The sequence below is a fragment of the Sphingomonas sp. Tas61C01 genome, assembly GCF_052567495.1.
In genome coordinates this window covers 1,645,860-1,703,530 of the sequence record NZ_CP199583.1, presented here as the reverse complement: position 1 = coordinate 1,703,530, position 57,671 = coordinate 1,645,860, and the positions used below count along the sequence as shown (strand labels likewise).

General features: G+C 68.0%; 48 protein-coding genes, 1 tRNA gene and 1 riboswitch (2 of these 50 cut by a window edge). Of the genes, 25 read left to right on the top strand and 24 right to left on the bottom strand.

Annotated features, from left to right (window positions below; all coding sequences use genetic code 11):
• From ACT009_RS08030 to metE, 3 genes are all read right to left on the bottom strand, one after another.
• Positions 1-1,767, bottom strand: the 5' portion of a protein-coding gene (locus tag ACT009_RS08030) for a ribonucleoside-diphosphate reductase subunit alpha (protein ID WP_445193812.1). The gene continues 147 nt to the left of window position 1, outside the view; the window shows 1,767 of its 1,914 coding nt (coding positions 1-1,767); it begins with the start codon at positions 1,765-1,767; its stop codon lies off the left edge, out of view.
• A 388-nt stretch (positions 1,768-2,155) separates the two neighbouring features.
• Positions 2,156-2,929, bottom strand: a complete 774-nt coding sequence (locus ACT009_RS08025; RefSeq protein ID WP_445193811.1) for an acyl-CoA thioesterase — start codon at positions 2,927-2,929, stop codon at positions 2,156-2,158.
• Positions 2,930-2,932: 3 nt separating this feature from the next.
• Positions 2,933-5,239: a 5-methyltetrahydropteroyltriglutamate--homocysteine S-methyltransferase gene (gene metE / locus ACT009_RS08020; RefSeq protein WP_445194043.1), complete on the bottom strand. Its 2,307-nt coding sequence runs from the start codon at positions 5,237-5,239 to the stop codon at positions 2,933-2,935.
• A 112-nt stretch (positions 5,240-5,351) separates the two neighbouring features.
• Positions 5,352-5,579, bottom strand: a riboswitch (cobalamin riboswitch).
• A gap of 253 nt (positions 5,580-5,832) precedes the next feature.
• On the opposite strand from metE, the gene ACT009_RS08015 reads away from it, so the two are divergent.
• The 3 genes from ACT009_RS08015 to ACT009_RS08005 all read left to right on the top strand — a co-directional run bounded on the left by ACT009_RS08015 (position 5,833) and on the right by ACT009_RS08005 (position 9,066).
• Positions 5,833-6,801, top strand: a complete 969-nt coding sequence (locus ACT009_RS08015; RefSeq protein WP_445193810.1) for a ferritin-like domain-containing protein — start codon at positions 5,833-5,835, stop codon at positions 6,799-6,801.
• 26 nt (positions 6,802-6,827) lie between these two features.
• Positions 6,828-7,832 carry a ferritin-like domain-containing protein gene (locus tag ACT009_RS08010; RefSeq protein ID WP_445193809.1) on the top strand — a complete coding sequence of 335 codons (1,005 nt, stop codon included), beginning with the start codon at positions 6,828-6,830 and terminating at the stop codon, positions 7,830-7,832.
• A gap of 103 nt (positions 7,833-7,935) precedes the next feature.
• Positions 7,936-9,066 carry an energy transducer TonB gene (locus tag ACT009_RS08005; RefSeq protein WP_445193808.1) on the top strand — a complete coding sequence of 377 codons (1,131 nt, stop codon included), beginning with the start codon at positions 7,936-7,938 and terminating at the stop codon, positions 9,064-9,066.
• Here the strand turns inward: ACT009_RS08005 and ACT009_RS08000 are convergent.
• Positions 9,063-9,845: a MipA/OmpV family protein gene (locus ACT009_RS08000; RefSeq protein WP_445193807.1), complete on the bottom strand. Its 783-nt coding sequence runs from the start codon at positions 9,843-9,845 to the stop codon at positions 9,063-9,065. The two genes, ACT009_RS08005 and ACT009_RS08000, sit on opposite strands and share 4 nt — an antisense overlap.
• A 117-nt stretch (positions 9,846-9,962) precedes the next feature.
• Here ACT009_RS08000 and ACT009_RS07995 point away from each other — a divergent pair, with 117 nt between their 5' ends.
• The gene (locus tag ACT009_RS07995) at positions 9,963-10,235 is read left to right on the top strand and encodes a hypothetical protein (protein ID WP_445193806.1); all 273 of its coding nucleotides are present in this window, start codon (positions 9,963-9,965) and stop codon (positions 10,233-10,235) included.
• Positions 10,236-10,527: 292 nt separating this feature from the next.
• Here the strand turns inward: ACT009_RS07995 and ACT009_RS07990 are convergent, their stop codons facing one another.
• A complete protein-coding gene (locus tag ACT009_RS07990; protein ID WP_445193805.1) occupies positions 10,528-11,697 on the bottom strand; it encodes a glycoside hydrolase family protein in 1,170 nt (389 codons plus the stop codon).
• Positions 11,698-11,882: 185 nt separating this feature from the next.
• Between ACT009_RS07990 and ACT009_RS07985 the strand changes: the two genes are divergently transcribed.
• A complete protein-coding gene (locus ACT009_RS07985) occupies positions 11,883-12,314 on the top strand; it encodes a hypothetical protein (RefSeq protein WP_445193804.1) in 432 nt (143 codons plus the stop codon).
• 27 nt (positions 12,315-12,341) lie between these two features.
• Here ACT009_RS07985 and ACT009_RS07980 read toward each other — a convergent pair whose 3' ends face one another.
• The 3 genes from ACT009_RS07980 to ACT009_RS07970 form a co-directional block, all read right to left on the bottom strand.
• Entirely contained in the window at positions 12,342-12,497 is a 156-nt protein-coding gene (locus tag ACT009_RS07980; RefSeq protein WP_445193803.1) for a hypothetical protein, read from the bottom strand.
• Between the two features lie 71 nt (positions 12,498-12,568).
• Positions 12,569-13,294 carry a PAS domain S-box protein gene (locus ACT009_RS07975; protein WP_445193802.1) on the bottom strand — a complete coding sequence of 242 codons (726 nt, stop codon included), beginning with the start codon at positions 13,292-13,294 and terminating at the stop codon, positions 12,569-12,571.
• 170 nt (positions 13,295-13,464) lie between these two features.
• Positions 13,465-16,107, bottom strand: a complete 2,643-nt coding sequence (locus ACT009_RS07970) for an EAL domain-containing protein (RefSeq protein WP_445193801.1) — start codon at positions 16,105-16,107, stop codon at positions 13,465-13,467.
• Between the two features lie 142 nt (positions 16,108-16,249).
• On the opposite strand from ACT009_RS07970, the gene ACT009_RS07965 reads away from it, so the two are divergent.
• On the top strand, positions 16,250-17,773 hold the full coding sequence (locus tag ACT009_RS07965; protein ID WP_445193800.1) for a fumarate hydratase: 1,524 nt from the start codon (positions 16,250-16,252) through the stop codon (positions 17,771-17,773).
• A 766-nt stretch (positions 17,774-18,539) separates the two neighbouring features.
• On the opposite strand, the gene ACT009_RS07960 is transcribed toward ACT009_RS07965, so the two are convergent.
• The gene (locus tag ACT009_RS07960; RefSeq protein WP_445193799.1) at positions 18,540-19,037 is read right to left on the bottom strand and encodes a hypothetical protein; all 498 of its coding nucleotides are present in this window, start codon (positions 19,035-19,037) and stop codon (positions 18,540-18,542) included.
• Positions 19,038-19,151: 114 nt separating this feature from the next.
• Here ACT009_RS07960 and ACT009_RS07955 point away from each other — a divergent pair, with 114 nt between their 5' ends.
• A complete protein-coding gene (locus ACT009_RS07955) occupies positions 19,152-19,523 on the top strand; it encodes a PRC-barrel domain-containing protein (RefSeq protein WP_445193798.1) in 372 nt (123 codons plus the stop codon).
• Positions 19,524-19,801: 278 nt separating this feature from the next.
• Here the strand turns inward: ACT009_RS07955 and uvrB are convergent, their stop codons facing one another.
• A complete protein-coding gene (gene uvrB / locus ACT009_RS07950) occupies positions 19,802-21,997 on the bottom strand; it encodes an excinuclease ABC subunit UvrB (RefSeq protein ID WP_445193797.1) in 2,196 nt (731 codons plus the stop codon).
• Between the two features lie 163 nt (positions 21,998-22,160).
• On the opposite strand from uvrB, the gene ACT009_RS07945 reads away from it, so the two are divergent.
• Both ACT009_RS07945 and ACT009_RS07940 read left to right on the top strand, forming a co-directional pair.
• Positions 22,161-22,547, top strand: a complete 387-nt coding sequence (locus ACT009_RS07945; protein WP_445193796.1) for a VOC family protein — start codon at positions 22,161-22,163, stop codon at positions 22,545-22,547.
• Positions 22,544-23,050, top strand: a complete 507-nt coding sequence (locus ACT009_RS07940; protein ID WP_445193795.1) for a GNAT family N-acetyltransferase — start codon at positions 22,544-22,546, stop codon at positions 23,048-23,050. Before ACT009_RS07945 ends, ACT009_RS07940 begins: the two co-directional genes overlap by 4 nt.
• A 145-nt stretch (positions 23,051-23,195) precedes the next feature.
• Here the strand turns inward: ACT009_RS07940 and ACT009_RS07935 are convergent, their stop codons facing one another.
• The 6 genes from ACT009_RS07935 to ACT009_RS07910 form a co-directional block, all read right to left on the bottom strand.
• The gene (locus ACT009_RS07935; RefSeq protein WP_445194042.1) at positions 23,196-23,762 is read right to left on the bottom strand and encodes a glycine zipper 2TM domain-containing protein; all 567 of its coding nucleotides are present in this window, start codon (positions 23,760-23,762) and stop codon (positions 23,196-23,198) included.
• Positions 23,763-23,834: 72 nt separating this feature from the next.
• Positions 23,835-24,140, bottom strand: a complete 306-nt coding sequence (locus tag ACT009_RS07930) for a glycine zipper 2TM domain-containing protein (protein ID WP_445193794.1) — start codon at positions 24,138-24,140, stop codon at positions 23,835-23,837.
• 117 nt (positions 24,141-24,257) lie between these two features.
• The gene (locus ACT009_RS07925) at positions 24,258-24,863 is read right to left on the bottom strand and encodes a TIGR02466 family protein (RefSeq protein WP_445193793.1); all 606 of its coding nucleotides are present in this window, start codon (positions 24,861-24,863) and stop codon (positions 24,258-24,260) included.
• 32 nt (positions 24,864-24,895) lie between these two features.
• Positions 24,896-25,465, bottom strand: a complete 570-nt coding sequence (gene pth, locus ACT009_RS07920) for an aminoacyl-tRNA hydrolase (RefSeq protein WP_445193792.1) — start codon at positions 25,463-25,465, stop codon at positions 24,896-24,898.
• 398 nt (positions 25,466-25,863) lie between these two features.
• Complete coding sequence (locus ACT009_RS07915) at positions 25,864-26,538, bottom strand: 50S ribosomal protein L25/general stress protein Ctc (RefSeq protein ID WP_445193791.1); 675 nt, start codon at positions 26,536-26,538, stop codon at positions 25,864-25,866.
• A gap of 258 nt (positions 26,539-26,796) precedes the next feature.
• On the bottom strand, positions 26,797-27,705 hold the full coding sequence (locus ACT009_RS07910) for a TraB/GumN family protein (protein ID WP_445193790.1): 909 nt from the start codon (positions 27,703-27,705) through the stop codon (positions 26,797-26,799).
• A 93-nt stretch (positions 27,706-27,798) separates the two neighbouring features.
• Here ACT009_RS07910 and ACT009_RS07905 point away from each other — a divergent pair, with 93 nt between their 5' ends.
• The 8 genes from ACT009_RS07905 to ACT009_RS07870 all read left to right on the top strand — a co-directional run bounded on the left by ACT009_RS07905 (position 27,799) and on the right by ACT009_RS07870 (position 40,030).
• On the top strand, positions 27,799-28,668 hold the full coding sequence (locus tag ACT009_RS07905; RefSeq protein ID WP_445193789.1) for a glycine--tRNA ligase subunit alpha: 870 nt from the start codon (positions 27,799-27,801) through the stop codon (positions 28,666-28,668).
• A 277-nt stretch (positions 28,669-28,945) separates the two neighbouring features.
• Positions 28,946-31,270 carry a glycine--tRNA ligase subunit beta gene (gene glyS, locus ACT009_RS07900; protein WP_445193788.1) on the top strand — a complete coding sequence of 775 codons (2,325 nt, stop codon included), beginning with the start codon at positions 28,946-28,948 and terminating at the stop codon, positions 31,268-31,270.
• 100 nt (positions 31,271-31,370) lie between these two features.
• Positions 31,371-34,034, top strand: a complete 2,664-nt coding sequence (gene ppdK / locus ACT009_RS07895; protein WP_445193787.1) for a pyruvate, phosphate dikinase — start codon at positions 31,371-31,373, stop codon at positions 34,032-34,034.
• A gap of 122 nt (positions 34,035-34,156) precedes the next feature.
• Positions 34,157-36,079: an excinuclease ABC subunit UvrC gene (gene uvrC / locus ACT009_RS07890; protein ID WP_445193786.1), complete on the top strand. Its 1,923-nt coding sequence runs from the start codon at positions 34,157-34,159 to the stop codon at positions 36,077-36,079.
• A 52-nt stretch (positions 36,080-36,131) separates the two neighbouring features.
• Positions 36,132-37,085, top strand: a complete 954-nt coding sequence (locus tag ACT009_RS07885; protein WP_445193785.1) for a polysaccharide deacetylase — start codon at positions 36,132-36,134, stop codon at positions 37,083-37,085.
• A gap of 47 nt (positions 37,086-37,132) precedes the next feature.
• Positions 37,133-37,864, top strand: a complete 732-nt coding sequence (gene recO, locus ACT009_RS07880; RefSeq protein WP_445193784.1) for a DNA repair protein RecO — start codon at positions 37,133-37,135, stop codon at positions 37,862-37,864.
• A gap of 28 nt (positions 37,865-37,892) precedes the next feature.
• Positions 37,893-38,936: a 3-isopropylmalate dehydrogenase gene (gene leuB / locus ACT009_RS07875; protein WP_445193783.1), complete on the top strand. Its 1,044-nt coding sequence runs from the start codon at positions 37,893-37,895 to the stop codon at positions 38,934-38,936.
• Positions 38,933-40,030, top strand: coding sequence for a glycosyltransferase family 2 protein (locus ACT009_RS07870; protein WP_445193782.1), 1,098 nt, complete (start codon positions 38,933-38,935; stop codon positions 40,028-40,030). The genes leuB and ACT009_RS07870 overlap by 4 nt, the downstream gene beginning before the upstream one ends.
• 262 nt (positions 40,031-40,292) lie before the next feature.
• Here ACT009_RS07870 and ACT009_RS07865 read toward each other — a convergent pair whose 3' ends face one another.
• On the bottom strand, positions 40,293-41,507 hold the full coding sequence (locus ACT009_RS07865) for a glycosyltransferase family 39 protein (RefSeq protein WP_445193781.1): 1,215 nt from the start codon (positions 41,505-41,507) through the stop codon (positions 40,293-40,295).
• A gap of 107 nt (positions 41,508-41,614) precedes the next feature.
• Here ACT009_RS07865 and ACT009_RS07860 point away from each other — a divergent pair, with 107 nt between their 5' ends.
• Genes ACT009_RS07860 through ACT009_RS07850 form a run of 3 tightly spaced genes read left to right on the top strand, consistent with a single transcriptional unit; the run spans position 41,615 to position 44,006 of the window.
• Positions 41,615-42,820: a trans-sulfuration enzyme family protein gene (locus tag ACT009_RS07860; RefSeq protein ID WP_445193780.1), complete on the top strand. Its 1,206-nt coding sequence runs from the start codon at positions 41,615-41,617 to the stop codon at positions 42,818-42,820.
• On the top strand, positions 42,817-43,215 hold the full coding sequence (apaG, locus tag ACT009_RS07855) for a Co2+/Mg2+ efflux protein ApaG (RefSeq protein WP_445193779.1): 399 nt from the start codon (positions 42,817-42,819) through the stop codon (positions 43,213-43,215). Before ACT009_RS07860 ends, apaG begins: the two co-directional genes overlap by 4 nt.
• Positions 43,212-44,006 (top strand): LysR family transcriptional regulator, encoded by a 795-nt coding sequence (locus tag ACT009_RS07850; protein WP_445193778.1) that lies wholly within the window; start codon positions 43,212-43,214, stop codon positions 44,004-44,006. Before apaG ends, ACT009_RS07850 begins: the two co-directional genes overlap by 4 nt.
• Before the next feature lie 10 nt (positions 44,007-44,016).
• Here ACT009_RS07850 and ACT009_RS07845 read toward each other — a convergent pair whose 3' ends face one another.
• A complete protein-coding gene (locus ACT009_RS07845; RefSeq protein WP_445193777.1) occupies positions 44,017-44,868 on the bottom strand; it encodes an ABC transporter permease in 852 nt (283 codons plus the stop codon).
• Between the two features lie 59 nt (positions 44,869-44,927).
• Here ACT009_RS07845 and ACT009_RS07840 point away from each other — a divergent pair, with 59 nt between their 5' ends.
• Together ACT009_RS07840 and parE are read left to right on the top strand one after the other, a co-directional pair.
• Positions 44,928-45,611 (top strand): GcrA family cell cycle regulator, encoded by a 684-nt coding sequence (locus ACT009_RS07840; RefSeq protein WP_445193776.1) that lies wholly within the window; start codon positions 44,928-44,930, stop codon positions 45,609-45,611.
• A 185-nt stretch (positions 45,612-45,796) separates the two neighbouring features.
• Positions 45,797-47,788 carry a DNA topoisomerase IV subunit B gene (gene parE, locus ACT009_RS07835; RefSeq protein ID WP_445193775.1) on the top strand — a complete coding sequence of 664 codons (1,992 nt, stop codon included), beginning with the start codon at positions 45,797-45,799 and terminating at the stop codon, positions 47,786-47,788.
• 435 nt (positions 47,789-48,223) lie between these two features.
• On the opposite strand, the gene dinB is transcribed toward parE, so the two are convergent.
• The 4 genes from dinB to ACT009_RS07815 all read right to left on the bottom strand — a co-directional run bounded on the left by dinB (position 48,224) and on the right by ACT009_RS07815 (position 52,415).
• Positions 48,224-49,327, bottom strand: coding sequence for a DNA polymerase IV (dinB, locus tag ACT009_RS07830; RefSeq protein WP_445193774.1), 1,104 nt, complete (start codon positions 49,325-49,327; stop codon positions 48,224-48,226).
• 36 nt (positions 49,328-49,363) lie between these two features.
• Positions 49,364-50,743: a diguanylate cyclase domain-containing protein gene (locus ACT009_RS07825; RefSeq protein ID WP_445193773.1), complete on the bottom strand. Its 1,380-nt coding sequence runs from the start codon at positions 50,741-50,743 to the stop codon at positions 49,364-49,366.
• Between the two features lie 149 nt (positions 50,744-50,892).
• Positions 50,893-50,969: transfer RNA gene (locus ACT009_RS07820), tRNA-Pro, on the bottom strand.
• A 147-nt stretch (positions 50,970-51,116) separates the two neighbouring features.
• Positions 51,117-52,415, bottom strand: coding sequence for an FAD-dependent oxidoreductase (locus ACT009_RS07815; protein ID WP_445193772.1), 1,299 nt, complete (start codon positions 52,413-52,415; stop codon positions 51,117-51,119).
• 280 nt (positions 52,416-52,695) lie between these two features.
• Between ACT009_RS07815 and pnuC the strand changes: the two genes are divergently transcribed.
• The gene (gene pnuC, locus ACT009_RS07810; RefSeq protein ID WP_445193771.1) at positions 52,696-53,289 is read left to right on the top strand and encodes a nicotinamide riboside transporter PnuC; all 594 of its coding nucleotides are present in this window, start codon (positions 52,696-52,698) and stop codon (positions 53,287-53,289) included.
• Entirely contained in the window at positions 53,286-53,798 is a 513-nt protein-coding gene (locus tag ACT009_RS07805; protein WP_445193770.1) for an AAA family ATPase, read from the top strand. Before pnuC ends, ACT009_RS07805 begins: the two co-directional genes overlap by 4 nt.
• Before the next feature lie 2 nt (positions 53,799-53,800).
• On the opposite strand, the gene ACT009_RS07800 is transcribed toward ACT009_RS07805, so the two are convergent.
• Complete coding sequence (locus ACT009_RS07800; protein ID WP_445193769.1) at positions 53,801-54,826, bottom strand: helix-turn-helix domain-containing protein; 1,026 nt, start codon at positions 54,824-54,826, stop codon at positions 53,801-53,803.
• A 33-nt stretch (positions 54,827-54,859) separates the two neighbouring features.
• Positions 54,860-55,807, bottom strand: coding sequence for a CsgG/HfaB family protein (locus ACT009_RS07795; RefSeq protein WP_445193768.1), 948 nt, complete (start codon positions 55,805-55,807; stop codon positions 54,860-54,862).
• A gap of 155 nt (positions 55,808-55,962) precedes the next feature.
• On the opposite strand from ACT009_RS07795, the gene lepA reads away from it, so the two are divergent.
• Positions 55,963-57,671, top strand: partial view of a translation elongation factor 4 gene (gene lepA / locus ACT009_RS07790; RefSeq protein WP_445193767.1) — the 5' portion only. Its footprint extends 100 nt past the window's final position; the window shows 1,709 of its 1,809 coding nt (coding positions 1-1,709); its start codon is at positions 55,963-55,965; its stop codon lies off the right edge, out of view.

Below are 57,671 nucleotides of genomic sequence, written 5' to 3'. Positions count from 1 at the left end.
TTCCCAGGCGCGGAAGTGGAGCATCAGCAGGTCCCACTTCTCGACGTCCGCCGGGATGAACAGGTTCAGCGACTGCGCCTGATCGATGTACGGCGTGCGATCGCCGGCGAGTTCGAGCAGCCAGCGCTGGTCGATCTCGAAGCTGGTCTTGTAGCAATCCTTTTCCTCGGCCGAGAGGAAGTCGAGATGCTGGACCGAGCCGCCATTCTCCAGCATCGAGTTCCACACCGCGTCGCTGTTCTTCGATTTCTCGATCAGCAGCTTTTCCAGATACGGGTTCTTGACCGAGAAGCTGCCCGACAGCGTCTTGTGGGTATAGATGTTGGCCGGGATCGGCTCGATGCACGCGCTGGTGCCGCCGCAGATGATGCTGATCGACGCGGTCGGCGCGATCGCCATCTTGCAGCTGAACCGCTCCATTACGCCCATGTCGGCGGCGTCGGGGCAGGGCCCGCGCTCGATCGCGAGCTGCATCGACGCCTCGTCGACCTGCGCCTTGATCTGCTTGAAGATGCGCAGGTTCCACGATTTCGCCATCGCCCCCTCGAACGGCAGGCCGCGCGCCTGGAGGAAGCTGTGGAAGCCCATCACACCCAGGCCGACCGAGCGTTCGCGGCCCGCCGAATAGGCGGCGCGCTCCATGCCGGGTTCGTGGCGGTCGATATAATCCTGCAGCACATTGTCGAGGAAGCGCATCACGTCCTCGACGAAGCCCTTCTCGTCCTTCCACTCGTCCCAGGTCTCGAGGTTCATCGACGACAGGCAGCACACCGCGGTGCGATCGTTGCCGAGATGGTCGCGGCCGGTGGGCAGCGTGATCTCGCTGCACAGGTTCGACGTCGACACCTTCAGTCCGAGATCGCGGTGATGCTTGGGCATCGACTTGTTCACGTGATCGGCGAAGACGATGTACGGCTCGCCGGTGGCGAGGCGGGTCTCGACGAGCTTCTGGAACAGCGCGCGCGCATCGACGGTGGCGCGGATCGCATCGTCCTTGGGGCTGCGCAGATGCCATTCGGCGCCGTCGCGCACCGCTTCCATGAAGTCGTCGGTGATCAGCACGCCATGATGGAGGTTCAGCGCCTTGCGGTTGAAGTCGCCAGACGGCTTGCGGATCTCCAGGAACTCCTCGATCTCGGGATGCGAAACGTCGAGATACACCGCCGCCGAGCCGCGACGCAGCGACCCTTGCGAGATCGCGAGGGTCAGCGAATCCATGACGCGCACGAACGGGATGATGCCGCTGGTCTTGCCGTTCAGGCCGACCGGCTCGCCGATCCCGCGGACGTTGCCCCAATAGGTGCCGATGCCGCCGCCGCGCGAGGCGAGCCAGACATTCTCGTTCCAGGTCTCGACGATGCCGCCCAGGCTGTCGGGCACCGAATTGAGGTAGCAGCTGATCGGCAGGCCGCGCCCGGTGCCGCCGTTCGACAGCACCGGCGTCGCGGGCATGAACCACAGCTTCGAGATATAGTCGTAGATCCGCTGCGCGTGCGGTGCGTCGTCGGCATAGGCGGAGGCGACGCGGACGAACAGGTCCTGGAAGCTCTCGCCCGGCAGCAGATAGCGGTCCTTCAGCGTCTCCTTGCCGAAATCGGTGAGCAGCGCGTCGCGGCTGTGATCGACCTCGACCGGATAGGGCTGCGGCGTCACCGACTTGCTGTCGAGCAGGACAGGGCCGGCGGCCGGCGCGGACGCGCGGACGGTGGCGGATTCTTCGATCGTTTCGGTGCTCATATCGCTCGCCTGTGTATCCCTGAAGTCCATCGCCGCCGCTCCTACCGTTCTCTCTTCGTTCGAATCGGGGCAGGCCCTGATCCTATCACCGAGCGGACCCCGGCGGAGAACAAAATGCGCACGCGTCCCATGTGGAAGACGCGGATAAGCGCCCGTGGCGATGGGTGTCGCGACGCCGTTCATACCACCAATTGGGTCCGCCCCCGAACTCAACCCCAAGAGATTGTGCCAAACCGCGATCGGACGCAAGACCCTTAATGATCCGTCGACGCCGCGGTTCGTCGCTGTTTTCCGTGGCTTCGCCGCGCCGCCGCCGAACGACGCGTGGAGTTCCGCGGGTTACGCGATCCGCAAGGGAACGGGGCGGGAACGCGAAAATTTTAGGCGGATCGTAGAGGAGCGCCGTCTTCCGTGGCGATCAGCCCGCGATCGGCCGTGGGCGGCCGGCGGGGTCGACGGCCACCATGACGAATTCGGCCGACGCGGCCTGGCGCCGTTCGCCCGACAACAGGCTTTCGGACCAGAGATCGACGCGGACGCGGACCGAGCTGCTGCCGGTCATCGTAACTCGCGCGACCACCTCGGTCATGTCGCCCTCGCGCACCGGCACCCGGAAGTCGATCCGGTCGGATGCCGCCATCACCATCACCGCGCGGGTCGCACGAGTCGCGGCGATGAAGGCGCCCTTACCGAGCATGCGCAGCGCATCGCCGCCGAACAGCGTGCCATAATGGTTGGTCTGCGGCGGAAAGACCATGTCCATCATCCGCAGCGGGGCGTCCGCCGGTTCGTCGGCCGCCGCCGCGGATGGCGGGGGCAAAGGCAGCCGCGTCGCTGCCCCCTTGACCGCGACCAGCGTGAACAAGCCGCGGGTGCAGAGGCGGCGTTCCCCGCTCAGCAGCGCTTCGGCGACGAGATCGACCTCGACGTCGCACGAACTGGTGCCGACGCGGACGATCCGCCCGCTCGCCTCGATCAGCTCGCCTTTCAGGGCGGGGGCGGCGAAGTCGATCCGTTCGCAGGACGCGGTGACGAACGGCGCCCGGCCATGCCGCGACGCGGTGAGGAACGCCACCTTGTCCATGTGCGCGAGCGCGACGCCGCCGAACAGCGTGCCGTGATGGTTGGTGTCGCCCGGGAAGATCATGTCGATCAGCCGGACGGTGCCGCCTCCGGCGGCGTCGATCGCCACGGTTCAGCGCCCGGTCGCGAGATCGGCGCGAAGCGTCCGGGCCGCGGCGACCATCGCCGCGATCGCGGGCTTCACCTCGTCCCATTGCCGCGTCTTCAGCCCGCAATCGGGATTCACCCAGAGCTGCTCGGGCCGAAGATGCCGCCCGGCAAGCCGCATCAGCGTCACCATCTCTTCCTCCGACGGCACCCGCGGCGCGTGGATGTCGTACACCCCCGGCCCGATCGCGCTCGGGTAGCGATAGCGGGCGAAGCCCTCCAGCAGCTCCATCTGCGATCGTGCGGTCTCGATCGAGATCACGTCGGTGTCCATCGCCGCGATCGACGGCAGGATGTCGTTGAACTCCGAATAGCACATATGGGTGTGGATCTGGGTCGCGTCGCCGACCCCTGCCGCCGACAGCCGGAAACAGTCGACCGCCCAGTCGAGGTATCGCTGCCAGTCGCGCCGGCGCAGCGGCAGGCCCTCGCGCAGCGCCGCCTCGTCGATCTGGATCGCCTGCGCACCCGCGGCTTCGAGATCGAGCACCTCGTCGCGGATCGCGAGCGCGATCTGCCGGCACGACGCCTCGCGCGGCTGATCGTCGCGGACGAACGACCAGTTCAGGATCGTGACCGGTCCGGTCAGCATCCCCTTCATCGGGCGGCGCGTCAGCCCCTGCGCATATCGCCACCAGTCGACCGTCATCGGCTGCGGCCGCGATACGTCGCCGTACAGGATCGGCGGTCGGACGCAGCGCGAGCCGTAGGACTGGACCCAGCCACCGACGGTGAAGGCGAAGCCCGACAGCTGCTCGCCGAAATACTGCACCATGTCGTTGCGTTCGAATTCGCCGTGGACGAGCACGTCCAGCCCGACCTGCTCCTGCCAGCGGATCGCGCGCTCGGTCTCCTCGCGCAGGAAGGCGTGATAGGTGGCATCGTCCAGATTGCCGCGATTATGCTCGGCGCGCGCGCGGCGAACCTCGGCGGTCTGCGGGAACGATCCGATCGTCGTGGTCGGGTAGGGCGGCAGATCGATGACCGTCGCTTGCGCAGTCCGGCGGACCTGGTGGTCGGACAGGCGATCGCGCATCGCCGGCGAGACCGCGGCGATCCGGGCCGCGACCGCCGCATCATGGATCAGCGGCGAGGTTCTGCGGGTCTCGACCGCGCGGGACGATGCCGCGATCTCCGCCGCGACGCTGGCGCGGCCGTCGTTCAGCGCCCGCTTCAGGATCGACAGCTCCTCGATCTTCTGGACCGCGAAGGCGAGCCACTGCGTCACCGCCGGATCGAGCTTCTTCTCCAGCAGGAGATCGACCGGGGTGTGGAGCAGCGAGCAGGACGGCGCGAGGATCACGTCGCGCGCGGCGGCGATCGGCGCCAGCCGGTCGAGCAGCGCGTCGAGATCGGCGCGCCAGACGTTGCGGCCGTCGATCACCCCCAGCGACAGCAGCAACGACGCCGGCGCGGCCTTCAGCACCGCGTCGAGCTGTTCGGGCGCGCGCACCAGATCGACGTGCAGCCCGTGGACGGGCAGCGCGGTCGCGAAGCCGAGATTGTTGCCGAGTCCGCCGAAATAGGTCGCGAGCATCAGTTTCACGCCGCACCGCGCGAGCTTCGCATAGCTGCGGGTCAGTGCCTTGCGCTGGCGATCGTCGAGGTCGAGCACCAGCACCGGCTCGTCGATCTGCACCCACTCGGCGCCGGCTTGCGCGAGGTGGCCGAGGATCGCGGCGTAGAGCCCCAGCACCTCGTCGAGGTAATCGAACGGATCGACGTCGCTGCCCTTGGCCAGGCTGAGCCACGTCACCGGGCCGAGCAGGACCGGCCGGGTCTCGAACCCTTGCGCCTTCGCCTCGCGATACTCGTCGACGACCTTCAGCCGGTTGAGCGCCAGCTTCCGCCCGGCGGCCAGTTCCGGGACCATGTAATGATAGTTGGTGTCGAACCACTTGGTCATCTCGCACGCGGTCACGCTGGCATGCGCGTGGCCGCATCCGTTATCGTCGTCGGTGGTGGTGCCGCGCGCCATCGCGAAATAGGTCGCCAGGTCGGCCTGTCCGTCCGCGGCGGCGTAGCGAGCAGGGATCGCGCCGAGCATGACGCTGGTGTCGAGAACATGGTCGTAGAGCGAGAAATCGTTCGACGGCAACCAGTCGGCGCCGAGCGAGCGTTGCCGCGCCCAGGCGGCGGTGCGCAGGCCGGCTGCGGCCTCCAGCAGATCGGCTTCCGACGAGGCGCCGGACCAATGAAGTTCGAGTGCGGATTTCAGTTCGCGGCGCGGGCCGATGCGCGGAAAGCCCAAGGTGGCGACGGTGACAGTCATTGTCTTCATACCCCGACGAAGGGCGAGGAAGACGGATGGTCACAGGCAGGGCGCGCGCCCGAAAAGGCCGGCCGCGCGTGTGCAAGCGGCCAGCCCGGGATCCCCGCCGGTGGACGTTATCGCGTCGAAGGCAGGTCTCCTGGCTCGCGGGTCGTCACGTCGGTCTGGCCTTCCCAGCAGCTCGCACCGCCAGTGACACTGATTGACCGCCGCTCGCCGCTTACAGTTGCGGGGGCAGCGCCGGCCTTGGACCTGGTTCCTGAAAGGAGGTCCGCACCGGCTTCCCGTCTTAGCTCCGGTGCGTTGGCACGACCGGAGAACCTCGACCCCGCCTGTGTCCCAGCTTCGCTCGACACCGTCAACAGTCATATAAAGAAATCTTTATATGACTGTTCGCTTGCGGCGGGGTGTACGAAGACTGCGGCTGCCCTGACCACTAGGCATAGGTGGACCGCGGCCGACACCGGCGTGCTCGATCGCTTTTGCGAGCCTCCCAACTTGGTTTCCAACAATTTCTATGCGCTTGCATATAGTTCGTGGAACCGAACCGACATGCACAGGTTCGACTCAGATCACCAATAAGGGGATCGAGTGTGACTGAAACCATCGATGCGTTGGATGCTCTCGCCGTACACGCAGAGCGCCGGGCAGGCCGCAGGGCGTTCTTCAAGGCGGCGGTCGGGGCGGCTGCGGTCGGCGCCGGCGCATTCGTGGTCAGCCAGGCCGCGCAGGCGCAGACGCTCACCGACGCCGATGTGCTGAATTTCGCGCTCAATCTCGAATATCTCGAGGCCAATTTCTACTGGTACGCGGTCTACGGCGTGCCGATCCCGGCGACCTCGATCACCGGCGTCGGTGCGGCCGTGCCGGCTACCGGCGGTCATGCGGTGCCCTTCAGCGATCCGATCGTTGCGCAGATGGCGCGCGAGATCGCCAATGACGAGCTTGCTCATGTCAATTTCCTGCGGACGGCGCTCGGCTCGGCGGCGGTGGCACAGCCGCGGCTCGACGTGTCGGTCTCGCCGACCAGCGCGTTCAGCGCCGCAGCGCGGGCCGCAGGCTTCATCGATGCGGCGGGGCAGTTCGATCCCTATGCGTCGGACCTGAACTTCCTCTACGGGGCCTTCCTGTTCGAGGATGTCGGGGTGACCGCCTACAAGGGCGCGTCGCCGCTGCTGACCAACCCGGCCTATATCGACGCCGCGGCGGGCATCCTGGCGGCGGAGGCGTATCACGCCAGCATGATCCGCACGACGATCGACCAGCTCGGCGGCAATCCGGGACTGAAGGCGAGCACGATCCGCGGCGATACCGAGCTGGTCTCGGCGGCCCGCGACAGCCTCGACGGCGCGACCGATCTCGATCAGGGGCTGGCCTATGTGACCTCCGGCGCGGGTCCGACGTCGAACATCGTGCCGACCGATACCAACGGCATCGCGTTCAGCCGCACCGCCGGGCAGGTCCTGAACATCGTCTATCTCGACAAGACCGCGGTCACGGCCGGCGGATTCTTCCCAGCTGGTGTCAACGGCACCATCCGCACCAGCACGAACAACGCCTGAGCCATCGGCGCAGAAGGGGATTTCCAATGATCGATCGCGAAACTCTGCTCGAGGTGTTCGACATCGCGGAGCGCAAGCGCACCGAGCGCCGGCGCTTCATCAAGATGGCCAGCACCGCCGTCGCCGCCAGCGCGGGCGCCGCCATGCTCTCCGCCTGTGGCGGGGATGACGACAAGAACGTGCCCATCGTCACGCCGACGCCTGCGCCGGTATCGACGCTGCCCGCGGGCGACGCGGATGTGCTGAACTTCGCCCTCAACCTCGAATATCTCGAGGCCAACTACTACACCTTCGCGGCGTTTGGCACCGGGCTGAATACGGCGCTTACGTCCGGCACCGGTAGTCAGGGCGCGGTGGTTGGCGGGCGCAAGGTGCCGTTCGCCGACGCGTCGGTTGCGGCCTATGCGCTCGAAATCGCGGCGGACGAGAATGCGCACGTGCAGTTCCTGCGTCAGACGCTCGGGTCGTCGGCGGTCGCACAGCCCGCGATCAACATCGACGGCGGGGCGAGTGGTGCGTTCACCGCCGCGGCGCGATCGGCGGGAGTGGTCGGCCCGACCGGCACCTTCGATCCCTATGCGTCGGACGAGACCTGGCTGCTCGGCGGCATGCTGCTGTCCGACGTCGGGGTGACCGCGTACAAAGGCTCGGCGTCGCTGATCTCGAACAAGATCATCCTCGAGGCGGCGGCGGGCATCCTCGCGGTTGAGGCGTATCATTCGGGGCTGCTGCGCACGCTGCTGTACCGCAAGGGATTGGCGATGCCCAATCTGCGCACCAACACCGACCTGATCTCCAACGCGCGCGACGCGGTCGACAATCCGATCGACGACGATCAGGGCATCGGACCGGTGACGATCGACGGCGCAGACGCGTCGAACATCGTGCCGTCGGACAGCAACGGCATCGTCTTCGGGCGGAAGGCGGGCGACGTCCTCAACATCGCTTACCTGAACGCGGGTGCGGCGACCTCTGGCGGGTTCTTCCCGGCGGGTGTCAACGGCAACATCCGGGCGTCGACTGCGGGCTGACGATCGTAGCGGCCGGGGCGCGTCGATGGCGCGCCCCGCCGTCGTTGCAACCATCGCCATCTAGCCGGTTGCAAGCGGCGACGAGCAGGATCAGGCTGCGACGATGATCGATTTCGTCATGCTGCTGGCCTTGCTGCCGGCGACCGCCGCCCCCGCGCAGGAGGCCGTTCGCAAGCCGGCGATGGTGCCGGCCCCGCGCCCGATCCCGGCGCCTCCCATAGTCGCCGATCAGCGCCAGATGCTGACGTGGCAGCCGACCATCCTGCGCTGCGAGGGGCGGCCGATCACCGCGACGCCAATGCGCCGGCCGCTGAACGCCCTGGTGTGGTCGGGCTTCCAGACTAAGCCGGTCAGCTTCGCCTTCTCGATCGATGCGTCGGGGCGGACCCTCGGCATCAGGCGGCAGCGCGACAATGGCGCCGGGCTTGCCGAGGATCTCGGCCCCGCGCTCGCCGCGACGCGGTTTCCCGCCAAGGCGCCGCGGGGCGACTGCACGATCGTCTATGCGCCCCAGATGACGTCGATGGCGGAGACGCCGATTGCCGAGCTGATCAGCTATTCGCTGGCTCCCGAGATGGGCGCCTTGCCCTGGGCGGGGTGGGAGCGGATCGCCGGGACCGGCGACTGCCGCGACGAGCCGCGCCCCCAGGCACTACTGCAGGCGTATCCGGATTTCCGCACGCTGCCGGGGACGCCGGGCGCGAGGGACTGGTCGATGGTCCGCTACGATCTCGACGCGAAGGGCCGGCCGACGGCGGTCGGCACGCTGACCGGGACTGGCAATGCGGCGCTCGATGCGGCGGCGGTAACCGCGATCCGGGCATCGCGCTATACCAGCGGCGCGCGGACCGGCTGCCAATATCCTTATTGGCGCGCGCCGCTGGTCCTCGCGCCGCCGCCGATGCCGCCCGAAGCGGCGTTCCGGCCGACCTCCGCCACGTGTCCGGCGGGACGCGACTGGACCACGCCCCCGGTGCTGACCTTCCCCGAGGCGTATCGGCGGCGATCGATCGAGGGCTGGGCGATCGTGACCTACGACCTCGCGCCATGGGGTGAACCCGGCAACATCCACGCGGTCGCCGCCGAACCCTCGGCGGATTTCGGCACCCAGGCCGAGGCGGTGGTGCGCGGCGCGCGGCTGCCCGCGTCCGATCGCGGCGCCACCGGTTGCGTCGACCGGGTGATCTTCAAGATCGGTCCGCGCCCCGGTCCGCCGCCGCCACCACCCTTCTAGCGCTTCGCGGCGAAGGTGTAGGTCAGCGCGACGCCGCCCGAGAACTGGTCGCGCGATCCATAGGCGCGAACCAGCGGCGATCGGGCGGCGTCGGACACGAGGCGATCGTAGGAGGCATAGCTGTAGAAGCCCCAGACCGGAGTGATCTGGCGGATCAGCCCCGCGGTCGCGCCGACCGCCTGGATGCCGCCCGACGCCTTGAAGCGCGACAGCCCGGTCGCGGCGGCATCGGTGGGGCTGACGCCGAAATAGGCGCGGTTGTAGCGATCGTCGCTGATCGTCACCCGCGGGCCGATCGAGAACACCGACCGATCGTGATCGCGCACCACATAATCCATGCTGACATCGCTGACCCAGCCGCGATGGCCGCCAATCCCCTTGCGCAGCTCGGCGCGGCCGCGGATCGCGGGGGTGAACTGATATTGCACGAAGCCGCCCGCCTCGACGGTGAAGCCGACCTTGCGGACCGGCGCGCCGACGTCGCGCGCGGTGCGGCTGCCCTGGAAACCGAAGGCGGGGCCGAACGACGCGCCGCCGAGGCGGACCAGCGGCGAGCCGATGCTCTCGTCGGCGGCTTCGAACGCGAAATCCTCGCCCGCCTTCGCGCGCGATAGATCGAACAGCGGCGAGAAGCTGACGCCGTCCGCGCCGGGGTAGCTCGGCCCGATCTGCGGCCCGGCGGCGATGCGGGTGCGCTTGGCAGGCGCGTCCTGCGCGGTTGCTGCGGTGGAGAGAGTGGCGAGCGAGGCTGTCGCCGTCAGGATGGTGCGCATGATCATGAACGCGGCGTACTGCATTTCGCCGGGGAGGGGGAGCCGCCCCGCTTGCCTGGCGGAAAGTGGCTGCGCAGCGCGCTGGGCGGTGGCGTTCGCGGCAAGGCTTCGGTAGGCGGGGCAATGGGTGATCTGGATCGTCTCGTGCCCGCGGGCATCATCGAACAATGGGTGTTCCACCTGCGCCGCCAACGGTCGCGTGCGCAGGACGCGCTGTGGCTGATCGAACAGGGCTACACGATCCACGACGGCCGTGGCGGGGTCCCGACCGGCGACGCCACCGCGCGGTTCCGGCGCGAACACGAGACCGTGATCGAAGAAGTCAACGCGCTGCTGGCGCTGTACGACCGGATCAACCTGGGCGCCGAGACCGATGCGGAGATCGCGGCGATCTGAGGGCGCCAGCGCGTAGCCCTGCTTCTGGGTGCTCGGGAGCGCGGCGCCACGAACGCCACGCGCGATTACCCTGGGCTCCTGCGGCCGCAGGAGCACTGGACTCCTCACCGGCTCATGTTCGCGCTTTTACATGCGCCGGTCGGCTTCACGCGAAGGCGCGAAGGCGCAACGCTCTTCTCCGCGTCTCTGCGTGCACGATATTCGCGCTCCTGCGCACGCGGGAGCCCAGGGTCGCGAACGTGCCGCTCGATTACTCCGCGTTCCCGCGCACGCAGGAGCACGATGGCATCGCCTACTCCACGTTCTTCAGGTCGCGGTCCATTGCGGCGCCGTCGAAGGGCACGACGATGACCTTGCTGCCATGGCCGTCATTGCCCTTCTGGTCGTCCTTGGGCACGTCGATGACCGAGAAGCTGATCGCGATGACGTGGCCGTTCTCGATGATCACGCCGGCGCGTTCGAGCTTGTTCCAGTGGTTCTTCACGCCGTTGGTATAGCGGATGAAGTCGGCGCCGGGTTCGTAGGCAAGCCCCTGCACCTTCCAGCCGGTGATGCCGTTGCGCGAGATCAGGTGGAAGGCGCGGCGATCGCGCCAGTGGTTGACGATGACGTGGTACCAGCCGCCGCTGTGCCAGATCACCGGATCCTCATAGGTGTCGAGCCCGAGCTGGGGCAGCCCCGGCAGGTCGCGGTAGATGGTTTCGCCCATCACCTTGTACGGGCCGAGGATCCCGGCCTTGCTGATCAGGATCTGCCCCGATCGCTGGATGATCTCGTAGCCGCCGTCGGGGCGCGCCATGATGCTGACGTTGGAGCCGCGCCACGGTTTGGGCGGGCCGGGCTGCGCGATCTCGGCGGGCTGGAACACCGAGGTGAAGGCGCTCTGGTCGACGACGATGTCGCCGAGCTTGGTCCAGGGTCCGTCGATCGATGCGGCAGTGTAGACGTCGCCGTTGCGGGTTTCGCTGATCACCACCGCGTAGCGGCCGTCGTGCATCCGCAGCGCGGTGACGTTGTGGCCCTTGCCGCCCATGTCCTTGGGCCACATCAGGCCGCGATCGGTATAGGGGCCGTACAGCTTGTCGCTGGTCGCCTGCACCGCGAGCGAGGTCACCCACGCCGCGTGCCCGGTCGCCTGCGGCCAGCGGCTGGCGAACATCCGGTACTTGCCGTCCGCGCCCTTCAGGATCTGCCCGTCCCAATAGTTCCAGCGCTTCATCGTCACGTCTTCGAGGCCGTTGCCGGTGTCGCGCGGGCCGACCGTCGCGGCGCCCCAGACGGTAGTCGAGAGCGGCGCCCTCACGATCGGGGTGGGCTCGAAATAGGCGATGAACGGCTTGGGGCCGAGCACCGGCAGATCGGCGGCGGCGATCTTGTTCTGCGCGGTCGATATCGACGAAACCGAGGCGGCGAGCGGCAGCGCCACGAACGTCAGCAAGGCAGTCATCACTCGACGGGTCATGATCGATCCTCCTTCTCGCGGAACAGCGCCCGCTGTTGAGTGAAGGGTACCACCTCAACCCATCGTATGAAAGTCACGGGTGCAATTTATATTTCATAAGCAAAACTACAATGAGGCTAGCTGATCGTTCGCCTCGCGATTCCGTCTCTAGCCGCCGCCGCTATGTTCCCTTTATGTTCACACGCATGCGATTCGCGTGCGATCCACTGATCTTCAAGGCGTTGTGCGCGGTCGACGAGGCGTGCGCGCAGGCGCAGGTCGAGGTGGTGCGGCCGAGCTTCGCCCTGCGGTTCGCACTCGCCTATCTGTTCGTGCGCAGCGACGGCACGCGCTGGGTCTACGACGCGTTCTGGAAGGCGATCCAGGATGCCGACATCCGATCCAATGGCGGGTATCTGCGCGGGACCTCGGCGACGTCGGCGATGCAGGGCATCCTGCGCAGCGTCGGCGTGGTGCCGACCTTCGAGGCGTTGAAGGAGTTGGAAGAGGCGCGCCGGCGCAACAGCCCCGAGGCGATCGCGCGGCGGCGGCTGGCGCGCGCGGTGCGCGACGAACAGCGGCTGCGCGAGGAAGCCGACGAGGCGCGGCGGGCGCTGATGAGCGACGGGCTGGACTGACCGCCCGCCACGTTGACCGAAGGCGGATCAGCGCGAGGCGGCTTCGTCCAGCCGTTCGCGGATGATGTCGGCGACGCCCAGCACGGTCGCCCACGCGCTCACCATCCCGGCGGCTTCGCACCAGTCGGCGGCCGCGCGCAGATGGGCCAGGCATTCACGGGCAGAATCGTCGTCGGTCGGCATCAAACTACCCGCGGCTTGGTCGGCGATGCGCGTTATTACTCCGGTTATTGATAGTAGACCATATCGTATGACTACCTATCGAGCCGATCGGCTTGCGCCCAGTCGAGCCGCTCCTCCATCCCCGCCGCATCGTGTAGGCTAGACAGGAAGCGCTCCAGCCGGCGATGGCCCGACGAGGACAGGCGGATCGGCGCGGTGACCAGCGCCTTGCTGGCGCCGTCGTCCTCATATTCGATCAGTTCCTCGGCATTGAGCGCGCGGATCCAGCGCGACGCGTTGCCCAGGCTGATCCCGATCGAGGCGTGTAGATCGGCGGTGCTGAGGGTGCGTCCCTCCGCCTCGCTGACATAGGCCAGGACCATGATGTCCCAGGCGGGATCGCCGAAGAAATGCGCGCTGAACGCCTTTTCGCGCGCGCGGCGGCTGGCGAGGATGAACCGCGCGACGCGCAACAGGATCGACGGTTCGACCCAGTCCGACGGCGGCACCGCCTCGTCCGACAGGATCTCGCACGCGATCGGGCCACCCGGCTGCTCCATCGGGCGGAGCGAATTGGATACCCAGACATGGGTGCCGTCGGCGCGCAGCATGCGCTTCACGGTGGCGAGTGGAATGCGCTCGCCCATCACCCGCGCGAGCACCGAGACGCAGCGATCGCGATCCGCAGGCGCGGTGAGGTCGAGCGCGTTGCGCCCGATCAGCCGACCACGCGCCATCCGCATCGTCGCGCAGAAGGCGGCGTCGACCTCGAGGATCGTGCCCGATCCATCGACCACCAGTCGGCCCAGCTTCGCCATCGAAAATTCCCGCTCCTCATTCGCCGGACCCGCCACGATGGGCCGAAATGGCCCCGATATCAATCGACCTGCACACCGTCGGCGATACCGCAGGCAGGCGGCAATTCCGCTAACTTAGGTCAAGTTCGCTGACAAGCTTTATCGCGTTTACAGGCGCTTGGCAGTGGCCGTCATCCGTTGCGGCGGCTGTTGCGGGCGATCAGCGACTGGTTGAGGTGATCGAGGTTGAAGCGCTCCGCGAACTGCAACCCGACCTTGCCGTCGCGGGCCCACGCGATCCGCGCCGCGAACATCCGGTCTTCGAGTAGCTCGATGCGGACGTCGGCACCGATCGCGTCGGATCCGAGCACGACGCCGTCGATCATCGCACCGGTCGCGGAGATGTCGCGGATCCGGACGTCGCCATGATAGCTGCCGATCGCGATCCGCGCGGTGCGCAGCATCTTGGTACGCGGGCTGCGGCTGACCTTGTGGCCGCTGGCGACGACCGGGCGGGCGCCGCTCAATTGCCGCATCACCTCGTCGGCGCGGACGCCGCGGCCGTAGACATAGCCCTGAATGTGGCTGCACCCGAGCGAGCGGACCAGGTCGATCTCGTCCTGCACCTCGACCCCCTCGGCGGTGGTCTCCATCCCCAGCGTGTCGGCGAGGGTGACGATCGCCTTGATGATCGCGGCGTTGCGGTTGCCCGGCTGGGCGGCGCCGCGGACGAACGATTGGTCGATCTTGATCTTGTCGAACGGTGCGTTGCGCAGATAGCCGAGCGACGAATAGCCGGTGCCGAAATCGTCGAGCGCGAGGCGGACGCCGATCGTCTTCAGCGCCTTGAACATCTGGTCCGACGAATAGCTCTCGTCGAGGAACACGCCTTCGGTGATCTCCAGCTCGAGCCGGTCGGGCGCGAGCCCCGCGCTCGCGATCGCGCTGGTGACGAGCGCGGGTAGCGTCGGGTTGGCGAACTGGATCGGCGAGACGTTGACCGCGACGCGGATATGGTCCGGCCAGCGCCCCGCCTCCGCCGCCGCGGTCCGCATCACCCAGGTGCCGAGCGCCTCGATCAGCCCGCATTCCTCCGCGACCGGCACGAATTCGGCGGGCGACACCGCGCCGCGAGTGGGGTGGTCCCAGCGCAGCAGCGCCTCGTAGCCGACGATGCGGGTGTCGGCGGTGCTGACCACCGGCTGGTAGACCAGGTGGAACGCGCCTTCGCTGAGCGCGGTGCGGATGTCGTCCTCGAGCTGCTTGCGGCTCTGCGCGCCGGCGAGCATCTCGTCCGAATAGAAGCGGTGGACCCCGCGGCCGTCGCCCTTGGCGGCGTAGAGCGCGAGATCGGCGTTGCGGATCAGCTCCTCGGCCTGCTCGCCATGCTGCGGCGACAGCGCGATGCCGACCGAACAGCCGATCGAGATCGACGACCCGGCGATGAAATAGGGCTGCGACAGCGCCGCGATCAGCTCGCGCGCGAGCGCGCTCAGCGTCTCGCGACTGTCGGTGCCGGGCAGCAGCACCTGGAACTCGTCGCCGCCGATCCGCCCGACCAGCCCTGCCGCACCGACGCTGCGTTCGATCCGCTGCGCGACCTGCTTCAGCAGCGCATCGCCTGCCTGGTGGCCGAGCGTGTCGTTGACCGCCTTGAACCGATCGAGGTCCATCAGGAACAGCGCGGCCGGGCGCGCGGGGCCCGCCTGGTGCTGCAGCGTCTTGTCGAGCGACAGCCGCATTCGCTGGCGATTGGCGAGCCCGGTAAGCCCGTCGAACAGCGCCAGCCGGGTGATCTCCGCCTCCGACCGGCGGCGTTCGGTGAGATCGGTGCCCGATCCGATAAAGCCTTCGAACCGGCCGAGCTCGTCGATCACGGGGCGGCCGGAGATCGACCACCAGCGCTCCGCCGCCGGATCGTCCGCGGCGCAGACCGAATAATCGGAGAACGACGTGCGCGACGAAATGTGGAAGCCGAGCGTACGCTCGGTGCCCGGGGTCGCGCTGTCCATCCGGAACAGATCGGTCAGCAACCGCCCGATCGGCGCGCAGCCATGCGCGACCAGCTCGCGCGACACCTTGGCGCTGAGATAGGTGATGCGGCCGTTGCGGTCGGCCTCCCAGAACCAGCCGGTGCCCTGGCCCTCGAATTCCGCGACCATCTTGCTGGCGAGGCGACCTTCGTCGATCTCCTCCGCGCGGCGGCGGTCGCCATGCGCATCGAGCCGCGCCATCCGCACCGTCGAGACGACCAGGCACAGCACGAACAGGATCGCGACTCCGGTCGGCAGCAGCTCCGCGGTCTCGATCCCGACCGCGGCGGCGAGCCCCAGCCCCAGCCCGAGCGTCGCCGGACGGACGCTGTGCAGCGCCGCCGCGGTGATGCTCATCGCGCCCGCGACCGCGATGAACCCCGCCAGCCGCATCGCGCCCGCGGGCATCGCGGTGGCGATCCACAGCAGCGACAGCAGCGGCACCGCCACCCCGATCGACAGCAACAGCAGCGCGCGGTTGCGCAGGTGCGGCGCGAAGCGCTGCGCCATGCCGCGGCCCGCGGTGATCGCGATGCCGAGCGACATCGCCGCGAGGAGGAACGCGTCGATCCCGGCGCCGGTGGTCAGCCGCCGCTCGCCGAGCGCGATCGCGATGCACACCACCACGACCGATGCGAGCAGCTGCGCACCGACTGCGAACGGCCACATCGCCGCGACCTGGCGCAGGCGGATCCGGTGGATCGGGGAGGGGTGGGGCGCTTCGTCCGCCCACAGACCGAGCGCCACCGGCAGCCCTGGAAGGCCCGGCGAATCGGTCGACAGGAAAGCGCGGAGGTTCATGAACCGACGGGGTAACCCGACGGACCTTGCGATTTGCTTGCGAGGTTATGTTTAACGTGTGGATAAAACGGAACACGATCATAAGCCGGCGCGTGACCTTCCCGCTTGGAACGCCGGCGCCGCGCGATTATGCGCCGATGCCATGACCACGATCATCCGCGAAGCCGACCTGATCGAGAGCGTCGCCGACGCGCTCCAGTTCATCAGCTACTACCACCCGATGGACTACATCCGCGCGCTGGGCGTCGCCTACGAGGCGGAGCAGAGCCCGGCGGCGAAGGATGCGATCGCGCAGATCCTGACCAACAGCCGGATGTGCGCGGAGGGCCACCGCCCGATCTGCCAGGATACCGGGATCGTCACGGTGTTCGTGAAATGGGGCCAGGATTGCCGCTTCGCCGACGGCAGCCGGTCGCTGCAGGAGGTCGTCGACGAGGGCGTACGGCGCGCCTATCTCCACCCCGGGAACAAGCTGCGCGCCTCAATCCTCGCCGACCCCGCCTTCACCCGCCGCAATACGAAGGACAACACGCCGAGCGTGCTGAACGTCGAGCTGGTGCCCGGCAGCACGGTGTCGGTCGACGTCGCGGCGAAGGGCGGCGGGTCCGAGAACAAGTCCAAGTTCAAGATGATGAACCCGAGCGATTCGATCGTCGACTGGGTGCTGGAGATGATCCCGCAGATGGGCGCTGGCTGGTGCCCACCGGGCATGCTCGGGATCGGGATCGGCGGCACCGCGGAAAAATCGATGCTGCTCGCCAAGGAATCGCTGATGGGCGCGATCGACATGGCGCAGCTGAAGCAGCGCGGGCCGCGCACCGATATCGAGGCGTTGCGGATCGAGATCTACGACAAGGTCAACGCGCTCGGGATCGGCGCGCAGGGGCTCGGCGGGCTGTCGACGATCCTCGACGTCAAGATCGCCGACTGGCCGACGCATGCGGCGTCGAAGCCGGTGGCGATGATCCCCAACTGCGCCGCCACCCGCCACGCGCATTTCACGCTCGATGGATCGGGGCCGGTCTATCTGGAGCCGCCGAAATTGTCCGAATGGCCCGACGTGAACTGGACGCCGGACAAGGCGGCGATCCGCGTCGATCTCGACACGCTCACGCCCGCGGTCGTTCAGAGCTGGAAGCATGGCGACCGGCTGTTGCTGAACGGCAAGATGCTCACCGGGCGCGATGCCGCGCACAAGCGGATCGCGGACATGCTCGCAAAGGGCGAGGCACTGCCGGTCTCGTTCCGGGGCCGCGTGATCTATTATGTCGGCCCGGTCGATCCGGTCGGCGAGGAAGTCGTCGGCCCCGCCGGCCCGACCACCGCGACGCGGATGGACAAGTTCACGCGGATGATGCTCGACCAGGGCCTGCTCGCGATGGTCGGCAAGGCCGAGCGCGGCCCCGCCGCGACCCAGGCGATCGCCGAGGCGAAGAGCGCCTATCTGATGGCGGTCGGCGGCGCGGCCTATCTGGTGGCGCGCGCGATCAAGGGATCGAAGGTGGTCGGCTTCGAGGATCTCGGCATGGAGGCGATCTACGAATTCGAGGTCGCCGACTTCCCCGTCACCGTTGCGGTCGACAGCGCGGGCGAGAACGTCCACCAACTCGCGCCGCTGGTGTGGCGCGAGAAGATCGCGCGCGAAGGGCTGCTGGTCGGCGCGTGAGGTGGTGACTCGCCGTGTCCCGCGCAGCCCCGGATGCAGTGAAATGCTTTCGCCTTCGCGGGGCCTCTGCGAGCTCACAACATCCGAACTCATCTTCGTCACCCCGGACTTGATCCGGGGTCCCGCTAAGCCGCAGGAGCACAAGGCGTTAGGTTCGCTGCAAAGCGGGACCCCGGATCAAGTCCGGGGTGACGGCAAGGTTTGGCATAGCTGGTCGGCGTCGGTGGCGCTCGTGACGCTTGCCAGTCTGGATAGCCGCGTTCGCGAGGACGACGGGGGATAGCTTGGCGGATCGCGGTGATCCGCTGCCGATCATTGAAGTCTAGAAGCAGAAGCCGCGGGTCATGTCCGCGATAACGGTGACGGCGCCCCACCCCACAAATGAAAAGAGGTTGCCGGGCGTCTCCCGACGACCCGACAACCTCCTGACATGGTCAGCGGCCGGAGAGCTCCAGCCCGGAGGACCATGCGTACCGCTTGCCTACGACCATCCACGTTGACTGAGGGAGAATACCCTCCGCGGACGATCTGCGGCGTTTAGCGGTGCGTCCCCCGAACGAACCGAACCGAACTCACTGCTGAACCATGAGACATCGGATCACCTCCTTTCGCTTGTTGATAAACATGTGACCAACACTGGGCACGACCGCAATGTGAGTCACCCGGCGTTTAGATACAAGTCTTGTTTTCGGCTAATTTCTGGACGATCCTCGATGGCTTGCGCGGCTAGCGTTCCGCCCTCCCGCCTGCGGGGTGGAAGTAGGGATCAGCCCCGGCAATCCTCGGTCACGCGTTCGATCTCCGCCCAGGCCGGCAACACCAAAGGCGCCGCGCCCGCCTGTTCGATCACGAAGCGCCCACGGCTGAAGCCGATCGCGTCGAGCAGCGGATCGGTCGCCGCCAGCACGCTCTGCCCGCCCTGCATCGGCAGCGACCGCCGCATCGTGCTGGTGCGGATCGTCACCGTCGGCGAGATCGCGCCGGGCAAGACGAGCGCGATCCGCCGCGTCGCGGTCTCGCAGCGGAGCGATACGATCGGCGCGGTCGCCGAGGTGCCGAAGCTCGCGATGCTGCCGGTGGGCGTTTGCCGATAGCGCCAGTCGCCCGGCGTCTTCGGCCAGTCGCGCCAATCGGTGGCGAGCGGTGCGGGCGGCGGCGGCGCCACGACGGGCGGCGGCGCCGGGGCCGGCGGCGCCTCGCGAGGGGCGGGAACGCAGGCGGCGAGAACCATCAGCGGGGCGAGGGGAACGAGGTGGAGACGCATCGCCGGCGCTTATGGGCGCTGGCTCCGCGCGGCTCAACCCGCGAGCCGCGTCGCCACCGCAGGAACTACCCGCGCGGTCGCCGGTTCAAGCAGCCAATCACCAGGAGATCAGCTTTGGCCGACGGCGCCGCCCCCACCCAGATCCTCATCCAGACCAGCGTCAGCGGCACGATGAAGGTCGAGAGCCGCGACGGCGACCATGTCGGCAGCGTTCACGCGTTCATGGTCCACAAGGGCAACGGCCGGGTAACGCACGCGGTGCTGAGCCTCGGCGGCTTCCTGGGCATGGGCAAGAGCTTCTACCCGCTGCCGTTCGAACTGCTGCAGTTCGATCCCGTCCGCGATCTCTACGTCGTCACGATCGACCGCCGCCTGCTGGAAGGCGGCCCCAGCTGGGCGAACAACGCCCCCGTGTTCGACCAGGCCTATGCCGATCGCGTCGCCAGCTATTACTCGGTCAGCAGCACCAACCTGTCGATGGGCTAGGCGGCTTCGAGCGATCCTATCGAGCGCATGCAGCGACAAAGGCTCCCACGGAACCGAGCGCAGTGGTCGAGCAACCGCCACTCACCCGTTCGTGCTGAGTAGAGATCGAGTAGCCCGCAGGGCGTTATCGAGAGCTCGTATCGAAGCACAGGTTCCGCGCACCAACTCATCCCTCGATACGGGCTCTCGATACGCTGCTGGCGCAGCTACTCGATCCCTACTCGGGACGAACGGGGTGAGACTGACTTCTCGCTCGCGGGAGGCAAGCGTCACCCCGATCACCGCCCCCCGCGCTTGCCCATTCGGATCTTCTGGCTCTTGCCGTACCGCGTCTTCCGCGTGCCCGGCTTGCCTTCGTTGCTGCGGCCCATGACGGGCGCGCGATGCTGCTCGACCGGCAGGCCGAGTTCCTCCTGCTCCAGCTGGCGGATCTCGTCGCGCAGGCGGCCGGCGGTCTCGAATTCCAGATCGGACGCGGCCTTGCGCATCTGCTTTTCGAGATCCTCGATATAGCCGCGCAGGTTGTGGCCGACCATGTGCGGGCGGTCCTCATCGATCTCGACGGTGACCTGGTCCTTCGACGCGACGTGGGCGATGATGTCGCCGATGTTGCGGCGGATCGTGGTCGGGGTGATGCCGTTCGCCTCGTTATAGGCGAGCTGCTTCTCGCGGCGGCGTGCGGTCTCGTTCATCGCCCGCTCCATCGAACCGGTGATCCGGTCGGCGTAGAGGATGACGCGCCCGTCGACGTTGCGGGCGGCGCGGCCGATCGTCTGGATCAGCGAGGTTTCCGAACGCAGGAAGCCTTCCTTGTCGGCGTCGAGGATCGCGACCAGCCCGCATTCGGGGATGTCCAATCCCTCGCGCAGCAGGTTGATGCCGATCAGCACGTCGTACACGCCGAGCCGAAGGTCGCGGATCAGCTCGATGCGCTCCAGCGTCTCGACGTCGCTGTGCATGTAGCGGACCTTCAAGCCCGCCTCGTGCATATACTCGGTAAGGTCCTCCGCCATCCGCTTGGTCAGCGTCGTCACCAGCGTGCGGTAGCCCGCCTCCGCGGTCTTGCGGCATTCGACGATCAGGTCCTGGACCTGTTCCTCGACCGGCTTGATCTCGACCGGCGGATCGATCAGCCCGGTCGGGCGGATCACCTGTTCGGCGAACACGCCGCCGGTCTGCTCCATCTCCCAATCGCCCGGCGTCGCCGAGACATAGGTGGTCTGCGGGCGCATCGCGTCCCATTCGTTGAAGCGCAGCGGTCGGTTGTCGATCGCCGAGGGCAGGCGAAAGCCATATTCGGCGAGCGTCAGCTTGCGGCGGTGATCGCCGCGCGACATGCCGTTGATCTGGCCGATCGTGACATGGCTCTCGTCGACGAACAGCAGCGCATTCTCGGGCAGATATTCGAACAAGGTCGGCGGCGGTTCGCCGGGCAGTCGCCCGGTCAGGAAGCGGCTGTAATTCTCGATCCCCGCGCAGCTGCCGGTGGCGGCGATCATCTCGAGGTCGAAATTGGTGCGCTGCTCCAGCCGCTGCGCCTCGAGCAGCTTGCCCTCGCCGATCAGCTCCTTCAGCCGTTCCGCCAGCTCGTGCTTGATCGCCTCGCCCGCCTGCTTCAGCGTCGGGCCGGGCGTGACGTAATGCGAATTGGCATAGATCCGCACCGAATTCAGGCTCGCGACCTTCTTGCCGGTCAGCGGATCGAATTCGGTGATATCCTCGATATCGTCGCCGAAGAACGAGATGCGCCAGGCGCTGTCCTCGTAATGCGACGGGAAGATCTCGAGATTGTCGCCTTTCACGCGGAAGTTGCCACGCTGGAACGCCGCGTCGTTGCGCTTGTACTGGAGCGCGACCAGCTTGCGCACGATCTCGCGCTGGTCGACCGTCGTTCCCTTCTTCAGGTCGAAGATCATCGCCGAATAGGTCTCGACCGATCCGATGCCGTAGAGGCAGCTGACCGAGGCGACGATGATCACGTCGTCGCGTTCGAGCAAGGCGCGCGTCGCCGAATGCCGCATCCGGTCGATCGATTCGTTGGTCGAGCTTTCCTTCTCGATATAGGTGTCGGACCGCGCGACATACGCTTCGGGCTGATAATAGTCGTAGTAGCTGACGAAATACTCGACCGCATTGTCCGGGAAGAACGACTTCATCTCGCCGTAAAGCTGCGCCGCCAGGATCTTGTTCGGTGCCAGGATCAGTGCGGGGCGCTGCAGTTCCTCGATGACCTTGGCCATCGTGAAGGTCTTGCCCGACCCGGTGACGCCGAGCAGCACCTGGTCCTTCTCGCCCTCCTTCGCCGCCCCGGCCAGCTCCGCGATCGCGGTCGGCTGGTCGCCCGCGGGGACGTAGTCGCTCACGATCGTGAAGCGCTTGCCGCCTTCGGCCTTGCTCGGCCGCGACGGCCGGTGCGGGACGAACGCGCTGCCGGTTTCAGGTTCGTCGAGACTGGTTCGGATCTGGATCGCCATGGCACGAATATGGGTCCGCGGGGATGGATTGGCAACGAAGCGTGAACGGACGCGTGCCGGTTTTCACGCCGGGTGACGCGCGCCTCCGCTGCCGCTAGTCTGGGATCGGGGCGCGAAGCTCCGGCGCGGGCGATCACCCGCGACCACCCATCGGGAGAGCGACATGATCGGCTATGCGACACTCGGCAGCAACGACATCGACAAGGCGCTGGGCTTCTACGACGCGCTGTTCGCCTCGGTCGGCGGCAAGCGGCTGATGCAGATGCCCGACGAGCGCAAGCTCACCTTCTACGGCGCCGGCGCAGGCAAGCCGATGCTCGCGATCGGCCGGCCCTATGACGGTGAACAGGCGACTGCGGGCAACGGCACGATGGTCGCGCTGGCGGCGGATACGCGCGAGCAGGTCGACCAGATCTACGCCAAGGCGATCGAGCTCGGCGGCGGCGACGAAGGCGCGCCGGGCACCCGCGGCCCCGACGCGATGGGCTTCTACGGCGCCTATTTCCGCGATCTCGACGGCAACAAGTTCTGCGCGTTCAAAATGGGATGATCGACACCGATCGCCTCGTCCTGACGCAGCCGACGCTTGCCGATCTCGACGACAGCGTCGCGATGACCGGCGAGGCGTCGGTGATGGCGTTCATCGGCGGCAAGCCGCTGACCCGCGAGGAAGCCTGGAACAAGGTCCTGCGCAATATCGGGCATTGGGCCGCGTTCGGCTACGGGCTGTTCACCGTGCGCGAGCGTGCGGGCGGCGGCTTCGTCGGCGAGATCGGCCTCGCGCATTTTGCGCGCGGGTTCGGCGCGACGTTCGATCCCTATCCCGAAGCCGCCTGGATCATGGCGCAAGCGGGGCAGGGCAAAGGCTATGCGACCGAGGCGGTTGCGGCTGCGCACGAATGGCTGGCGCGCGAGCATGGCGCGACGCGCACGGTGTGCATCATCGACCCCGCGAACCTGGCGTCGATGCGGGTCGCGGTGAAGCTGGGCTATGTGGCGTTCGGCGAGGTCGAGTATCGAGGCGCACGGCCGGTGATGCTGGCGCGGGGATAGCGAGTCTTCCGCTCGGCCCTTTGGTCCTGCGCTACCCGCACGGTGTTCCTGCGAACGCAGGAACCCAGGGCCACGAGCGTGAACGCCAGTAACCCTGGGCTCCTGCCTACGCAGGAGCACGGCAGCCAGCTACAACTGCATTAGATCAACGGCAGCGCACGTTTCCACGGTCGACCGACTGGCCGAGCAACGCACCGCCACCGGCGCCGATCAGCGTGCCGAGCAGGCGCGAACCGCCGCCCGCGATCACGTTGCCGAGCGCACCGCCGGCGAGGCCGCCGACGATCAGGCCGGTGGTGCCGTCGTTGCGGCGGCAATAATAGCGCCCGTTCTGCCCGCGATAGATGCGGTCGTTGCGGCCGAGACGACGCTCCTGATAATAGCGGCCGTCCCGGTAATATTGGTCCGCATAATAGGCGCGCTGGCCGCGGGGCAGGCGGTTATAGTCGTAATTGCGCGACTGCCGCCAATCACGCATGTCCTCTCGGCGATCCTTGCGCGCGTCGCGGACGTCGTCGCGATATTCGCGGCGGGCGTTGCGCACGTCCTTGCGGCTGTCCGCATTGCGCAGGTCCTTGCGGTAATCCTGGCGCGCGTCGCGAACGTCTTCGCGGTACTCGCGCTGGGTTTGGCGCGGATTGTCCTGCGCAGTGGCGGGGATCGCGGCGAACGCGGTCGCGGCGAGCGCCGCGCTCAACATGGCTATACGCATCATACTCTCCTGTCGTTCATGAGATGGGGCGCCGCGACGCTATGGTCGCGGCGCCCCAAGAAGCTCAGGCGATCAGCGGCAGCTCTTGTTGCCGCCGCGCTCGATCGCACGGCCGGCGAGACCACCCGCCAGCGCGCCGCCGAGCGTACCCACGGTACGGTCGCCGCGCGTGTCGATCGTCCGGCCGAGCAGCGCGCCGCCGACCGCACCGATCACCGCACCGGTGGTACCGTCGGGCTTGCGGCACCGCAGCCGACCACGATCGTCGCGCCACTCCTTGTACTGGTAGCGCTTGCGCGCGTCGGCCTGCGACGCCGGCAGGACCAGGGTGGGTACGACCATCGCGGTGCAACCCAGGGCGAGGAACAATTTACGCATCAGAACACTCCCGTTATGAAATCCAGTGATGCGCTAACGTCGATCAAGCCACGCCAGTTGCATGAACTGAAAACAACATCGTGTTCATCCCGGGACAGGCGGGGATCCGCGGCGCGGTCACCAGCGATAGTTGAAGCTGATGCTCACCCGTTCGGCGCGCGCGGCGTTGGCGACGACCTCGTGCCGCAGCCAGCTTTCCCACAGGAAAACGCTGCCCGGCTGCGGCTCGGCATAGACGAACGCCGCATGGCTCTCGTCCGCGTCGGCGCGGCGCGGCGGCGCCGCCATCATCATCGGCAGCCGCGGATCCTCGAGTTTCAGCGCGCCCGATCCCGGCGGTACGGTGACGTAGACCGTACCCGACACGACGCTGTGCGGATGGATATGCCCCGAATGGGTGCCGCCGGGCTTGAGGACGTTGACCCACAGGCTGTCGATCTTCAGCTTGCGCCCGCCGAGATCGAACGCGCAGGCATCCGCGAACGCCGCGACATGGCGGTTGAGCCGGCGGACCAGGTCAGCGAACGCCGGGTCGCGCTGCGGCAGATCGGCGAGCGAGGCGTAGCTGGTATAGCCGCGATATCCCTTCGCCTTCGACCAGCGCCGCCCGGCGACGTCGTCCTCGGCCAGCGCACGGCACGAATGGTCGAGCTCCGCGACGAACGCGTCGTCGGCAAGGCTGTCCTGGTAGAAGGGTGTCGCGAAGAGATGGCGGATCGGCATGGCCGCGCACGAAGCACGGCGACGGGGCGGCTTCAACCCTGCAGGCGCAGCGCGACCTCGTTCATGAAGCGCACGTCGTCGCGCTCGGCGAGCCAGCGCGCCTCCGCGGCGATCGCGCCGAGCACGTCGGTGAGCGGATCGATCTCGCTCTTGGCATAGTTGCCGAGCACATGGCCGGTCACGCGGTCCTTGTGCCCGGGATGGCCGATGCCGATCCGGACCCGGCGGAAATCGGGGCCGAGATGCTGGTCGGTGGATCGCAGGCCGTTATGCCCCGCGGTGCCGCCGCCGGTCTTCACCTTGATCTTGAACGGCGCCAGATCGAGCTCGTCGTGGAACACGGTGAGCGCCTCGATCTCGAGCTTGTAGAACCGCAGCGCCTCGCCGATCGATCGGCCGCTGTCGTTCATGAAGGTCGCGGGCTTCAGCAGCAGGATCTTCTCCGCGCCGATCCGCCCTTCCTGCACCCACCCCTGGAACTGCTTGCGCACTGCACCGAAGCCATGGACCTCGGCGATCGAATCGACCGCCATGAACCCGACATTGTGCCGGTGCATCGCATATTGCGCCCCCGGATTGCCGAGCCCCGCCCAGATCTGCACGGTCGTTCCTTGGTTGTTGATGGGGGCGTTTCGTGGGTGTTCACGCGAAGGCGCGAAGGCGCAAGGAGAAGGGGGTTCACGCGGAGACGCGGAGACGCGGAGGAAGATGAAGTAGACAGCCTGCGGCGCAGCCTTCAACTCGCCTTCTTCTCTCCGCGCCTCCGCGTCTCCGCGCGAACCAATCCTTCGCGCCATCGCGCCTTCGCGTGAACCGTTCACCCTTGAGGCTCACCCCACCCCCGTTCGTCTCAAGTAGGGATCGAGCGAAGTCGAGAGCCCGTATCGAGAGACAGTGCCCCAAGAGGGGGCCTCTCGATACGCCGTCTCGACGAGCTCGACGGCTACTCGAGGCGAACGGGTTGGGTAAGCATCGACCAGAGGGTACGATAAGACCGCGCTTACGCCTCGGGGGTCTCGCCCGCTTCGTCACCCTCGGTCGCTTCCGCAGCCTCGGCCGACTCCGCAGCCGCCGTCTCGGCGACCTCGGCATCCGCGGCCTCGTCAGCAGCGGTCGGCACCGTCGGCGGCACGATCGTGGCGATCGTGAAGTCGCGGTCCTCGACCGACGGCTGCACGCCGTTCGGCAGCGCGACGTCGGAGATGTGGATCGAATCGCCGATCTCGCGGCCCTTCAGCGAGATCGTGATCTCGGTCGGGATCTCGCTCGCGTCGCACACCAGCTCGAGGTCGTGGCGAACGATGTTGAGCACGCCGTTGCCCTTGCTGATGCCGGGCGATGCGTCCTCGTCGGTGAACACCACCGGCACCTGGACGGTGACGGTCGCGTGCGCCGAGATGCGCAGGAAATCGACATGGACGGGACGGTCGGTGACCGGGTGGAAGGCGACGTCCTTCGGCAGCGTGCGCTCGCCGTTGACCATCACCACGGTGTTCATGAAGTGGCCGGTGGCCAGCGCCTTGTTCAGCGCCTTTTCTTCGAGGTGAACCGAGGTCGGTTCCTTGTTCTGGCCGTAGATCACGGCGGGGACGCGGCCATCACGACGCAGCGCCCGGGAGGCTCCCTTGCCAACCCGGTCACGCGTCTCGGCTGCGAGCGTCAGTTGGTCGCTCATTGCAATTCTCCGAAACGATAGATGTTATGCTTCCCGCCACGCCTCCAGGGATGACCATGGCCGGAAGCGGGCGCGCATAGCCGGGCAGGCCGCAAAAAGCAACTACAGCCCTCCTCGTTCCCATCCGACAGTTGGCCCGTGTGTCCCCGCGAAGGCGGGGACCCAGTACTGGGCTCCCGCTTTCGCGGGAGCCCAAATGGATATCTGCAGATCGCGACAATTCGCCGACCCCGAACGCGGTACGCCCCCAATTATTCCTTAATAGGCGACCCGCTGCGACTTCACGCCGGCGGCGCGCAATTGCGCCAGCACGCTGTCCTTGCCCGCGAGATGCCCGGCACCGATCGCGACGAAGACGGTGCCCGGCCGGGTCATCCGCTGACGGATCCACGCCGCCCAGCGCTTGTTGCGGTCGACCAGCAGCACCTTGGCGACCTCGGGCGAATCCTTCAGGCTGTCGTTCATCTCGTCGGCCAGCGCCTCCGGCTTGCCGTCCGCCCAGTCGTTCACCGTCGTCGCCATCGTCGTCTGCAGCTTGGGCAGCTCGTCGATCGTGCTGGTCAGGAACTGCATCTGCGCGGGCGCCGACAGGCTGCCGAAATAGCCCAGCTGCTGCGCCGCGGTCTCCAGCCCGATCACCGGCTTGCCCGCGGCCTTCGCCGCCGCGGTGATCACCTCCTCGGGGCCGTTGCTGCTGTCGTAGCCGAGCTTGGAGAGCGGCGCGATCGACAGCTGGGTCGCGGCCAGCCACGGCTTGTACCGGTCGAGCGCGTCGGCGGGCAGGCCGAGGTCCTTCACCGCCTGGGTATAGGCGGCACGCTTGTCCGCGGGCAGCTGCTGCGACAGCGGCGGCGTGCCGGGCGCGGCGACGCCGTTCGCCATCACCAGCCCGGACATCGTCGTCGGATCGGGCATCACCAGTTCCAGCACCACCTCACCCGATCGGTCGAACGCCGCGCGGACGCCTTCGTCGAACCAGGTCATGCCGGGCTTCAGCACGTGGATCGTCCCGAACAGGTAGATCGTCGTGTCCTTGTCCTTCACCACCCACAAGGCGGGATCCGCATCGTTGGCCGCGCGCGGCGCTTTGGCGGGGGTCTGTGCGCAGGCGGGCAGCGCGAGCGCGAGGACGGCGGCCGACAGCGCTCGACGGAAGGAACGGATCATCAAGCGCGGCATCCTCTGATTTCTACTGGCGTCCACGTAATGCCGCACCGCACCACTTGCTAGATCGCGCCGCTTCCGCCTAAGCGCTCGGGCGTGTCCAGCCAGCCGCTCTCCTTCCAGCGCATGATCCTCACGCTCCACGATTACTGGAGCGACCATGGCTGCCTGATCCTCCAGCCCTACGACATGGAAATGGGCGCGGGGACCTTCCACACCGCGACGACGCTGCGCGCGCTCGGCCCGAACCCGTGGAACGCGGCGTTCGTCCAGCCTTGCCGCCGCCCCACCGACGGCCGCTATGGGGAAAACCCGAACCGGCTCCAGCATTATTACCAATATCAGGTGATCCTGAAGCCCAGCCCCCCCGACCTGCAGGAGCTGTATCTCGGCAGCCTGTCGGCGATCGGCATCGACATGATCCGCCACGACATCCGCTTCGTCGAGGACGACTGGGAATCGCCGACGCTCGGCGCCTGGGGGCTCGGCTGGGAAGTGTGGTGCGACGGCATGGAGGTGACGCAGTTCACCTATTTCCAGCAGATGGGCGGCTTCGACTGCAAGCCCGTCGCGGGCGAACTGACCTACGGGCTCGAACGCCTGGCGATGTACATCCAGGACAAGGACAGCGTCTACGATCTCGCCTTCAACGACGCCGGCGTGACCTATGGCGACGTGTTCCTGGAAAACGAAAAGCAGATGTCGGCGTGGAACTTCGAGGTCGCCGACACCGACAGCCTGTTCGACCAGTTCCGCAAGCACGTCGCCGAATGCGAGAACAGCCTGGCGGCAAAGCTGCCGATCCCGGCCTACGAGCAGGCGATCAAGGCCAGCCACGTCTTCAACTTGCTCCAGGCGCGCGGGGTGATCTCGGTCGCCGAACGCCAGGCCTATATGGGCCGCGTCCGCGATCTCGCGAAGGGCAGCTGCCAGGCGTGGATGGACAAGAACGGATGGGCGGCTTGATGGCGCTGCAGGCAAAAGTTGGGTTCCTGCGGAGGCGCGGAGGCGCGGAGGAGAAGAAGGTGTTGTGCGCGCAGAGCCGCGGAGGACGCAGAGGCGTCCGGGGCAGCGCGCAGCGCCTTCATGAACACCGTGCCGAGATCGGATCGCTGGCCGCTGAAGCGACCGGTTTCCCCATAACCCCTCTGCGCTCTCTGCGTCTCTGCGCGCAAAACCTTCTTCTCCTCCGCGCCTCCGCGCCTCCGCGTGAATCGATCCCTTCTACCGACAGCGCCGGATCATGACCGATTTCCTCCTGGAACTCCGCTCGGAGGAAATCCCCGCGCGGATGCAGGACAAGGCGCGCGACGATCTCGCCCGCCTGTTCGCCGCCGAGCTCGCCAAAGCCGGCCTCGCCGCCGCAGCGATCGACACCTATGCCACCCCCCGCCGCCTGGCGCTGATCGCGCGCGACCTGCCCGCCGAGACCGCGGCGGTCAGCGAGGAGCTGAAGGGCCCGCGCACCGCCGCGCCGCCCCAGGCGCTCGACGGCTTCCTCCGCAAGACCGGCCTGGCCCGCGACGCGCTCGTCGAGCGCGACGGCGTCTATTACGCGGTGATCGACAAACCCGGCCGCGCCACCGATGCGGTTCTCGCCGAGGCGATCCCCGCGATCGTCCGCGCCTTCCCCTGGCCGAAGTCGATGCGCTGGGGCGACGCCTCCGCCTCGACCGAATCGCTGCGCTGGGTCCGCCCGCTCCACGGCATCGTCGCGCTGCTCGGCAGCGACGTCGTGCCCTGCGCGATCGCGGGCATCGTCAGCGGCCGCAGCACCGTCGGCCACCGCTTCCACGGCGCGGGCACGATCGAGATCCTGTCCCCCGCGGACTATGCCGATCAGCTCCGCGCCGCGCATGTCGTGCTCGACCAGGACGAACGGCGCGCCCTGATCCGCACCCGCGCCGCCGCGCTCGCCGCCGAGGCGGGACTGGTGCTGGTCGAGGACGAAGGGCTGGTCGGAGAGAATGCCGGGCTCACCGAATGGCCGGTGCCTTTGCTCGGCCGCTTCGACGCGGCGTTTCTCGACGTGCCGCCCGAGGTGATCCAGCTCACCGCGCGGGTGAACCAGAAATATTTCGTCTGCCGCGACGCCGCGGGGAAGCTCGCCAACGCCTTCGTCTGCACCGCCAACATCGACGCCAGCGACGGCGGCGCCAAGATCGTCGAGGGCAACCGCAAGGTCCTCGCCGCCCGCCTCTCCGACGCGCGGTTCTTCTACGACACCGACCTGAAGGTGCCGCTCGAGGAGCAGGCGAAGAAGCTCGACAAGATCGTCTTCCACGAAAAGCTGGGCACGCTCGCCGACAAGGTCGAGCGCGTCGCGAAGCTGGCGAGATGGTTGGTCGAACAGGGTATAATCCTCCTTGGCACGGAGTTCGGGGTTGGATTGCCCCCGGCAATCCAAGATCGTGCTGGGAGCACGATCGACCCCGAACTGGGGACCAGCGCAGCTGGTGGAGGGGGCGCGCCACAAGCGGCAACGCCCGTGGAGCCCCCCCTCCACCCCCAGCCTGCGGCTGGCGGTCCCCCTCCCCGTACCGGGGAGGAATTAGCCGACCTCGCCGAACGCGCCGCGCGCTTGTGCAAGGCCGACCTCGTCACCGGCATGGTCGGCGAGTTCCCCGAGCTACAGGGCCTGATGGGCGGCTATTACGCCGCCGCCCAGGGCGAGCCCCAGGAAGTTGCCGACGCGATCCGCGACCACTACAAGCCGGTCGGGCAAGGTGACGACGTCCCGACCGCGCCGGTAACGGTGGCGGTGTCGCTGGCGGACAAGCTGGATACGCTTTTTGGCTTCTTCGCTGAGGACGAGCGGCCGACAGGCTCAAAGGATCCTTTTGCGCTGCGCCGTGCGGCCCTCGCCATTCTCGCAATCCAAATGCAGCAGCAACTTCGCTGGGAGCTGACAGCGCTGTACGACAACTGGATCAGGCTATCCGGGCGTGAGTATCTGCAAGCGGCGGGCGGGCTAGAGCATCTTCGCTACTTCTTCGCCGACCGCCTCAAAGTCCAACAACGCGAAGCTGGCGTCCGGCACGACCTCATCGACGCGGTGTTCGCGCTAGGCGGGGAGGACGACCTCGTCCGCCTGCTCGCCCGCGTCCGCGCGTTGCAGGCGTTCGTGACCACCCCCGACGGCACCAACCTCCTCGCCGGCTACAAGCGCGCCGCCAACATCCTGAAGAAGGAAGGCTACACCACCGCCAGTGCTCCTGCGAACGCAGGAGCCCACGGCCAGGTAGCGAGCGCCAACCCTGGGCTCCTGCCTGCGCAGGAGCACGGAACACCGGACAAACCCCTGTCCTACACGCCAGAAAACGCCGAAGCTGCGCTCATCACCGCGCTCGACTCGGCCGAACCCGCCGCCGCCGCCGCGATCGAGGCGGAGAATTTCGAGCGCGCGATGGCCGCGCTCGCATCGCTCCGCGCGCCGATCGACGCCTTCTTCGAAACCGTGACCGTCAACGACGCCGACCAAGCCAAGCGTGCCGCCCGCCTCCGACTGCTCGCCCGCGTCCGTACCGCGGTCCACGCCGTCGCCGATTTCTCCAGGATCGAAGGGTAGCGACCGCCGCGACCCACCTTCAACTTATTCAACATTCGACCCCGACGACATGCTTCCTTCCTCCCCGGGACAGGCATTGAACCGTAGCGAAGGACCAGCGATGACCCAGTACGTGTACCGTTTCGGCGGCGGCGTTTCGGACGGGGGCAAGGGCGACAAGAACTTGCTCGGCGGCAAGGGCGCGAACCTTGCGGAGATGGCGTCGATCGGCCTGCCGGTGCCGCCCGGCTTCACCATCTCGACCGCGATGTGCGCGACCTATTACGACGAGGGCGAGCGGTTCCCGCAGAGCCTGCGCGACGAGGTGGCGAACGGCATCGCGCATATCGAGGGAATCACCGGCAAGCGCTTCGGCGACCCCGCCGATCCGTTGCTGGTGTCGGTTCGCTCGGGCGCCCGGGTGTCGATGCCGGGGATGATGGACACCGTCCTCAACCTCGGACTGAACGACGCCACGGTCGAGGGGCTCGCCGCGGCCAGCGGCGATCCGCGCTTCGCCTGGGACAGCTATCGCCGCTTCATTCAGATGTACGCCGACGTCGTGCTGGAACTCGATCACGGCGCGTTCGAGGAAACGCTGGAGATCGCCAAGGAGGATCGCGGCTTCTACCTCGATACCGAATTGTCGGCCGACGACCTGAAGGCGCTGGTCGACGAGTACAAGGCGCTGGTCGAGAAGCAGTGGAACAAGCCGTTCCCGCAGGACGTGCACGACCAGCTCTGGGGTGCGGTCGGCGCGGTGTTCGGATCGTGGCAGTCGGAGCGCGCGAAGGTCTATCGCCGCCTCAACGACATCCCCGCCGACTGGGGAACCGCGGTCAACGTCCAGGCGATGGTGTTCGGCAACATGGGTGACACCAGCGCCACCGGGGTCGCCTTCACCCGCGATCCGGCGAAGGGCGACCGCAGTTATTATGGCGAATTTCTGATCAACGCGCAGGGCGAGGACGTCGTCGCCGGCATCCGCACCCCGCAATATCTGACGAAGGCGGCGCGCGAGGAGGCGAACGCCAAGCCGGCGTCGATGGAAGAGGCGATGCCGGCGGTCTATGCCGAACTGGCAGCGGTATTCGACCGGCTCGAAACGCACTACCGCGACATGCAGGACATCGAATTCACGGTCGAAAAGACTAAGCTGTGGATGCTGCAGACCCGGTCGGGCAAGCGCACCGCGAAGGCGGCGCTGAAGATCGCGGTTGATATGGCGTCCGAAGGGCTGATCACCCGCGACGAGGCGATCGCGCGGGTCGATCCGATGGCACTCGACCAATTGCTCCACCCGACGCTCGATCCGAACGCCCGCCGCGACGTGATCGCCAAGGGGCTTCCCGCCTCGCCGGGCGCGGCCTCGGGCGCGGTGGTGTTCGACGCCGACACCGCGGAAAAGCGCGCGGCGGCGGGCGACGCGGTGATCCTGGTGCGGACCGAGACCAGTCCCGAGGACATCCACGGCATGCACGCGGCGAAGGGCATCCTCACCGCGCGCGGCGGCATGACCAGTCACGCCGCGGTGGTGGCGCGCGGCATGGGCCGGCCGTGCGTGTCGGGCGCGGGGATGCTCTCGATCGACGTGAAAGCGCGGGTGATGCGCGTCGGAGAGCGGATCGTGAAGGAAGGCGAGATCCTTACCCTCGACGGCACCACCGGCGAGGTGATGCTGGGCGCGGTCGAGACCGTCCAACCCGAGCTGTCGGGCGATTTCCAGACGCTGATGGAATGGGCCGACGGCGTCCGCCGGCTGAAGGTGCGGGCGAACGCGGAGACTCCGCTCGACTGCCAGACCGCGCGCGATTTCGGCGCGGAAGGGGTGGGGCTGTGCCGGACCGAGCATATGTTCTTCGACGCCGCACGGATCACCGCGGTGCGCCAGATGATCCTGGCGTCGGACGAGAAGGGCCGGCGCGTCGCGCTCGACAAGCTGCTCCCCGCGCAGCGCAGCGACTTCACCGCGATCTTCGAAGTGATGGCGGGACTGCCGGTGACGGTGCGGCTGCTCGATCCGCCGCTCCACGAATTCCTGCCGCACGAGGAGAACGAGTTCGCCGAGGTGGCCGCCGCCGCGGATGTCGATATCGACCTGCTCAAGCGCCGTGCCGCCGAGCTGCACGAATTCAACCCGATGCTCGGCCATCGCGGCTGCCGTCTCGGCGTGACCTATCCCGAGATCTACGAGATGCAGGCGCGCGCGATCTTCGAGGCCGCGATCGACGTCGCGGAGAAATCGGGCGCCGCGCCGATCCCCGAGGTGATGATCCCGCTGGTGGGCACCAAGCGCGAGCTCGACCTGATGAAGGCGGTGGTCGATCAGGCCGCGCAGCTCGTCTTCGCCGAACGCGGCACCACCATCGACTATCTGGTCGGCACGATGATCGAGCTGCCCCGCGCCGCGCTGAAGGCGGGCGAGATCGCGGAGACCGGCGAGTTCTTCTCGTTTGGCACCAACGACCTGACCCAGACCACGCTCGGCGTCAGCCGCGACGACGCCGCGCGCTTCTTGGGCGTCTATGTCGAGAAGGGGATCTACGCGAAGGACCCGTTCGTCAGCATCGACGTCGAGGGCGTCGGCGAGCTGATCGAGCTGGCGGCGGAACGCGGCCGCCGGACCCGGCCCGACATCAAGCTCGGCATCTGCGGCGAACATGGCGGCGACCCGGCGAGCATCGCCTTCTGCGAGAAGGTCGGCCTCGATTACGTCTCGGCATCCCCCTACCGCGTCCCGATCGCGCGGCTGGCGGCGGCGCAGGCGGCGCTGGCGAAGCGATAGGGCCGTCGCCAATCGTGTCCCCGCGCAGGCGGGGACCCAGTACTGGGCTCCCGCCTGCGCGGGAGCACAAGCAAGGTCAGTCGAACTAGCGCCACGCCTTCCGAGTCCCTAGATTCCACCCGATGTCGACCCCCAACGCGCCAGACCGCTTCAACGAGGAAAAGAACACCTTCACGGTTCGCGGCACCGATGCGCCGGATCTCGCGGCGGGGGTGGCCGCGATCCGCAACGTGTTGAAGACGCTGCCGATCCGGTCCGGCGTCTACCGGATGCTCGATGCCAAGGGCGACGTGCTCTACGTCGGCAAGGCGCGGGCGCTGAAGAACCGAGTGGCGAACTACGTCCAGGTCGACCGGCTGTCGAAGCGGCTCCAGCGGATGGTCGCGCAGACCCGGTCGATGACGATCGTCACGACCAACAACGAGGCGGAGGCGCTGCTGCTCGAGGCGCAGCTGATCAAGCGCTACCGTCCCGCCTACAACGTGCTGTTGCGCGACGACAAAAGCTTCCCCTTCATCCTGCTGCGCGCCGATCACGATTTCCCGCGCATCCAGAAGCATCGCGGTGCGCGCCGGTCGAAAGGGGATTATTACGGCCCGTTCGCCAGCGCCGGATCGGTCAACAACACGCTGAACGCGCTGCAGAAGCTGTTCCTGCTGCGATCCTGCACCGACGGCTTCTTCAAGACCCGCGACCGGCCGTGCCTGCTCTACCAGATCAAGCGCTGCTCGGCGCCGTGCGTCGGCCGGATCGAACCCGCGGGCTATGCCGAGCTGGTGAGCGACGCCAAGCAGTTCCTCGCGGGTAAATCGACCGGCGTGCAGGCGAAGCTGGGTGCGCAGATGCAGGCAGCAGCGGAGGCGATGGACTTCGAACTCGCCGCGTTGCTGCGCGATCGGCTGCGCGCGCTGACCTTCATTCAGGGCACCCAGGCGATCAACGCCGAAGGAGTCGGCGACGCCGACGTCTTCGCGCTGGCCTGCCGCGACGGAACGATGGGGATCCAGGCCTTCTTCATCCGCGGCGGCCAGAATTGGGGTCATCGCAGCTTCTTCCCGGCGCATACCAACGACGTGCCCGAAGACGAGGTGCTAATGAGCTTCCTCACCCAATTCTACGAGGAGGTGCCCCCGCCCAGGACGATCCTGCTCGACCGCGAACTCGACGAAGGCGCGCTGCTCGGCGACGCGCTGGCGGAGCGCGCGGGGTACAAGGTCGCGCTGTCGGTGCCGCAGCGCGGCGACCGGCGCCGGCTGATGGAACAGGCGCAGCGCAACGCGGTCGAGGCGCTGGAGCGCCGGCTGGCGGAGAGCACGACCCAGGCGCGGCTGCTGCGCGAGGTCGCCGAGCTGTTCGACCTGCCCGAACCGCCTGACCGTATCGAGGTCTACGACAACAGCCATATCCAGGGCACCAACGCGCTGGGCGCGATGATCGTCGCGGGGCCCGAGGGGTTCCGCAAGGGCCAGTATCGCAAGTTCAACATCAAGAACAAGGACACCGCGCCGGGCGACGATTTCGGGATGATGCGCGAGGTGTTCGCGCGCCGCTTCGCGCGGGCGCAGGCCGAGGATCCCGACCGCGACGGCGGCGAATGGCCCGATCTGGTGCTGATCGACGGCGGCCGCGGGCAGCTCAACGCGGCGAAGGCGGTGCTCGAGGATCTCGGCATCGAGGACGTGTGCCTGGTCGGGATCGCCAAGGGGCCGCACCATGGCCGCGACGGGCGCGAGGTGTTCCACATGCTCGACGGCCGCGAGTTCCAGTTGCCGGTAAACGCGCCGGTGCTGTTCTACCTCCAGCGGCTGCGCGACGAGGTCCACCGCTTCGCGATCGGCGCGCACCGCGACAAGCGCGCCAAGGCGATCGGCGCCAGCCCGCTCGACGAGGTGCCGGGCATCGGCCCGGCGCGCAAGAAGGCGCTGCTGATGCATTTCGGCACCGGGCGCGCGGTGCGCAACGCGAGCCTGCAGGACCTGCAGCAGGCGCCCGGCGTGTCGTCGGCGGTCGCACAGCAGGTCTACGACTTCTACCACGCACGATAATCGTGCGGGCTTTTGCCGAGTTGTTTACCCCTGCGCGCTAGGTGCGCTGACGATGGTGACGCCCGTCTTCCTTACCGCCGACATCGAGTTCGCCTGGCGACATCATGCCGCCGGCTGCGACCCGGACGAGCTGTACCGGCGATCGATCGAGCCCGCGGGGGTCGGGCTCGGCTTTCAGCTCGAAACGCTGCGCCGGCGCGATCTGAAGGCCTGTTTCTTCGTCGATCCGATGCCCGCGGTGCCGTTCGGGCTCGATCCGATCCGGCGGATCGTCGATACCGTGCTGGAGGCGGGGCAGGAGGTGCAGCTACATCTCCACCCCAATTGGGCGATCGCCCGCGCCGACGACGCGGGGGAGCGCTATGGGCGTTTCCAGCTCCACGAATATGATTTCGACGAACAATGCGCGCTGATCGCAGGGGCGACCGACCTGCTGGTCGCCGCCGGCGCGCCACCGCCGATCGCGTTCCGCGCCGGCAACTACGGTGCCGACGACGACACGCTCCGCGCGCTGGCGACCAACGGCTTCGTCTACGACAGCAGCCACAACGGCGCGCAGGCGTCGCTGACCAGCCGGCTGTCGCTGGCGCGGCGCTGCATTTCCCCCGTCGCGGGCGCGGTGATCGAGGTGCCGGTGACGGTGATCGAGGACAGCCCGGGATCGCTCCGCACCTTCCAGCTTTGCGCGCTGTCGTCGGGCGAGGCGAGCGACGCGCTGGACCATGCCGCCGCCGCCGGGCACGCCGCTGTGACGATCGTCAGCCACGGCTTCGAACTCGCCAACCGCGCGGGGACGCGCGCAAACATGGTCCATGTCCGCCGCTTCGAGGCGCTGTGCGACCTGCTCGACGACCGCCGCGATGAACTGCCGACCGTGCATTTCAAGGATCGTCCCCGCCTACGCCTCGATGCCGACGACGCCCCCCTCGGCCCCGACATGCTCCGCACCCGCTGGCGCCAGGCCGAACAGCTATGGTCGAACTGGGTAGCGGAGCGCGTCGCGTAGCTGCACCGCGATTGCCCGAAGGCTCGCCCCGCGCGTAGAGCCGACCGATGCACCTGCGCGCCCAAGCCGTGATCCTCGCCGCCCGCGCGCATGGCGAGCATGGGTCGGTGGTGCGCGCCTTCACGCGGAACGACGGGGTGCAGCCCGGCTATGTGCGCGGCGGCCGGTCGCGGGCGATGCGGCCGATCCTGCAGCCCGCCAACCTCGTGCTCGGCGATTGGCGCGCCCGCACCGGCGAACAACTGGCGGCGCTGACCGTTGAATTGGTCCACAGCCGCGCCGCGCTGCACCGCGAGCCGCTCGCCGCCGCCGCGATCGAATGGGTGGCGGCGCTGACCGCGGTGTCGCTGCCGGAGGCGCAAGCCTATCCGCGGATCTTCGACGCGCTCGGCGGCGTGCTCGACGCGATCGAGGCGGCGCCGGCGGCGCGCGGCTGGGCGGTAGCGCTGGTGCGGTACGAACTGCTGCTGCTCGCCGAACTCGGCTTCGGGCTCGATCTCGATCGGTGCGTCGCGACCGGCGCCACCGACGATCTCGCCTTCGTCAGCCCCAAAAGCGGCAGCGCGGTCAGCCGCGGCGCAGCGCAGGGCTATGAGGAACGGCTGCTTGCGCTGCCGCCGTTCGTGCGGGTCGGCGGCGAGGCGGACTGGCCCGATATCCTCGCGGGCGTGGCACTGACCGGGCACTTCCTGGCGCGCGACATCCTCATCGACCGCCGGGCCGAGCCGCTCGCGGCGCGGGCGCGGCTGATCGACCGGCTGAAAAGGGCGGTTGCGTGACGCCGCATGGGACGGCAAGGGCGTGGCCATGGCCCTGATCGCGATCCTCGCCGGCGACGGCATCGGACCCGAGGTGACCGCCGAGGCACGCCGCGTGCTCGATGCGCTCGACCTCGATCTCCACTTCGAGGAAGGGCTGGTCGGCGGCGTCGCCTATCGCGCCACCGGACACCCTTTACCCGCCGCAACACTCGATCTCGCGCGCCGTGCCGACGCGGTCTTGTTCGGCGCGGTCGGCGATCCGAGCTGCGACGGGCTCGAACGCGCGCTGCGCCCCGAACAGGCGATCCTCGGCCTGCGCAAGGAACTCGGGCTGTTCGCGAACCTGCGTCCGGCGATGCTGTTCGCGGGGCTGGAGGATGCGTCGGCGCTGCGGCCTGAAGTGGCGGGTGCGATCGACCTGGTGATCGTCCGCGAACTCACCGGCGACGTGTATTTCGGCGACAAGGGCCGCCGCACCGGTGCCGACGGCCTGCGCGAGGGCTACGACCTGATGCGCTACGACGAGGCCGAGGTGGCGCGGATCGCGCGCGTCGGGTTCGAGACCGCCCGTCGCCGCCGCTCGCGATTGTGCTCGGTCGACAAGGCCAATGTGCTCGAGACCTCGCAACTGTGGCGCGACGTCGTGATCGAGATCTCGGCAGAATACCCGGGTGTGGCGCTGTCGCACATGTATGTCGACAACGCCGCGATGCAGCTGGTGCGGAATCCCGGCCAGTTCGACGTGATCGTCACCGGCAATCTGTTCGGCGACATCCTGTCGGACCAGGCGTCGATGTGCGCGGGGTCGATCGGGATGCTGCCGTCGGCCTCGCTCGATACCGGATCGAAGGGCATGTACGAGCCGATCCACGGCTCCGCGCCAGACATCGCCGGGCAGGGCAGGGCCAATCCCTGCGCGGCGATCCTCTCCGCGGCGATGATGCTGCGCCATTCGCTGCACCTGAACGACGCCGCCGATCGCATCGACGGCGCGGTCGCCGCGGCGATCGCGGGGGGCGCGCGCACCGGCGATCTCGGCGGCGCGATGTCGACCCGCGCGATGGGCGACGCGGTACTCGCCAAGCTGTGACCGGCCCGCTCGAGCTCGCGATCGTCATTCCGACGTTCAACGAGAGGGCGAACGTCCCGCTTCTCGTCGCGCGGCTCGACGAGGCGCTGACGGGGCGCAACTGGGAAGCGATCTTCGTCGACGACGACAGCCCCGACGGCACGGCCGAAGCCGCGCGCGAGATCGGGCGCGCGGATGCGCGGGTTCGGGTGATCCAGCGGATCGGGCGGCGCGGCCTCTCGTCCGCCTGTATCGAAGGGATGCTGGCGACTGCGGCGCCCGCGGTGGCGGTCATCGACGGCGATCTCCAGCACGACGAGACGCTGCTGCCCCGGATGCTCGACCTGCTGCAAGGCGACGCGGCGCTCGACCTGGTGGTCGGATCGCGATTCGTGTCGGGCGGCGGCACCGGCGAGTGGGACCGCGACCGGGTTGCCAAGTCCGCCTTCGCCACGCGCCTGTCGCGGCACGTGCTGAAGGGAGACCTCAGCGACCCGATGAGCGGGTTCTTCATGATCCGTAGCGACGTCGCCCGGCGGCTCGCGCCCGAGCTGTCCGCGATCGGCTTCAAGATCCTGCTCGACCTGATGACCGCGAGCCCGGACCCCCTCGCCTTCGCCGAGCTGCCCTACACTTTCCGGGTGAGGACCGAGGGCGAGAGCAAGCTCGATCACGTCGTCGCGATGGAATATCTGATCGCGCTGTACGACCGGATGTTCGGGCGTTTCGTGCCGGTGCGGTTCGCGATGTTCTCCGCGATCGGGCTGCTGGGGGTGCCGATCCACATGGGCGTACTGGCGCTCGCGATCCTCGGCGGCGCGACCTTCATCGTCGCACAGATCTGCGGCGCGGTGGCGGCGATGACAGTCAATTTCTTCCTCAACAACGCGCTGACGTACCGCGATCGCCGGTTGAAGGGCTGGCGCCAGCTGCTCGACGGCTGGGTGTCGTTCTGCGCTGTCTGCGCGGTCGGGCTGGTGGCGAATGTTGGTATCGCGGCGTTTGTCCACGATGCGCAGGATGGTGGGATCGCGGTATCGGCGCTGATCGGGATCCTCGTCGGCGCGGTGTGGAATTATGCGCTGTCGTCGAAGTTCACCTGGGGGCGGTACTGAGGCGCTTTATAGAGGTGTGGTTCGCGCGGAGGCGCGAAGGCGCGAAGATCGCGCGCTCGTGACGGTCCGGTTGCCAAGCGCTTTAGCAGAAGATCCTTTCCCACCCGTTCGTGCCGAGTAGAGATCGAGTAGCCCGCAGGGCGTATCGAGAGCTCGTATCGAGGTACGGGTGACGCGCGCCAACCTGTGTCTCGAGACGCCGCCACTCGACGGCTACCCGACACGAACGGATTTGAAAAGTCAGCGCTCCCACGCCAACTCATCACGGCCAGGTCGAAAACCACATCCAGCGCTGGAACGACCCCGGCCCCGGCAGCGCGACGGCGGTCAGGATCGGATAGAAATGGACGAACAGCATCGCCGCCAGGGTCACTGCGGCTTCGTCCAGATAGCGTAGTCGCCCGCGCCCGAAACGGTAGACCGCGGCGGCGATCGCGACCGTCAGCCAGATGCTCGACAGATAGTAATAATAAAAGAAGCCGAGCGACTTGGGAATGATCGCCCACATCGCGACGCTCGCGATCCACAGCCAGGCGACCACCCCCAGCGACGTGCTGCGATGCCGCGCCCAGCCCCACAGGCAGGCGAGCACCGCGACGAGGCCGCCCCACATCACCACCGGGTTGCCGATCATCAGGATCCCGCGCTGCGCCCCGTCGACGGGTTCGTAGAGATACCAGATCGGGCGCAGGTCGAGCGGCCAGCTGTACCAGGCGGACTGGTAGGTGTGCGGCGGCAGTACCTGGATCTGCTGGTGGTACATGTCGAGCTGGTACGGGATCAGCGTCGCCAGCGTGATCGGGTCGGTCCGGTAGAAGAAGGCGGGGGCGAAGGTCGCGAAATAGGTGGCGATGCTCGCGACGCCGAGGATCGCCGGCGCCGCGATGGGGTGCAGCCCCGGCCAGCGATCGGGCCGGCGCCGGCGCAGCAGCAGATAGCCGCAGGCGGCGAAGGCGACATAGGGCGCGGCGGTCCATTTGGTGCCGACCGCGAGCCCCAGCAGCACGCTCCCCCCCAGCCAGCGCCGCCACACCTGCGGGCCGACGCCGCGCATCGACCAGCCCAGCGTCGCCACCGCCGCCACGACGAACGCGGCCATGAAGCCGTCGAGCATCGCGATCCGCGCCTGGATCAGGACCGTGAAGTTGAGGATCGCGAGCAGGCTGCCGATCACCGCCGGCCGCAGCCGCCCGAAGGTCACCCACAGGATCGCGAAGACTCCCACGACGGCTCCGGTCGCCGCGACGCTGGAGAAGAAGCGCCAGCCGAGCGGCCCGTCCCCGAACAGGAGGATGCCGAGCGCGATGATCGTCTTGCCGAGCAGCGGATGTTCGATGTTGACCGGGGCCGCGAGGCTGGCGAGCGTCCGCGCCGCAGGGACGTAATGCACCTCGTCGAACACCAGCTTGTGCGGGGTCGTCAGCCGCCACGCGAACAGCAGCTGCGCGGCGGTGCCGATCGCGATCGCCGCGGCCAAGGGACGTTTAAGGACGGTAAGCACGCGCCCTTGTCCCTGCTTCGACCCGGGCTTTCAAGGGAGCACCGCGCTTGAAAGCCCGCGGCTAAGGGGGCAAAGCCGCGCAGATGAAGCGCAAGGCTGGCCAGGACCGTTCGATCACCGCCAATTGGCGCCCCGCGACGCTCGCGATCCGCGGCGGCACCGCGCGGTCCGAATATGGCGAGACGTCGGAGGCGTTGTTCCTGACCTCCGGCTACAGCTACGACAAGGCGGCCGACGCCGCCGCGCGGTTCGCGGGCGAGCAGGAGGGAATGACCTATTCCCGCCTCCAGAACCCCACCGTCGAGATGCTCGAACACCGCATCGCCCTGCTGGAGGGTGCGGAAGCGTGCCGGACGATGGCGACCGGCATGGCCGCGATGACTGCGGCGCTGCTCTGCCAGTTGCAGACCGGGGATCATGTCGTCGCGGGGCGCGCGGCGTTCGGGTCGTGCCGCTGGCTGACCGACACGCTGCTGCCGAAGTTCGGCATCCAGACCACGATCGTCGACGCCCGCGATCCACAGGCGTTTCTCGACGCCGCGCGCGCCGAGACCAAGCTCTTCTTTTTCGAAACCCCCGCCAACCCGACGATGGACATCGTCGATCTCCGCGCGGTGTGCGACATCGCGCGCGAACGCGGGATCAAGACCGTGGTCGACAACGCCTTCGCCACCCCCGCGCTGCAACGCCCGATGGAGTTCGGCGCGGACATCACCGCCTATAGTGCGACCAAGATGATGGACGGGCAGGGGCGCGTGCTGGCGGGCGCGGTGTGCGGTAGCGAGGATTTTATCCTCAACACGCTGCTGCCCTTCACCCGCAACACCGGCCCGAACCTGTCGCCGTTCAACGCCTGGGTGGTGCTGAAGGGGCTCGAGACGCTCGACCTGCGCATCCGCCGCCAGTCGGAGAGCGCGGTGACGGTCGGCCGCTTCCTGGAGGCTCGAGTGCCGCGGATCCTCCATCCCGGCCTGCCGAGCCACCCGCAGCACGAACTCGCGATGAGCCAGATGGACGCGTGCGGCCCGATCTTCGCGCTGGAGGTCGAGGGCCGCGAGCAGGCCCACGCGCTGCTCGACGCGCTGGCGCTGGTCGACATCTCGAACAACATCGGCGATTCGCGCTCGCTGATAACGCACCCGGCATCGACCACGCATTACGGCGTCGCCGAGGAAAAGCGGATCGAGATGGGCGTAACCGAGGGGCTGTTGCGGCTCAACGTCGGGCTCGAGGATCCCCGCGACCTGATCGACGACCTCGACCAGGCGCTGACGGCGGCGGGCTTGTGAAGGAGTTCTTCCCGCACGCGGAGACGACCGACGGGGTCACCGTGCGGGTGTCGGTGAGCTACCTCTCCGACCAGTCCGAACCACGCCGCGGTCGGTGGTTCTGGGCCTATCACATCCGCATCGAGAACGAACGCGACAGCATCGTCCAGCTGCTTACCCGGCATTGGGTGATCACCGACGGCCGCGGCGCGCGGCATTCGGTGGAGGGCGAGGGCGTGGTCGGCGAACAGCCGGTGATCGCACCGGGCGCGAGCTTCGACTATGTGTCGGGCTGCCCGCTGGCGACGCCGTCGGGGTCGATGCAGGGCAGCTACCGGATGATCGGCGAGGACGGTGCGCTGCTCGAGATCAGGATCCCGCCCTTCGCGTTGATCGCGCCCGCGGTGACGAGTTGAAGCGGACTCACCTGCCGCTGAACGGGATGCGCGTGTTCGACGCCGCCGCGCGGCACCTGTCGTTCACCCGCGCCGCCGACGAGCTGGCGGTGACCCCGGCCGCGGTGGGGCAGCAGATCCGCGCGCTGGAGGACACGCTGGGCGTGGTGCTGTTCCGGCGCACCACCCGCGGGCTGGAACTGACCCCGGAGGCGGAGGCCGGCCTCGGCGCGCTGCGCGGCGGGTTCCTGCAGTTCGAGGAAGCGGTGCGGGCGATGCAGGCCGGGCAGTCGTCCAAGTCGCTGACCATCGCCGCGCCGCGTGATCTGACCGAAAAATGGCTGATGCCGCGGCTGGCGGCGATCGCCGCGGCGGACCCGGACCTGCGATTCGTGCTGATCGCGGCGGACGAGCTGGTCGACTTTACCGAAGCCAATCTCGACCTCGCGATCCGCTGGGGCGAGGGCCCGGGCGAGCATCAGGGCGAGGCGCTGGAAAGCGACGGCATGGTCACCGTCGCTGCTGCGAACGCATCGGGCGAGGCGGCGATCGCATGGCCCGGTGCTCCCGCAGCCGAAGGCGGCACGGCGTTGGTGCGGGTCGCCGACGCGGGGCTGGCGATCGACGCGGCAGCGTCGGGCCTCGGCCGCGCGACGGTGCCGCACCTGCTCGCCGCACACGACCTGGAGACCGGACGGATCGTCCAGATCGGCGATGCGGTGCCGTCGCAGCTCGGCTATTGGCTGGTCGCTCCCTTGCCGCAGTGGCGGCAGCAGAAGGTACGCGCGCTGGTGGAGATGCTGGGACGCTAGGGATGACGCCCTAGTTCTTCAGCTTCCAGCCGCGCTTGAGCAACTGGTAGCACAGCACCGCCAGCACGACGTCGAGCGCGAGCACCGCGAAGCTGCCGATCATCACCGGCGAATCGCTCAGTCCGAGGAACCCGTAGCGGAACCCCGAAATGATATAGAACACCGGGTTGGCGTGGCTAATCGCGCGGAACGTCGGCGCCAGCCGGTCGACCGAGTAGAAGGTGCCGGACAGCAGCGCGAGCGGCGCGACGACGAAGTTGGTGACCGCGGCGGCGTGATCGAACTTCTCCGCCCAGATCGACGTCAGTACCCCGAGCAGCGCCAGGAAGGTCGAGCCGAGCAGCCCGAACCACAGGATCGCGAATGGTGCGTGCGGGGTGACGTGGACGCCCGGCATCAACGCCATCGCCAGCCACACCGCGCCGCCGACGCAGAACGCGCGCGTCACCGCCCCGCCGACCAGCGCCGCGAGCAGTTCCGCGGTCGACAGCGGCGGCATTAGGTAATCGACGATCGTGCCCTGGATCTTGCCGACCAGCAGCGAGAAGCTCGCATTGGCGAAGGCGTTGTTGATCATCCCCATGACGATCAGGCCGGGCGCGATGAAGTCCCCGAAGCCGACCTCCTGCCCGCCGACATGCACCGTCCCGCGCGCGCCGAGCGCGGTGGTGAAAACCACCAGCAGCAGCAGTTGCGAGATCGCCGGCGCCCAGATCGTCTGCAACTGCACCTTGAAGAAACGGCGTACCTCCTTCACATAGAGGGTCTTCAGACCGCCCCAGTTGACGTTCCGGATGACCGGGGCGCCTGGCGCGTTCCGGATCGCCGACCGAATTTCACCGATTGGTGGCTGGCTGCTCATGGGCCTAGCGGGTAACCGCAGCCGGTGCCGCTCGCAACCGACTAGACGAGGAAACGACCATGTCCTGGACCGAAGAGCGGATCGAGACGCTCAGAACGATGTGGGAGGCGGGCCAGACCGCGAGCCAGATCGCCGAGGCACTGGGCGGGGTCAGCCGCAACGCGGTGATCGGCAAGGCGCATCGCCTGGGCCTCCAGGCGCGCCCGTCCCCGGTCAAGCCCAACGAACCCGACGCGAAGGCCGCCGCCGCGCCGGCGGCGCCCGCCGCCCCGGTCGCCGCGCCCGCTCCGGTCGCCGCCGCGCCGTCGCCGGCGCCGGTCCGCGCGCCGGTCGCCGAGCCGGTCGAGACCGCCGACGACGACGATGACGCCGCACCCGTCGTCGCCGCACCCGCGGCCGCGCCGCAGCCGATCCTGCGCTCGGTCGGGCCGGGAGGCTTCCTGCGCCAGGCTCCCGGCGAGCAGCAGCCGCCGAGCACGCCCGCGCCGCCGCGCCGGCTGGTCCCGGCCAAGCCGTCCGCCGAGATCGCGGGCAAGACCACCTTGCTCGATCTCAACGACCGGATCTGCAAATGGCCGCTCGGCCATCCCGGCGAGCCCGACTTCCACTTCTGCGGCGACAAGGTGAACCCCGGCTTCCCCTATTGCGTCGCGCATTGCGGCCACGCGTATCAGGCGCAGCTCCCGCGCCGCGACCGCCGCCCGCCTCCGCCGCTCCCCTTCGGCGGCCCGCGGGTACGTTAAGACAATCCTCCCCGGCACGGGGAGGGGGACCGTTCGCGCAGCGAATGGTGGAGGGGGATCGCCGCGAGCGTACCGCTTGCGGATGCCCCCCTCCGTCACCGCTGCGCGGTGACACCTCCCCGTGCCGGGGAGGAGTGAAGTGGCCCTCCTTGGCATTGCCTGCGGAGCTTCTATAGGTCGTGGCGATGTCCGACGATCTCTTCGCGTCCCCGTCCACCGCCGGCACCGCCTATGATGCGTCCTCGATCGAGGTGCTCGAGGGGCTCGAACCGGTCCGGCGGCGGCCCGGCATGTATGTCGGCGGCACCGACGAACGCGCGTTGCATCACCTTGCCGCCGAAGTGATCGACAATGCGATGGACGAGGCGGTCGCAGGGCACGCGACCCGGATCGAGGTCACGCTGGAACCCGGCAACCGGCTGACGGTGGTCGACAATGGCCGCGGCATCCCGATCGATCCGCACCCCAAATTCCCCGACAAGTCCGCGCTCGAGGTGATCCTGTCGACGCTGCATTCGGGCGGCAAATTCTCCGGCAAGGCCTACGCCACCTCGGGCGGGCTCCACGGCGTCGGCGTGTCGGTGGTCAACGCGCTGTCGTCCGACACCGTGATCGAGGTCGCACGCGACCGGCAGCTATATCGGCAGCGCTTCGCCCGCGGGCTGACGCTCGGGCCGCTCGAAAAACTCGGCGGCACCCCGAACCGCCGCGGCACCTCGGTCGCGTTCACGCCCGATACCGAGATCTTCGGACCCGAACTCCACTTCAAGCCGGCGCGGCTCTACAAGCTCGCGCGGTCGAAGGCGTACCTATTCGCGGGCGTCGAGATCCGCTGGAAATGCCTCGCCGAGATCACCGACGATACGCCGGCAGAGGCGGCGTTCCAGTTTCCCGGCGGGCTGGCGGATCACCTGAAGGAACAGGTCGGCGCGCGCGAATGCGCGACCGCGGATTTCTTCGCGGGGTCGCAGGATTTCCCCGCGGGCGCAGACGGCCAGAAGAGCGGCCGCGTCGAATGGGCGGTCGCGTGGCCGCTGTGGAGCGACGGCAGCTACAGCTGGTATTGCAACACCATCCCGACCCCCGACGGCGGCACCCACGAACAGGGCCTGCGCACCGCGATGACTCGCGGCCTGCGCGCCTTCGGCGACCTCGTCGGGCAAAAGAAGGCGAAGGATCTCACCGCCGACGATGTAATGGTCGGCAGCGAACTGATGCTGTCGGTGTTCATCCGCGACCCGCAATTCCAGAGCCAGACCAAGGACCGGCTCACCTCGCCCGAGGCCGCTGGCCTCGTCGAGAAGGCGGTGCGCGACCATTTCGATCACTTCCTCAGTCACAATATGGATCGCGGCAAGGCCCTGCTCGGCTATGTTCTGGAGCGGATGGACGATCGCCTGCGCCGCAAGCAGGAACGCGAGGTCAAGCGCAAGACCGCGACCTCGGCGCGCAAGCTGCGACTGCCGGGCAAGCTGACCGACTGCGCCTCGGACGATCCCAAGGGCACCGAGCTGTTCATCGTCGAGGGCGACAGCGCCGGCGGCTCGGCCAAGCAGGCGCGCGACCGCAAGACCCAGGCGATATTGCCGATCCGCGGCAAGATCCTCAACGTCGCCAGCGCGACCAGCGCCAAGATCTTCGCCAATCAGGAGATCGCCGACCTGATCCAGGCGCTCGGCTGCGGCACCCGCAAGGACTGCCTGCCCGATAATCTTCGCTACGAACGCATCGTCATCATGACCGACGCCGACGTCGACGGTGCGCACATCGCGACGCTGCTGATGACCTTCTTCTTCCAGGAGATGCCCGAGCTGGTCCGCCGCGGGCACCTCTATCTGGCGCAGCCGCCGCTCTACCGGCTGACCGCGGGCACCAAATCGCTCTACGCCCGCGACGACGCGCACCGCGCGGAGATCGAGCGCGGGCCGTTCAAGGGCAAGAAGGTCGAGGTCGCCCGCTTCAAGGGGCTGGGCGAGATGAACCCGATCCAGCTGCGCGAAACGACGATGGACCCGAAGACCCGTGGCATGCTGCGGATCACGCTGCCGCAGGAATATGAGGAGCGCGCCGGGGTGAAGGACCTTGTCGACCGGCTGATGGGCAACAACCCCGCCCACCGCTTCGCCTTCATCCAGGAGAACGCGGCGCGCATGGACGAGGACGCGATCGACGCTTGAGCAGGGCTACTCCTCCCCTGCAAGGGGAGGTGGCAGGGCGCAGCCCTGACGGAGGGGTGATGCCCTCTCCGCCTAGCAGGTCACCCCTCCGTCTGGCTGACGCCAGCCACCTCCCCTTGCAGGGGAGGATCGGAATACGCTGATCCATTGCGAAAGGTGGATCGTGCAGAGACGCAGAAGGCGCGGAGATTTGGCGCCCACGGCAGCTTCGGCTCCCGCTCTTAGCTGGCATTCGACCGCGCCCCGCCCCACCACCGTTCGTGCCGAGTAGAGATCGAGTAGCTCCTGCAAGGAGCGTATGGAGAGCCCGTATCGAGGGACAGGTCCCACGCACCAACCCGCCCCTCGATACGCCCCTCGATACGCCCTGCGGGCTACTCGACGTCTACTCGGGATGAACGGGGTGAGTCAGGCTGGCGTCATCCCGCTGTCTGCTCACAACGGCAACGCCGGCTGCGTCTCCGCCGCCCCGCCGATCCCCGACAGCGTCAGCCCCAGCAGTCTCACCCCGCTCTCGACCGGCAGCAGCGCCGCGAGCAATACGTTGCCCGCCGCCAGGAATGCGTCGATGTCCGCCACCGGGCCGGCGAAGGATCGTGCACGCGTGATCGTGCGGAAATCGGCGTAGCGCAGCTTCAGCGTCACCGTCCTTCCTTGCGCGCCGTGGCGTTCGATCCGCACCCAGGCCGCCTCCGCGACCCGCGCCAGTGCCGCATTGAGCGCTTGCGGGTCGGTCAGGTTGATGTCGAAGGTGCGCTCGGCACCGACCGACTTGGCGGGGCGATCGACCCGCACCGGGCGGTGGTCCTCGCCTCGTGCGGCGCCGTAGAGATACCCTGCATGGCTGCCGAAATGCGCCTGGAGGAAGGCGAGTGGGCGATCGCGCAGGTCGGCGCCGGTGCGGATGCCGAGCGTCTCCATCCGTTCGGCGGTGACCGGACCGACCCCGTGAAAGCGCTTCACCGGCAGCGAGGCGACGAAATCGGGCCCGGTGCGCGGCGTGATCACGCAGATGCCGTCGGGCTTGTTCTGGTCCGACGCCAGCTTGGCGATGAACTTGTTGTAGCTCACCCCCGCCGACGCGGTCAGCCCCGTCTCTTCGCGGATGCGCCGGCGGATCTCCTCCGCGATCGCACGCGCAGAACCCAGCGCGTGGCGATCCTCGGTGACGTCGAGATAGGCTTCGTCGAGCGACAGCGGTTCGATCAGTGCGGTGTAATCGGCGAAGATCGCATGGATCTGCCGCGATACCTCGCGATAGACGTCGAAGCGCGGGGGTACGAAGACGAGGTCGGGGCACCGCCGCAGCGCGGTCACCGACGGCATTGCGGATTTCACCCCGAATGCACGCGCCTCGTAGCTCGCCGCCGCGACCACGCCGCGTGCCTTCGACCCGCCGACCGCGAGCGGGCGCCCGCGCAGCGCGGGATCGTCGCGCTGTTCGACCGAGGCGTAGAATGCATCCATGTCGATATGGATGATCTTGCGCTGGGGGCCCGGCTGGGACGGGGGTAGGGGAGGGGCGGGGTCGGCCGACATGGTCGCTTGCGACCGGACCGCTCCGCGCCCGAATAGTCAATCCACCGCGGCGCCGATCGACAGCTGCGGCGGTGTCGGCGGGGCAGGGAGCCTCGCGACCGCGACACCCGCGATCGCGACTCGGTTCCGCCCGGCGCGCTTGGCGTCGTAGAGTGCTGCATCGGCATGTTCGATCAGGTCCGTCGGATCGATCCACACCGACGGTGTCGCCACCGAACAGCCGATGCTGATCGTCACCGCCAGCGGCTCGCCACCGGGGAGGTCGATCGCCAGCGCCTCGATGGTCCGCCGCAGCCGTTCCGCCAGAGCGCTGGCGCGGCTCATCGCCAGGCCGGGAACCACCACCGCGAACTCCTCCCCGCCATAGCGCGCGACCGTCGCGGTCGGGATCGCCACCGCATCCTGCAACGACTGCGCGACCCGGCGCAGGCATTCGTCGCCCGCCTGGTGGCCGTGATCGTCGTTGAACTTCTTGAAATGGTCGATGTCGATGATCAGGAACGCGATCGATCGATCGCGCGCGTTGCTCCGCCACAGCAGCGCCAGCGTCTCGTCGAGATGGCGGCGATTGCCGATCCCGGTCAGCCCGTCGATCGCGACCAGCGATTTCAGCTCGCGGTTCGACGCCGCCAGCAACCGCGCCCGCAGGCTTTCGCGCAGCGCGAACAGATAGGTCGATCGCAGGCTCGATTCGACGCGGTAGCTGCCCGCCAGCGAATAGTTGGCGGTGGCGACCAGCATCGCGATCGAGAAGATCCGATCGCCGGTGTCGAGCATCGGGTGCAGCATGATCGCGGTCGACACCCCGCCGACGCACAGCACCGAAAACGCCAGCGAGGTCGCGAAGCTAAGCGCCAGCGCCACGTTGCCGGAAATCAGGAACAGCCCGAACAGGCACGCGAACAGGTTCACGTGCGGCGATCGCGACGCCATGAACATGGCGATCGTCACCGTGACCATGATGCTGATGCACAGGAAGCTAGGCCATTCGGGGTCGACGCCGTGGCGGACGATGAGGATCATGAAGCCGAGCGTGATCGGCGTCACCACGCAGAGCTGGAGCGGCACCGCCAGCCACATCACGTCGGGCACGATCGCCGCATCGACGAACAAGAAGAGATTGTAGATCAGCAGCCCGGTGAGCGCGAGGCGGACGAACAGCCGCCCCCTCGGCCCCGCGGTCGATCGCCTGAACCGCTCCTCGATCAGGTTGCTGAACCGGGCGCCGTAATCGGTCGACGCCAGCGCCTCCTCGACCTCGCCCAGCAGCGCCTCGTCGCCTTCGACCGCCGCCTCGGCCAGCGGTTCCAGTGTGCCGAGCGAGAACAGCGTGGCGAGCCGCGCACGGAGCCAGCCGATCAGGCGATGGACGCCGTACCGTGGAAAGCTGAGATCAGGGATTCGAACGATACGCAACCATGGCTTCCCGCAGGACCGATGTCCTCGTTCCATCATAGCGGGTGCTCAGGATCGACTTAGCGAACGACGCTGTATTTTGCGCCGGCAGCATTCAGTCGCCGGCGGCCACCGTACGGAGCAGACCGACCACCTGAAGCGACGGGCAATGGTCGGGGCGATAGGATTCGAACCTACGACCCCTGGACCCCGAGACCAGTGCGCTACCAGACTGCGCCACGCCCCGACACATTGCCGGTGCTGCGCGTAGCCGCGACACCATCGGTGATCAAGGGCAAAAGCCAAAGAAGGTAGGCCATCCTGCTGGCGAGTGACCGGCCAGGCCCCGAGCATAGCCGGTATGAGCGCCCGGCCAACGCCCGGGGCTGAAGCATCATTCCGACGATCGGGCGGCTAGCATCGCGTCGACCGCGGTGAACTTCTCGCGCGGGGAGCCAGTGCGCGCGTGCGCTACCTCGGCCTCGTCGATCCGTTGCCAGTCCCGAAAGGTGACGACATCGACTCCGCGCGTGGCGAACAGCGCGTCGAGCGCGGCGCGCCCGGGCTTGCCGGCATCGACCCGGGTGTCCGCGGCGATGAGTTCGGCGATCATGAAGCCGTCCGGGCGGTTGGTGCCGATCGTGCCGGTCGGCCCGCGCCGCGCCCAGCCGACCGCGTAGAGACCGGGCCCGATCCGTCCCTCGTCGTTGGCGAAGCGGCCGAGCCGGTCGTCATAGGGCACCCCGTCGAGCGGCGGGGTGCGGTAGCCGATGCAGCTGACGACCAGTCCGGCGGGGATCGCATAGGTTTCTCCGGTGCCGATCGCGCGGCCGTCCTCGATCCGGGTGCGCTCGACGATCACGCGCTCGACGCGGCTATCGCCTTCGATCCGCACCGGCATCGCGAAGAAATCGAACACGACGCGGATCGGCTTGTCGGCGGTGCGGGTCGCGAAATCGCGGAGGTGCGCGACCGACTTGCGCAGCCCGGGTTCCAGCGCGGCATCGGAGTCGGGCGGCGGCAGGTCGGCGGGGTCGACCAGCGGCACCGCGCGCGACAGATGGCCCAGCTCGCCGAGTTCCTTGGGCGTCATCGCGATCTCGTGCGGGCCGCGCCGCGCCAGGATGGTCACGGCGTCGATCGCATGCTCGCCGAGATGCGTCAGGGCGTGACCGACGATGTCCGATCCGGCGAACTCGTCCTGCGTCTTGGCGAGGATCCGCGCGACGTCGAGCGCGACGTTGCCCGCGCCGACCACCACCGCGCCGGGGCCATGGAGCGGCGGCGCCAGCCCGGCGAAGTCGGGATGCCCGTTATACCAGCCGACGAACGCGGCAGACCCGATCACGCCCGGCAGGTCGTCGCCGGGAATGCCGAGCGCGCGGTCGTGCGGCGCCCCGGTGGCGAGCACCACCGCGTCGTACAGGTCGAGCAGTTCGGGGATGGTCACGTCTTTGCCCACGGTGACGTTGCCGACGAAGCGGACATTGTCGCTGAGCGCGGTCGCCTCGTAGCGGCGGCTGACCCCCTTGATCGACTGGTGATCGGGTGCGACCCCGGTGCGGATCAGGCCGTAGGGCACCGGCAACCGATCGATGATGTCGACCCGTACCGCATCGCCGAACTGCTTCTGACAGCCCTCCGCGGTGTAATATCCTGCGGGTCCCGAGCCGATCACGGCGACGTGGCGCATCCATGCTCTCCTGCTTTGCCCGCACGATAGGCGGGTGCGGGGCGGGGTGGAAGGGTGAGGGTGTCGGGGAGTGCCCCACCAACTCCTCCCTCGCGAAGCGGGGGAGGGGGACCGCCCGCGCAAGCGGGTGGTGGAGGGGGCGGTGCCACGAACGCAGGTCGGAGTTGCCTCCCCCTCCGTCACCGCTTCGCGGTGCCACCTCCCCCTTGCGGGGGAGGATTGGAAAGGCGAGGCTTGGAGGAGGCTGGACGCCAACCACAGCCCTGCTACGCAGCCACCCGTGACCTGGTTGGAAGCGATCGCCTTCGCGCTCGGCGTGATCAACGTGACGCTCGTCGTGCGGCGCAGCGTCTGGAATTACCCGTTCGCGCTGGCCATGGTAACGCTCTACGCCGCGGTGTTCTGGCAGGCGCGGCTGTACAGCGACACGCTGCTGCAGGGGTTCTTCTTCGTCGTGAACATCTATGGCTGGATCGGCTGGGTCGCCAACCGCGCGGATACCGGCGCGATCCTGGTCGAGGCGATGGCGGCGCGATCGCGCGCGGGGTGGGCTGCTGGCGGCGTCTTGGCGGCGCTCGGCTGGGGCACGGCGATGCATCTGTTCACCGACGCCGCGCTGCCGTGGTGGGACGCCGCCATCGCGATCGCGAGCATCGCCGCGCAGATCCTGCTGGCACAGCGCAAATGGGAGAATTGGGCGATCTGGATCGCAGTCGATATCGCGTCGATCGGGCTGTATCTGGTGAAGGGATTGTGGCTGACCGCGATCCTCTATGCGGTGTTCCTGGTGCTCGCGATATGGGGGCTGATCGACTGGCGCCGGGTAATGGCTCGGCAGTCCTCGACGGCGCCGGTCCCGGTGCTCGCCGCATGACGCTGCGCTCGATCTGCCTGCACGGCCCCGAAAGTACCGGCAAGTCGACGATCGCGCCGCGTCTCGCGCGCCATTTCGACAGCATCTGCATCGCCGAGTTCGGCCGCACCTATTGCGAGGCGTTCGGCACCGATCTGTCGATGGCCGATCTCCTCGCGATCGCGCGCTCGCACGACGCCAAGGTGAAGGCGGCGCTGGCGGGGCAGCAGCATCCGGTGATCCTCGACACCGATCCGTTGATGACCGCGGTGTGGGCGGACATGTTGTTCGGTCGCCGCGACCCGTGGTTCGCGACGTGGAACCATACCGCCGATCTCTACCTGCTGTTCGACATCGACCTGCCCTGGGAGGACGACGGCACCCGGATGTTCGGCCGCGCCGCCGACCGGCAACGCTTCTTCGACCTGTCCAGGCGTGAGCTGGAACGCCGCGGCGTCCCCTGGCGGCTGATCAGCGGCCAGGGCGATGCGCGCTGGATGGCGGTGCTCGCGGCGATCGCCTCCGCCTGATCCTAGTTCCGCGCCGCGTGTCGCGCGGCGGTTGGGGTCAGGCCGAAGCGCTGCTTGAACGCGCGCGCGAAATGCGCGTCGCTGGCGAAGCCGAACAGCCGTGCGATCGTGCCGACGGTGCGGTCGTCGCGCGGATCGGACAGCGCCAGCCGCGCGGCCAGCAGGCGCTTCTCCCAGATCAGCCGCGCGACTCCGCCGCCGGTCGGGAAGGCGGCGTAGAGTTCGCTCCGCGAAACTCCCAGCTTGCGCGCGATCCAGTCGGGGGTGAGATCCTCCGCAGCGAGCCGCATCGCGATCAGCCGCTCGGCCCGGTCGCGCAGCCGCCGCTGCGGCCCGCGCCGTTCGCCGGTCGCCGGAACGGTGCGGGCGCGGAAGGCGAGGCCGACCAGGTCGATCAGCATTGCCGCGAAAGCGGGCGCCTGCTCCGCCTTCAGTGTCCCCGCATGCGTCGCGACGCCGCCGAGAAAGCCCGCCAGCACCCCCGCCGCGGCGACGTCCAGCGTCTGACCGTGCAGCGTCGCCGGATCGAGCGCCAGTCGGGTGGCGAGCGCACGCGGGATCGTCACGATCACGAATTGCTGGTCGGTGTCGGTGCGCAGCGTGAACGGCTGGGCGAGATCGAGCAGCAGGATGCTGCCCGCCCCGCCGCGCGGTGCCTGGCTGCCGACCCGCGCCTGCCACTCGCCCTCGCGCACCAGCTGCAACAGGATGCCGTCGATGCGGTCGCGCGTGCACAATGCCGCGGTCCGCCGCGATATCCGCGCGGAGATCGTGCCGAAGGTGACGTGAAGCGTTTCGAGGAAGAAGCCGCTCAGCGTCGCGTGCGGTTCGGCAGTCAGCGTCCGGGTGTCGAACAGCCCGTTGATCGCGAGCGCGTAGCGCCGCGCGCTCTCCTCGGGCGACAGGCCGTCGAGTTCGACGGTGGCGATGCCGATACCGTCGGGCGACTGGCTGACGACGACCGGCGCCCCGGTCCGCAAAGGCCGGCGTGCGCCGGCGTCGTCGGAGGCGGGATTCGGGGCGGCCATCCGACCATCATAGACGGTCGGATGGCCGGTAGGTCAGTTGGACGGCGCCAGCTTGGTGTTCATCACCCAGCCGACATTGTCGTTCTCGTCGGCGACTTCCCACCACAGGCCGTTCTTCTTGTCGGTCGGGAAAACGATCGATCCGGCCGGGAGCGTGCGGATGATCTTGCCGCCCGCCGCTGCGGTGGCGCGCATCGCGACCGGCGCCTGCGCGGTGAAGCTGCGGGTCGGCGCCGCCTGCGCGGTGCCGGCGTCGCCGGGGCGCACCAGGCCGAGGCTGTCGACCATCTTCGAATAGGCCTGGATGAACGACAACGTCACGATCCGGCCGATATCGGTATTGTCGTAGCCGCCGCCGACCGCGCCGCCGACCGCCAGGAACCCGCCGCCGCCGAAGCTCAGGTTGTTCTTGGCGGCATAGCCCTCTTCGACCGCGATCGTCTCGGTGGTGCGGACGTTGGTCAGCGACAGGACGGTGTTCGCCTCCATCTTCTTGTTCTTGAGGCCGCCGAGCAGCCCGCCGAAGCGGCCGCCGACCAGCCCGCCGATCCCCGCCGCGGCGCCGCTGCCGCTGACGTTGCTGTTGGCGCCCTGGATCTCGGCGACCATCACGTAATCGGCGGCCTTGATCTGGTTCTGCCCGACGTTGGAGCGGCGCTGCAGCCCCAGGCTGCCGCCGATGTTGCGCTCCAGCTGCGCGGCGTTCAGCCCGGTGCCGCGATCGACCAGGTTGAAGCAGCCCGACCGCTGGACCAGCACGCGCAGCAGCTTCTGCGGCGGTGCCAGGCTGTTCTGGGTCCAGCCCGAGGGATCGTCGCCGTCCGCGATCGACAGCGTGCCGAGCTTGCGGGTGCAGCGCGGCACGTCGGCGGCGGCCTGCTGCTGCATCTGCTGGCCCTTGGAGGCGCGGGCCTGCGCGTCGGCGGCGGTGGGCAAGGCGGCGGCGACGATCGCCAGCGCTGCGATGGATGCGGTGTTCATGAATATGGTCCCCCCGGAAGTCGGCTCGACCTAGCGTAGCCCGCCCACCGCTGACAAGCATAGTACCGATACGTCATCTGGTGCATCGGGTGCGCGGCGCCCGGCGTAACAGCACACCCTTTGGCAAGGCGCGGCGGCGCTGCTAGGGCGCGCGGATGACGCCGCTCGACCGCATCCGCAATTTCTCCATCATCGCGCATATCGACCATGGAAAGTCGACGCTCGCCGACCGGCTGATCCAGCAGACCGGGGGGCTGACCGAGCGCGAGATGTCCGAACAGGTTCTCGACAACATGGACATCGAGAAGGAACGCGGGATCACCATCAAGGCGCAGACCGTGCGCCTCGCCTACAAGGCCAAGGACGGGCTCGATTACGTGCTCAACCTGATGGACACGCCGGGGCACGTCGACTTCGCCTACGAGGTCTCGCGCAGCCTTGCCGCCTGCGAGGGCGCGCTGCTGGTGGTCGACGCCGCGCAGGGGGTCGAGGCGCAGACGCTCGCCAACGTCTACCAGTCGATCGAGCACGACCACGAAATCGTGCCGGTGATCAACAAGATCGATCTTCCCGCCGCCGAACCTGAAAAGGTCCGCAAGGAGATCGAGGACGTGATCGGCCTCGACGCGTCGGGCGCGGTGCTGGCCAGCGCCAAGGCCGGAATCGGCATCGCCGAGATCCTCGAGGCGATCGTCACCACCATCCCCGCGCCGAAGGGCGACATCGACGCGCCGCTGAAGGCGATGCTGGTCGACAGCTGGTACGATCCGTATCTCGGCGTCGTCATCCTCGTCCGCGTCATCGACGGCGTGATGAAGAAGGGCCAGCAGATCAAGTTCATGAACGCGGGGACGACTCATCTGGTCGACCGCGTCGGCTGTTTCCGGCCGAAGATCGAACAGCTTACGGATCTCGGCCCGGGCGAGATCGGCTTCATCACCGCACAGATCAAGGACGTCGCCCAGGCCCGCGTCGGCGATACGCTGACCGACGCCAAGCGCCCCGCGGCGCAGGCGCTGGAGGGCTTCAAGGAGGTCCAGCCGGTGGTGTTCTGCGGGCTATTCCCGGTCGACGCCAACGACTTCGAAAAGCTGCGTGAATCGATCTCCAAGCTGCGCCTCAACGACGCCAGCTTCACCTTCGAGATGGAGACCTCGGCAGCGCTCGGCTTCGGCTTCCGCTGCGGCTTCCTCGGGCTGCTCCACCTCGAGATCATTCAGGAGCGGTTGACCCGCGAATATGATCTCGACCTGATCACCACCGCGCCGTCGGTGGTCTACCAGATCGAACTCAGCCACGGGAACGGGCATATCGAGCTGCACAACCCCGCCGACATGCCCGATCCCAACGCGATCGCCTCGATCGCGGAGCCGTGGATCGAGGCGACGATCTACGTCCCCGACGAATATCTCGGCAGCATCCTGAAGCTGTGCCAGGACCGCCGCGGCATCCAGAAGAACCTCACCTATGTCGGCGGCCGCGCCCAGGCGACCTACGAGCTGCCGCTGAACGAGGTGGTGTTCGACTTCTACGATCGGCTGAAGAGCATCAGCCGCGGCTATGCCAGCTTCGACTATCACCAGATCGGCTACCGCGAGGGCGACCTCGTCAAGATGGGCATCCTCGTCAACAACGAGGCGGTCGACGCGCTGTCGATGATCGTCCACCGCGCCACCGCCGAGACCCGCGGCCGCGGCATGTGCGAACGCCTGAAGGACCTGATCCCCCGCCACCTCTTCAAGATCCCGATCCAGGCCGCGATCGGCGGCAAGGTGATCGCCCGCGAAACCATCGCCGCGATGCGCAAGGACGTCACCGCGAAATGCTATGGCGGCGATGCCAGCCGCAAGAAGAAGCTGCTGGA

Excerpts from the sequence above, each read along its gene's own strand:
- ACT009_RS07805 (WP_445193770.1), top strand. The coding sequence starts at position 53,286 with ATGACGCTGCGCTCGATCTGCCTGCACGGCCCCGAAAGTACCGGCAAG.
- ACT009_RS07960 (WP_445193799.1), bottom strand. The coding sequence starts at position 19,037 with ATGCGTCTCCACCTCGTTCCCCTCGCCCCGCTGATGGTTCTCGCCGCC.
- uvrB (WP_445193797.1), bottom strand. The coding sequence starts at position 21,997 with ATGGCGATCCAGATCCGAACCAGTCTCGACGAACCTGAAACCGGCAGC.
- ACT009_RS07980 (WP_445193803.1), bottom strand. The coding sequence starts at position 12,497 with ATGCCGACCGACGACGATTCTGCCCGTGAATGCCTGGCCCATCTGCGC.
- ACT009_RS07945 (WP_445193796.1), top strand. The coding sequence starts at position 22,161 with ATGATCGGCTATGCGACACTCGGCAGCAACGACATCGACAAGGCGCTG.
- ACT009_RS07815 (WP_445193772.1), bottom strand. The coding sequence starts at position 52,415 with ATGCGCCACGTCGCCGTGATCGGCTCGGGACCCGCAGGATATTACACC.
- ACT009_RS07990 (WP_445193805.1), bottom strand. The coding sequence starts at position 11,697 with ATGACCCGTCGAGTGATGACTGCCTTGCTGACGTTCGTGGCGCTGCCG.
- uvrC (WP_445193786.1), top strand. The coding sequence starts at position 34,157 with ATGTCGACCCCCAACGCGCCAGACCGCTTCAACGAGGAAAAGAACACC.
- ACT009_RS08005 (WP_445193808.1), top strand. The coding sequence starts at position 7,936 with ATGATCGATTTCGTCATGCTGCTGGCCTTGCTGCCGGCGACCGCCGCC.
- leuB (WP_445193783.1), top strand. The coding sequence starts at position 37,893 with ATGGCCCTGATCGCGATCCTCGCCGGCGACGGCATCGGACCCGAGGTG.
- ACT009_RS07935 (WP_445194042.1), bottom strand. The coding sequence starts at position 23,762 with ATGCGTATAGCCATGTTGAGCGCGGCGCTCGCCGCGACCGCGTTCGCC.
- ACT009_RS07995 (WP_445193806.1), top strand. The coding sequence starts at position 9,963 with ATGGGTGATCTGGATCGTCTCGTGCCCGCGGGCATCATCGAACAATGG.
- ACT009_RS07930 (WP_445193794.1), bottom strand. The coding sequence starts at position 24,140 with ATGCGTAAATTGTTCCTCGCCCTGGGTTGCACCGCGATGGTCGTACCC.
- ACT009_RS08000 (WP_445193807.1), bottom strand. The coding sequence starts at position 9,845 with ATGATCATGCGCACCATCCTGACGGCGACAGCCTCGCTCGCCACTCTC.
- ACT009_RS07985 (WP_445193804.1), top strand. The coding sequence starts at position 11,883 with ATGCGATTCGCGTGCGATCCACTGATCTTCAAGGCGTTGTGCGCGGTC.
- ACT009_RS07910 (WP_445193790.1), bottom strand. The coding sequence starts at position 27,705 with ATGATCCGTTCCTTCCGTCGAGCGCTGTCGGCCGCCGTCCTCGCGCTC.
- glyS (WP_445193788.1), top strand. The coding sequence starts at position 28,946 with ATGACCGATTTCCTCCTGGAACTCCGCTCGGAGGAAATCCCCGCGCGG.
- ACT009_RS07885 (WP_445193785.1), top strand. The coding sequence starts at position 36,132 with ATGGTGACGCCCGTCTTCCTTACCGCCGACATCGAGTTCGCCTGGCGA.
- ppdK (WP_445193787.1), top strand. The coding sequence starts at position 31,371 with ATGACCCAGTACGTGTACCGTTTCGGCGGCGGCGTTTCGGACGGGGGC.
- ACT009_RS07840 (WP_445193776.1), top strand. The coding sequence starts at position 44,928 with ATGTCCTGGACCGAAGAGCGGATCGAGACGCTCAGAACGATGTGGGAG.
- ACT009_RS07915 (WP_445193791.1), bottom strand. The coding sequence starts at position 26,538 with ATGAGCGACCAACTGACGCTCGCAGCCGAGACGCGTGACCGGGTTGGC.
- ACT009_RS07845 (WP_445193777.1), bottom strand. The coding sequence starts at position 44,868 with ATGAGCAGCCAGCCACCAATCGGTGAAATTCGGTCGGCGATCCGGAAC.
- ACT009_RS07940 (WP_445193795.1), top strand. The coding sequence starts at position 22,544 with ATGATCGACACCGATCGCCTCGTCCTGACGCAGCCGACGCTTGCCGAT.
- ACT009_RS08010 (WP_445193809.1), top strand. The coding sequence starts at position 6,828 with ATGATCGATCGCGAAACTCTGCTCGAGGTGTTCGACATCGCGGAGCGC.
- ACT009_RS07975 (WP_445193802.1), bottom strand. The coding sequence starts at position 13,294 with ATGGCGAAGCTGGGCCGACTGGTGGTCGATGGATCGGGCACGATCCTC.
- ACT009_RS07970 (WP_445193801.1), bottom strand. The coding sequence starts at position 16,107 with ATGAACCTCCGCGCTTTCCTGTCGACCGATTCGCCGGGCCTTCCAGGG.
- ACT009_RS07925 (WP_445193793.1), bottom strand. The coding sequence starts at position 24,863 with ATGCCGATCCGCCATCTCTTCGCGACACCCTTCTACCAGGACAGCCTT.
- parE (WP_445193775.1), top strand. The coding sequence starts at position 45,797 with ATGTCCGACGATCTCTTCGCGTCCCCGTCCACCGCCGGCACCGCCTAT.
- ACT009_RS07800 (WP_445193769.1), bottom strand. The coding sequence starts at position 54,826 with ATGGCCGCCCCGAATCCCGCCTCCGACGACGCCGGCGCACGCCGGCCT.
- metE (WP_445194043.1), bottom strand. The coding sequence starts at position 5,239 with ATGACTGTCACCGTCGCCACCTTGGGCTTTCCGCGCATCGGCCCGCGC.
- recO (WP_445193784.1), top strand. The coding sequence starts at position 37,133 with ATGCACCTGCGCGCCCAAGCCGTGATCCTCGCCGCCCGCGCGCATGGC.
- ACT009_RS07860 (WP_445193780.1), top strand. The coding sequence starts at position 41,615 with ATGAAGCGCAAGGCTGGCCAGGACCGTTCGATCACCGCCAATTGGCGC.
- ACT009_RS07795 (WP_445193768.1), bottom strand. The coding sequence starts at position 55,807 with ATGAACACCGCATCCATCGCAGCGCTGGCGATCGTCGCCGCCGCCTTG.
- dinB (WP_445193774.1), bottom strand. The coding sequence starts at position 49,327 with ATGTCGGCCGACCCCGCCCCTCCCCTACCCCCGTCCCAGCCGGGCCCC.
- ACT009_RS07965 (WP_445193800.1), top strand. The coding sequence starts at position 16,250 with ATGACCACGATCATCCGCGAAGCCGACCTGATCGAGAGCGTCGCCGAC.